Here is a 57125-nt window from a genome sequence, read left to right as displayed (position 1 = left end):
TCAACTCGTTCCTGATGGGCGTCGGCTTGACCAATGAGCCGTTCGAGATGCTCTATACCTCGTTCGCCACCGTGGTCGCCATGACCCACATTCTGTTGCCATTCATGATCTTGCCGCTGTACAGCGTGATGCGCGGCATTGACCCAAGCTATATGCGCGCCGCCTTGTCGCTGGGGGATAAACCCATCCCGGCCTTCGCCAAGATCTACCTGCCAATGACCCTGCCCGGCCTGAGCGCTGGAGCCTTGCTGGTCTTTATCATCTCGGTTGGCTACTACATTACCCCGGCACTGGTCGGCGGCACCGACGGCCAGATGATCAGCAATATCATCGCCTTCCACATGCAGCGCTCGAACAACTGGGAACTGGCTGCCGCGCTGGGCTCGCTATTGCTCGCGCTGATTCTGTTGCTTTACTGGCTGTACGACCGTTTTGTCGGCGCCAGCAATATCAAGTTGGGTTAGATCATGACCAAGGCTCCTGCATATTTCGGTTTCTGGTATCGACTCGGCTCATGGCTGCTGAAAAGCACCTCATGGCTGGTGCTGTTTTTCCTGATCATGCCGATTCTGGTGATCATCCCGCTGTCGTTTAACACCGAACCTTTCTTTAGCTTTACCAAGGGCATGCTGACGTTCCAGCCCGAGGCGTATTCATTGCGCTGGTATAGCGCGATCTTCAGTGACCCGAAATGGATTCTGGCCATCCAGAACAGTTTCTTTATCGGCATCTGCGCAACGATTATCGCCACGGCCCTGGGCACCTGCGCCGCAGTTGGGCTGGCACGCGACGACATGCCTGCGCGACGCTTGATCACCGCGCTACTGCTTTCGCCAATGATTGTGCCGCTGATCATCACCGCCGCCGGTATGTTCTTCTTCTACTCGGACCTTGGCCTGGCAGGCAATTATCTTGGGGTGATCCTGGCCCACGCCGCGCTCGGCACACCCTTTGTCATCATTACGGTGACTGCGACTCTGGCGGGCTTCGACTATTCATTGGTGCGAGCGGGCCTGAACCTGGGCGCACGACCTGTCCGCGTGTTCTGGGACATCATCATGCCGCTGATTCGCCCCGGAGTTATTTCCGGCGCGCTGTTCGCCTTTATCACCTCGTTCGACGAAGTGGTGGTGATCCTGTTCATGGCCGGGCCGCAGCAGCGCACCATTCCCCGGCAGATGTTCTCGGGGCTGCGCGAGCAGATCAACCCAAGCATTCTGGCGATTGCCACGCTGCTGATCATCCTCTCGATCATCATGCTGGTGACCATCGAACTGCTGCGCCGCCGCTCAGCACGCTTGCGCGGCGTCGAGGCCTGACCAGCCAGTTGCCCCGTCGGCACCGGCGAACGACTCGTCCGTAAGTTGCAGCAACACTTTCGCCAAACCGCTTGCAGGGATTAGAATCAGAAGTCTCCTGCCACACCTCGGCGGAGCTGGTCGCTGCAGCGCTAACCCTGCGCCACAAGCGACCTCAGACCAACACCCGGACATTTCCGTTTGCGTTGTGCCTGAACCCGGCTCACCCTACGTATATAAGGGCGTCTGTAAAAACCACTGAGTTACCCGCCGCAGTTGTTTTCACAGGCGCCCGCCAACCGTTATTAGCTGCAGGAACCCGTCATGCCTGATTATCGCTCGAAAACCTCCACCCACGGCCGCAACATGGCTGGCGCCCGTGCCCTATGGCGTGCCACTGGCATGAAGGATGAGGATTTCAAGAAGCCGATTATTGCCATCGCCAACTCCTTCACCCAGTTCGTACCTGGCCACGTCCACCTCAAGGACATGGGCCAACTGGTCGCCCGCGAGATCGAAAAAGCCGGCGGCGTGGCGAAGGAGTTCAATACCATCGCGGTCGATGACGGCATCGCCATGGGTCACGACGGCATGCTCTATTCGCTGCCAAGTCGCGAAATCATCGCCGACTCGGTTGAATACATGGTCAACGCCCACTGCGCCGACGCCATTGTCTGCATCTCCAACTGCGACAAAATCACCCCCGGCATGCTGATGGCTGCCTTGCGCCTGAACATCCCGGTGGTATTCGTCTCCGGCGGGCCGATGGAAGCGGGCAAAACCAAGCTCGCCAATCATGGCCTGGACCTGGTTGACGCCATGGTGATTGCCGCTGACGAAAACGCATCGGATGAGAAAGTTGCCGAATACGAACGCAGCGCCTGCCCAACCTGCGGCAGTTGCTCAGGGATGTTCACCGCCAACTCGATGAACTGCCTGATGGAAGCGCTGGGCCTGGCCTTGCCGGGCAATGGCTCGACCCTGGCCACTCACGCGGACCGTGAACAACTGTTCCTGCGCGCCGGTCGCCTGGCGGTAGAGCTGTGCCAACGCTACTACGGCGAAAACGACGACTCGGTGCTGCCGCGCAACGTGGCCAACTTCAAGGCATTCGAAAACGCCATGAGCCTGGACATCGCCATGGGCGGCTCGACCAACACCATCCTGCACTTGCTGGCCGCCGCGCAAGAAGGCGAGATTGCCTTTGACCTGCGCGACATCGACCGCCTGTCACGCAAGATCCCGCAGCTGTGCAAAGTGGCGCCGAACATCCAGAAATACCACATGGAAGACGTGCACCGTGCCGGCGGGATCTTCTCGATCCTCGGCGAACTGGCGCGTGGCGGCCTGCTACACACCGATGTAGCGACCATCCACAGCCCGAGCATGGCTGAAGCGATCGCCCAATGGGACATCACCCAGACCCAGGACGAAGCGGTGCATACCTTCTTCCGTGCCGGCCCGGCTGGCATTCCAACACAAACCGCGTTCAGCCAGTCGACCCGCTGGGATACCGTGGATGACGACCGCGCCAATGGCTGCATCCGCAGCGTGGCCAACGCCTACTCCCAGGAAGGCGGCCTGGCCGTGCTCTACGGCAACATCGCGCTCGATGGCTGCGTGGTTAAGACCGCCGGCGTCGATGAGTCGATCCATGTGTTTGAAGGCAGCGCCAAAATCTTCGAAAGCCAGGACAGCGCGGTCAAGGGCATCCTCAATGACGAGGTCAAGGAAGGCGATATCGTCATTATCCGCTACGAAGGCCCCAAGGGCGGCCCGGGCATGCAGGAAATGCTCTATCCAACCAGCTACCTGAAATCCAAGGGCCTGGGCAAAGCCTGCGCCTTGCTCACTGACGGTCGTTTCTCCGGCGGCACCTCCGGCTTGTCCATCGGCCACGCTTCGCCAGAAGCCGCTGCCGGTGGCGCAATTGGCCTGGTTCAGGAAGGCGATAAGATCCTTATCGACATCCATCAGCGCAGCATCAACCTGTTGATCAGCGATGAGGAACTGGCCGCACGCCGTGCCGAGCAAGACAAAAAAGGCTGGAAACCAGCAGCGCCACGCACCCGCAAGGTGACCACGGCGCTCAGGGCCTACGCCCTGCTCGCCACCAGCGCCGACAAAGGCGCGGTGCGCGACAAGGCATTGCTCGACAAACTGGTGCCCTGAGCCATACCGGAAGCCGCTTTATAGCGGCTTCCATCATTTTATCCACAGCGTTGAACAACCCACGACTGACCTCAGGTCAGCCAAGCATCGTCCACCCAAGCACAATTCTGTAGAATCGCGGCTTTTTGGCGGACGGCTGTATGACTTCCCTGGCAGATTCTCCCCTACCTGAGCCGACTCAAAGCGAACTGGTGTACGGCCCCGATGCCCGGCCCAAGCCTTTGATTGCCCTGGTCGCGGCACTCCAGCACTTGCTGGCGATCATCGTTCCCATCGTCACCCCCGGCTTGTTGATTTGTCAGGCGCTGGGCGTGTCGGCCCGCGACACCAACCTGATCGTGTCGATGTCGCTGGTGATCTCCGGGATTGCCACCTTTGTCCAATGCAAACGCTTCGGCCCCTTTGGCGCTGGCTTGCTGATTGTGCAAGGCACCAGCTTCAACTTCGTCGGGCCGCTGATTGCAGGCGGCGCATTGATGGTCAAGCAAGGCACCCCGGTGGAAGCAGTGATGGCGGCCATTTTCGGTGTGGTCATCGCCGGCTCATTCGTTGAAATGGGCGTATCACGCATCCTGCCCTTTGTTAAACGCCTGATTACGCCGCTGGTGACCGGCATCGTGGTGCTGATGATTGGCCTGACGCTGATCAAGGTTGGCTTGATCAGCATGGGTGGCGGCTATAGCGCGATGGGCAATGGCACCTTCGCCAATGCCGAGAACCTGATGCTGTCGGGCACAGTGCTGGCGATCATCGTCATACTCAACCGCATCCCGGTGGTATGGATGCGCAGCTGCGCCATTGTGATCGCCCTGGCCGCCGGTTACGCAATGGCAGCCTATATGGGGCGCCTGGACTTTAGCGGTATGCACCAGGCAGCTGCATTTCAACTGCCCGTCCCGCTGCATTTCGGGCTTGGCTTTTCCTGGGCGTTGTTTATCCCAATGCTGGTGATTTACCTGGTGACCTCGCTGGAAGCCATTGGCGATATCACGGCCACCAGCAAGATTTCCGGCAAGCCGGTGGACGGCCCGCAATGGATGCAGCGCATCAAGGGCGGCGTGCTGGTCAATGGCGCCAACTCGTTGCTGGCTGGTGTGTTCAATACTTTCCCCAGCTCGGTGTTTGCGCAGAACAACGGCGTGATCCAGCTTACCGGTGTGGCCAGCCGGCATGTCGGTCTTTGGATTGCCGCGATGTTGATCCTGCTTGGCTTGTTTCCAAGCGTTGCAGGGGTGATTCAAGCCGTGCCGGAACCAGTATTGGGCGGCGCCGCCTTGGTGATGTTTGGCGCAGTGGCGGCTTCGGGGATCAATATTCTTGCCAGTATCCAGCTTGATCGCCGCGCCCTGCTGATTATTTCAGTGTCACTGGCGCTGGGATTGGGCGTGTCGCAGGTGCCGGAATTTCTTGCGCACATGCCTGCGGCGCTGCGCAATGTGCTGGAATCCGGCGTGGCCACCGGCGGTATCAGCGCGCTGCTGCTCAACTGGTTTTTACCAGAACAGCCATCACAGAAGTAGCCCGACGCCAGTGGTGGCCTGGACATCGGTGCGTTGTCCACCCTACAGGCATTACCCCTGTAGGGTGGATGACGCTACCACTGCAACGGCTAACCAACACAGCCTCACAGCGGCTTTTCAAACACCTTGGAGTTGCGCTGGAAGTTATACAGCGAGGCCCTTGCCGCTGGCAGGCGCTCGACACCGCTAGGGCTGAAGCCGCGCTCGCGGAACCAATGAGCGGTTCGCGTGGTGAGCACCATCAGGTTTTTCAGGCCCAGGGCCCGCGCCCGCTCTTCAATACGCTCAAGCAGCTCATCGCCGCGACCACCGTGGCGATAGGCTGGATTGACCGCCAGGCACGCCAGCTCGCCGTAATCGGAATCCGCAATTGGGTAGAGCGCGGCGCAGGCGATGATCAGCCCTTCGCGCTCAACGATACTGAACTGCTCGATTTCACGCTCAAGCACCTCACGCGAACGCCGCACCAGAATGCCCTGATCCTCCAGCGGACTGATAAGCTCGATCAAGCCACCGACATCTTCAATGGTCGCCTCGCGGATCGACTCAAACTGCTCTTGCGCAACCAGGGTGCCGTTGCCCGTGCGGGTGAACAACTCGTTGAGCAGCGCGCCGTCTTCGATATAGCTGACAATATGGGTGCGCCTCACACCATCACGGCAGGCCTGGGCGGCCGCATCAAGCAGCTCAGCCTGATAATTACTGCCAAGGCGCTGCACATAGGCTGGCACCTGTTGCGGCAAGAGTTCACGCACCAGCTTGCCGTCTTCATCGAGCAAACCTTGTTCCGGGCTGTAAAGGATCAGCTTGTCGGCAGACAGGTCAATCGCGGCGCGCGTGGCGACATCTTCACAGGCCAGGTTGAAAATCTCCCCGGTCGGTGAATAGCCCAGCGACGAGAGCAGGACAATGCTGCGCTCATCCAGCAAGCGACCAATACCCTTGCGGTCGATACGCCGCACCTCGCCGGTATGGTGATAATCCACGCCATCGACCACGCCAATCGGCCGCGCCGTGACGAAGTTGCCGCTGGCAATGCGCAAGCGAGCACCCTGCATCGGCGAGGCAGCCATGTCCATCGACAGGCGTGCCTCAATGGCGATACGCAGTTGGCCAACAGCATCTATCACGCATTCCAGCGTCGGGCTGTCGGTGATGCGCAGGTCGCGATGAAAGTGCGGTGTCAGCCCGCGTGCGTTGAGCCGCGCCTCAATTTGCGGGCGCGAACCGTGGACCAGCACCAGGCGCACGCCCAAGCTGTGCAACAGCACCAAGTCATGAACGATATTGCCGAAATTTGCATGGGCAACGCCGTCGCCGGGCAGCATCACAACGAATGTGCAGTCCCGGTGGGCGTTGATATAAGGTGAAGCGTGACGCAACCAGTTGACGTAATCGTGCATTCCCTAAAACCTGTGAGTCGAGTACATGACGCAGAACACGGCGCGCTAGACGTTTGCGGCGCCAGACAGATGAAAAAGCAAAGCCTTGCCGTTTTATCGTCGCAGTTGAGACTTCGTCACGCGTACGCTCCTCCTGATACAGGTTGGTTGCAGCAGCTTGTTGCCCTTTTAGAGGATCTTCAAGGTTTTGGCTGCTCGCTGGATGGGTTCAAACAATAGCTTTTAATCAGCTCACGTAACAGACGTACTGTCGGCTCAAGACGTGACATTTCCAGGAATTCGCCCGGTTGGTGGGCACAATCGATATCTCCGGGGCCCAGTACCAGCGTCTCGCATCCGAGTTGCTGAAGATAAGGTGCTTCGGTGCCAAACGCCACTGCGGCAGCCTGATGGCCGGTCAAGCGTTCCGCCAGGCGCACCAGCTCGGCATCGGCCGCTTGCTCGAATGGGGGCACACTGGGAAATAAGGGTGCGTAATCAATCTTGACCTGATGCTGCTCGGCCAGTGGTTTCAGGCGTTGCTGGATTGCCCCACGCAACACCTCCGGCTGCATGCCGGGCAGCGGGCGCAGGTCGAACTCCAGCGAGCATTGCCCGCATATGCGATTGGGGTTGTCTCCGCCATGGATGCAGCCCAGATTGAGTGTGGGCTGGGGCACGGTGAATTGCGGGTTGTGGTACTCGGCCTGCCACTGTCTACGCAGTTGTTGCAGCTCGCCCATGACCGCCTGCATGGCTTCCAGCGCGCTGTGGCCCAGGCTGGGATCAGAGGAGTGCCCGCTCTGGCCAAGGATATCGATGCGCTCCATCATGATGCCCTTGTGCATGCGGATCGGCTTCAGGCCTGTCGGCTCGCCAATCACCGCCGCTCGGCCCAGTGGTCGCCCGGCATCAGCCAAGGCACGGGCGCCGGACATCGAGCTTTCTTCGTCGCAGGTGGCCAAAATCAGCAAGGGCTGCTTGAACGGCTGGTCGAGCAATGGCTGCACGGCCTCGATAATCAGCGCAAAGAAACCTTTCATGTCGCACGAACCAAGGCCCAGCCAGCGGCCATCGACCTCGGTCAGCCTCAGCGGATCGGTCTGCCACAGGGCGGCATCAAAAGGCACGGTGTCGCTGTGCCCGGCCAGCACCAAGCCGCCTGGGCCGGAACCATAACTGGCGAGCAGGTTAAATTTGCCTGGGGTGACTTCCTGCGTCTCGCAGGCAAAGCCAAGGCTTTCCAGCCAACTCGACAACAGCTCGATCACCGCGCGGTTGGTCTGATCCCAATGGGCCTGGGTGCAGCTCACCGACGGCGCGGCAATCAATGCGGCAAATTGCTCTTTAAAGCTCGGTAGATTCATGGCCAGCCTCCGCTTGCGAGCCCCCATCATAGAGGCAACGCCTGCCAGGATTAAACCACCGAATTGATTTCAGGGTGCAAGGCAAAGCTTACGCAGCCCAGGGAGCGCCGTACTGCTGTTCTCAGAAACCGCCACGGCGTGGCTGAGCCAGTATCGGCCATAGAACTTGCAAAGGTGGACAAGCTTCGCGTTGTAGCACCCGAGGGGCCATGCGGTTTTTTTAGCCATCAACCCAGGTTAGCGGGTTGATGGCCAGGCCTTATCAAGCGCCGCCAAAAATCGCGCGCAGGATAAAGAAGAAGAAAATCGACAGCGCGGCACCAACCGGCAAGGTGATCAGCCAGGACATGAAGATCTTGCCTATCACGCCCAGGTTCAATGCGCCGATACCCCGGGCGATACCAACACCCAGAACCGCACCGACCAAGGTATGAGTGGTCGATACTGGCAGGCCTATGGCCGAAGCGCCCACCACTGTGGTTGCAGTGGCCAGTTCAGCAGCAAAGCCACGGCTTGGCGTCAGTTCGGTGATTTCTTTGCCGATGGTGGCGATAACCTTGTAGCCGTAGGTCGCCAGGCCGATAACGATGCCCACCGCCCCAAGCAGCAACACCCAGCTTGGCAGCGCAGCCTTGGCACCAACCATTTCTCCGCCGGAGTTGATCACCCCGACAATGGCGGCCAGCGGGCCAACGGCGTTGGCCACATCGTTGGAGCCGTGGGCGAATGCCATGGAGCAAGCGGTAAAGATCATCAACACCGCGAACACTTTCTCAACACTGGCAAAGTGGAAGTCTTTATCGGCTTCAACGTCAATCTTGATCCGACTGAGCAAGATGATGCCCAAGATCATTACCACCGCGCCGACAGCGACCGAAAGCATAAAGCCTTCACCCGCGGTGAGGTTCAGGCCGATGTGCTTGAGGCCCTTGGTCATGGTCATGATCGAGACCATAAAGCCAGTGGCGAACATATACAGCGGGACAAAGCGCTTGGCGTTGGCAAAGGGCTCATCCGTGTCGATGATCAGTTTCTGCACGCTCATGAACACACCGAATGCGACCACGCCTGACAACACCGGCGACACGACCCAACTGGCCACGATCGGCATCACGCCAGACCAATGCACGGCATCAAAGGACACACCAACAGCGGCAAAGCCAATAACCGCGCCGACAATCGAATGAGTCGTCGAAACCGGCCAGCCCTTGGTCGAAGCCACCAGCAGCCAGGTGCCCGCCGCCAGCAAGGCGGACATCATTCCAAGCACCATCAACCCGGGGCTGATCATCGATGCATCGACAATCCCGCTCTTGATGGTTTCGGTTACCTGCCCGCCTGCCAGGTAGGCACCGGCGAACTCGAAGATCATGGCGACGAAAATCGCTTGTTTAATGGTCAGGGCACGTGAACCGACCGAGGTCCCCATGGCATTGGCAACATCGTTCGCGCCGACGCCCCAGGCCATGAAAAAACCGAAAAGGCAGGCAAGGACAAGTAGCACGAAGCCGTAGTCCGCAATCAAAGACATAAATAAATTTCCGTCATTCCTAGAAAGAGTACTAACGCTTAGCGCGCCAGCAGTTGTTCCAGTCGGTTACCTACACGTTCAGCGCGGTCGGCTACATCGCCGAGCCACTCGATAACTTTGTAGAGGAACATGACATCGACCGCAGGAAGATCCTTTTCCAGTTTGAACAGCGCACGACGAACAGACACTTGCATCACGTCTGTCTCGCGCTCGATTTCTTCAAGCTCCATGACCATTGACTCAACCAGGGTCGCCTCGCGGCCACCGAAACCGGCCTCGAGCAACGAGTCGAGTTCTTTCATCGCCTTGAGCGCCTGGGCACTGGCATCTACACAGCGCTGCACATAAGTGCGCATCTCGGGCTGCAGCGATGCGGCAATGGTCATGCGCCGGCCAAGCATCAAGCCTGCAATGTCCTTGGCCCGGTTAGCGATTTTGTCCTGTACACTGAGCAGTTCAAGCAGATCCGAACGGGGCACAGGCAGGAATAAGTTTTTCGGCAAGTGCAAGCGCACGCTCTTTTTGAGCTTGTCGGCTTCGTTTTCAAGCCGCGCCATTTCCTGTTGTACCTGTTCTACCTTGTCCCAGTCTTCAGCCATAACGGCTTCGAAAAAAGGTACAAGGTTCGCCGCGCATTCGTGGGCTTTGGCGATATGTTGCTGCATAGGGCCGATGGGTGAACGACCGAACAGGCTTACAAACGGATTGATTGGCATAGGGTGGACCCCTGATTAAAGAAGGCGGCAAGTATACGGATCGCACCTTATGCTCGCCAGCACGGTCATCGGACTGTCACAAATTATACTAGGCGTAAAACGCACCATCATGCTCAAAGAAACAGAAATTAAGTTACGTGTCAGCCGCGAAACCCTTGAAGCCCTGCGGGCTCACCCCTTGCTGAAAAAGCGCAATAAAGCTGGCTGGGAGCAACATGAGCTATTAAATCAATATTTTGATACCCCGGCTCGTGACCTGACTCAAGCAAAGGTCGCTTTACGCTTGCGCCGAGACGGTGAAGCCATCATTCAAACCCTCAAGACCCGTGGCCAAAGTGTAGCCGGTCTGTCGGAACGCAATGAATGGGACTGGCACCTGACCAAAGCCAAGCTTGATCTGAAAAAGCTGGATGACAACTGCTGGCCGTCCGCGCTGGCCGAACTCGACAAAAAACAGCTAAAACCCATTTTCACCACTGACTTTACTCGCCAGAAGGCCGATATCGCCTGGGGCCGTGGCAAAAGCAAAGTGGTCATCGAGGCCGCCCTGGACCTCGGTAAAGTCATTGCCGACGGTAAAGAAGAAGAAATCTGCGAGCTGGAACTCGAACTGCGCCAAGGCGAGCCAGAGGCACTGCTCGAACTGGCAGTTGAACTTGCAGCAGACCTGCCCTTGATGCCCTGCGACATCAGCAAGGCCGAGCGCGGCTATCGTTTATTCGATGCCGCCAGCTACTCGCTGAGCTTGCCCGCCCCTGAACTCAAGGGCGAAATGAGCCTTGATGATGCCTTTAGTGCGATTGCCTGGCACCTGCTCGCCAGCAGCCAGCGCCTGGCCGAGCAATACCGCTTCAATGGTCATTGGCGCCTGCTCAACGACTGGCTTGAACAACTGGTCGACCTGCGCGCCCTGCTCGGCAGCCTGGGCCAAGCGGCGCCACGCGCCAGCAGCAGCGACCTGCGCCAGATACTCGACAGCTTGCTGAACGACTGGCGCCCACGCCTGCACGCCGGTCAGTGGGATGAAGCAGCCCGCACAAGCGCACCAGCCCAGTTTGCCGAAGAGCTCAACAACCAGCGTTGGGGCCAGTTATCGCTGAACCTGTCGCGCTGGCTGTTGGCCCGTAGCTGGACGGTTGAACGCAACAACCGTGGTAATCGCCAAGGCGCCGCGCCACTGGCCAACTGGCTGCCAACCCTGATCGCCGAAGAAGGCGCCAGCCTGCAACTCAAGCGCTATCAACAGCAACCAGAAGACCTGGCGGAGCAACTGCCGCGCATCGAACGCCTGCTGGCATGGCTGCGGATGGCGCGCAGCACCTTGGACGTTGCCGAAGTTGACCGTCTGTACGGCGAACTGAGCAAGCTCAGCGAATTGGCCCAGCGGGACATCGACGAAGAATGCCTCAATGCCCGTAAAGCCCAAGCCATATCCGTTGCCAGCCTAAAATCCTGGCGCCAACTGGTTAAATAAGCGGCGCCCGCTGCAAACACTGACAAGCCGCGCCTGCAACGGGCGCGGTGGCGAATCAACTAGCGCCGCGAAAATCACCGCTGGCGCAAAATGAAAATCATTGGCGCCCAAAGCCGCTGGCGCATAGGGTTTATAGCTTAGGGCGCAGCGTTTTGCGCTTGCTGAGTGAACAGCAAAAATCTTCAGAAACCACTGGCGCTGACGATAACAAGGTCATAATCCTTAAATCCTGGGTCGCTAATGAAAAGAGTCATCGTTCTGTTATTGGCTGTTCTGCTCTTTACAGGGTGTACCAACCAGAAGTTCAAACAGGAGTACCGCTCCCAGATCAATACGGTCAAGGTGCTTCCCGTCTTGTGGAAACCCACCGAGATAAGCTATCTAGGGCGCGAGCAAGCCTTGGGCGCAGCATTGGGTGCAGGCGTCGGTGCAGGTATAGGTATGGCATCTGGGGCATCGAACCTGGCCACATCCGCTCTAAGCGGAGCAGGCTTTGCAGCAGGTATGCAGGCTGGCAAACTTGCATCGATGTCGACCGTCGACGCAATCCTTTACAACATGGAGTCGTCTGATATCGACTTAGGGGAGCTGGTAAAAAACAGCTTCGAGGAACAACTAGCCGCAAAGAATCATTTCAAGGTCGTCGATGACACTGTGCAGGCTGATGCAGAGATTCAGCTAACTGTTACAAGCTGGGGATTTTCCCTGACCCAAGGGTTCAGCAGCGTGGTCTATCCCACGATCATCGTAACCGGTGTAATGACACGCGGGAATGAACTGATCTGGCAACGCAGTGAGCCGATCACGGCGTTCAACGGCGCCAACACTTATGGATACACGCCGTTACGCTACCGCACAGAACCGGAATTAATTCGTACCGCATTGACAGGGATTGCGCAAATTGTCGACCGATACCTGGTCGAAGACTTAATGGAGTAATTACTTAAGCTCGATGCTCGCTTGGAGTAGATGGCCGGCTCAATGCACCCTTGCAAGTCAACCAGGCGCTCCAGAACAGGCTACTGAAAAAGCGGGTCGCATCGCCAAACCCGGCATCATGCAGGAGCTGTTGCACGGCCGCTTCGGAGTGCGGAGGGTCAGCGCCTTGCAGGATTTTCCCGAGCTTGGCCTTCACTTCATCGGCGCTGGCACCATGCTGTCGCCAGCGTTGCCCCCAGGCGGCAAGCAGTAGGGGTTGGCTGGCATAGGCATAGTGATTGCCCGCGACTATCAGCGGCGCACCCGGTTTCAGGTGAGCCCGGATTGACTGCAGGATCTGGCGCTTCGCATTGTCACCCTCAAGATGATGAAGCACGCCGATCAAGGTTGCAGCGTCATACGCCTGGTCTGCGCCCAGATCGTCAACATGCCCAAGATGCAGGCTCGTTCTTTCAAGCAGATTATTGGCCTTCAACTGCTGCGCTGCGGCCTCCAGCATAGGCGCGGACGGATCAACAGCGGTGAAACGCCAATCCGGCTCCAGCGACGCCATCGCAATAATCTCCTGCGCCGTGCCGCCAGCCCCCACGACCAATATATTCGCGGGCTGGGCGTTACCCAGGCTTGCCGCCAGCATGCAAGCCGCCAAGTCCTGGCAGGCGTCGTAACCCGCGAGCGCAATGCGGCTCTGGCGGGCATATTCGTTGGCGCGTGAGCTATCGAATTTTTCAGCTGAGTTCAACGGCGATGATTTCAAGGCAGTTCTCCATGTCCTTGACTCAAGCTACGCCACATCATGAAATAATAAAAATTCATTAATTTTATAATATGCATTCCCAAAAGGAATGCCATGTCGATCTTCAAAACAGCCCGCACGAACCTGGGCAGCCGACACTGGAGACTGATCACTCGGGTTAGAGCGAACGATCAAGGGCTTCACAACCACGGACTATCTCATCTTCATTGCTGGTAGCGCGGAGCTGTTCGGTCTGGGAGACTGGCTGTGCCTGGGAGTAAGTGCATGCGAACCTTGCACATGGATCTCCGGACAACAATAAGACTGTTCAAGTAGGTGCTAGCGCTCAAAGCCTTGTTCAAGCGAAAGCAATCGATCACCGCATAGCGCCGAACGAAAACTGCCAAAGGGAAGCCTGTATGAGTTTTAAACGCAATTCGCTGTTGTTGAGTCTGATAGGCGGTTTACTGATAAACCAGACTATCTCTGCTGCCACCGAAACTACGCCGCTGGATGCAAAAGCCAGCACCCCACAACAGCTGGGCTTGATGCAAGGCATACCGCCAGCAGCAGAAAAAGTGGTGAATTTCTCCAATTTCCTGCAATTTCCTTTCACTCGCTGGTCGTTCTCCCATATCCGTGAAGTAGTGCCTACGGTGCAGGTGTCCCGCGGCAGTGGCGCAATCAGCGCTTTACCCCGCGCGGAACGAGACGATATCGACAGCCTGACGTTCACCCCCATAGGCAGCGACAAACCCATGACGTGGGAACAATCGCTCGCGGCCAACTACACCGATGGCATCGTGGTGTTGCATCGTGGAAAACGGGTGTACGAACGCTACTTTGGCGCGCTAAAACCTGAAGGCCAGCACATTGCCTTTTCCGTGACCAAATCCTTTATCGGCACCCTGGCGGCGATGCTGGTTGCCGACGGAACCCTGGACGAAAACGCGCAGGTGTCACGCTATGTACCGGAACTCAAGGACAGCGCTTTTGGCAATGCCACCGTGCGCCAAGTGATGGACATGACCACCAGCATCGATTACTCCGAAGACTATGCCGACCCCAAGGCCGGGGTTTGGGAATACGGCCGAGCTGGGCATCTGATCCCGCGTCCTGCCGGCTACACTGGCGCCACTTCGCTGTACGCCTTCTTGCAAAAACTCAAGGTCGAAGGCGAGCACGGCCAGGCGTTTGCCTACAAGACCGTCAACTCCGACGCCCTGGCCTGGGTGGTTCAGCGGGCAACGGGCAAACCCTTTGCCGAACTGCTGCAAGAGCGGATCTGGAGCAAACTGGGTGCAGAACAGGACGCCTATCTCATGGTTGATGAAGTGGGCACTGGCTTTGCCGGCGGTGGTTTCAATGCCAGCCTGCGGGATATGGCCCGCTTCGGCGAAGCCATGCGCCTCAATGGCCACTTCAACGGCCAGCAGATCATCCCCGAAAGCGTGGTTGCCGATATCCGCAAGGGCGGGGACCAGAGCCAATTTGCCAAGGCAGGCTACAAAACCTTGCCCGGCTGGAGCTACCGCAATATGTGGTGGGTCGCCAGCAACGACCACCAGGTATTTACCGCGCGTGGTATCTACGGCCAAACCATCTATGTGGACCCCAAGGCCGAAATGGTGATTGCCCGCTTTGCTTCCTATCCGGTGGCGACTAACTCACGGATCGATCCGACTTCACTGCCAGCCTACACGGCCCTAGCCAACTTGCTGATGGCCAGCGACAAGTAAGGTGTTCCCCTTGATTGGCCAGCGGCCCTGCAGCCGCTGGCCAGGCATCTGGCACAGGCCGAGCAAGCGGGAGGGGACGCAAACAGGTCTAGACGCTTTCAGCCCCCTTCTGCCGCAAGACTTGCATCAGCCGCTCGACAACCTGAAACTCCACAGCCCCTTCACTGGCGCCCGCCTCAAACACGGCACAGCAGGCCGAAGCGTCCCCGTGGCTGATACGGTAGGCGGCAATGACGCTGCCTGGCCCGCAACCTGTGTGCCCACATAGGGAATGGCCGCCATCAATTGAGCCCTGCATTACACCAAGGCCATAGCCCGGCGTGATCCATGGCCGCCCGGGAATCGGACCGCCCAATACTCGTGCGCCCTGCATTTGCTGAAGCAACTCCATGGACAGAAGATCTCCAGCGAAGAGCCGGTCCAGAAATAACGCAGCTTGCGAAACCGGGCCAAGCAGCACGCCATGGTAGACCCACGCGGGATCATAATCGGCACGTCCCAAATGGGTGCTTTGTAAATCTGCTCGCGTTTTGGCAAAGCGAACATTCATCAGGCCCAAAGGGATGAGCGCCCGTTGAGTCACTGCATCATCAAGCGTCAGGTCAGTCAGCCGTTCAATAAGCCGACCGACAAGCAAGTAGCCAAGGTTCGAGTAACGCCAGCCGGTTCCGGGGCTGTATCGAAGCCGAGCCCCATCAAGGCGCTGCATCATTTCATCCGCCGACCATGCTGGCTCATTATTGGCAACGGCTGCGTGATACTCCGCAAGCTCGCCATAATCGGCGAGCCCGGCCTCATGCCGCAGTAGCTGGCGCAAGGTAAAAGGTTGGCCAGCGACTCTGTCGTCCAGGCCCACCAGCCCATCACGCACCAGCGTCAAGGCTGTGGCTGCCAGGACTGTTTTAGTAAAACTCCACCAGGGCACCACCGGCTCTGGCCGATCATTGGTGAGGAGCTGACCATTAACTACCAGTGAACTCAGCATTGGCTTCCTTGGAGGGTTGAGCGGCCCGACAAGATATCTCATTAGGCCACGCGTGCTCGAATCCAAGAGCGATTGAAATCAACATCGACTCACATGGGACGCTTTTCTACCCAGTTTCGATATTGACGAGTGCGAAAGATCGCTGCGAGCTGTTGCAGGACAAGCGCGCGCAGCGGTGACACATTCGGGTGGGTTTTCTTGTCGCGACTGAGTTTGAGCAATTGAAACTTGACGACCGCCATGTTCGCCAAAGACGCAACGGTTTTGTTTTTCCAGGTGATCGGCGGCAATTGCGGAGCGTTATCCTTACCCTGGAACCAATCACGGGGCAGGTACGGATCAATGGCCAATGCAGTCCCGATACCCACCATCTCGACGCCGCTTTGGACGACCATTTCGGCAACCGGGCGCCGCCGTATGCCTCCGGTGACCATTATGGGCATTCTGGCCACGGTCTGGATGTCACGCGCGAACTCTACAAAGTAGGCCTCGCGAGCCAGAGTATTGCCATCACGCGCCTCGCCCTGCATTGCAGGGACTTCATAACTGCCGCCAGATAATTCCACAAGGTCCACAGCCAGGTCGTTAAGTAATCCAACCACCTTCTTGGCGTCATCGGCGGTGAATCCACCCCGCTGGAAATCGGCCGAATTGAGCTTGACCGCCACCGCGAAATCCATAGAAACCACGGCCCTGACCGCCTTGACAATCTCGACCAGCAAACGCGCCCGGTTTTCCAGGGAGCCGCCCCAGTCGTCGGTTCTTTGATTGGTCAGAGGCGAAAGGAACTGGCTCAATAAATAACCATGGGCAGCGTGGATTTCCACACCAGTGAAACCGGCTTGCTCGCCAAGACGGGCAGTATTGGCAAAACGCTGAATCACCTCTTCAATCACGCTTTGGCTCATCGCATGAGGTGTGGCGAATCGTTTAGAAAGCTTGCCCAGACTCAGGGGTATCGCCGACGGCGCCCAGGTCTTTTGCCCGAGATTTGCCTGCATCTGCCGGCCTGGATGATTAATCTGCAACCAGAACTGAGCTCCACCTGATCGACCGATTCGCGCCCAGCGTCTGAACTTCTCCAGTTGTTGCTCATCCTGCAGTACCACACCGCCCGGCCCAGTCATGGCGCGGCCGTCGACCATCACATTGCCGGTGATGATCAGCCCCGCCCCACCGTCGGCCCAGGCTTGATAAAGGCGCATCAGTGCTTCGGATGGCGCTTGCTCCAGGTCCGCCATGTTCTCTTCCATGGCAGCTTTGGCGATGCGGTTCTTGATAGTCGAACCATTGGGAAGTTGCAGGGTGTCGAACACATTCATGGGGCGATCCTCAATTGACATGGAATCACTTTAAGATTGAAGTGAACTTTAAGGTCAATGTCTTTTTGATGTTATTTGACCCTCACCGAGAAGCGTCGACGAATTAGCCAGGCGCAGCAGCAACAAAGGGGTTGACCTTAAAGCGAGGTTTAAGCTGAGCATGAAGGACCCGCACAACGAACCGAGCCTGAATGATGCTCAAGACCCTTGTTTCCTGTACCTGGATATTGATAGGCGGTGCTTTCATGACTTTTGCAAAGGCTGAACCCAATGTTTCAACCGCAATTGTGGAGGATCGCCAGATACTGGTGATCATGACCAATCACGCCAGCTATCCGTCGCGAGCCGACACCACGGGGCTGTGGCTGACCGAATTGACGCACTTCACCGATGTGGTGGAGGCGGCCGGCTACACAACGGTGTTTGCCAGCCCAAAGGGTGGCGCGGTTCCACTGGATGAGCGCAGCCTTGGCTGGCTCTACATGGATAAGGCTGCCCGCAAGCACTTGCAGTCCCCGGCCTTTCGCGCCCGCTTGCAAAACACACTACCTATTGCCGATATCGACCCGGCGCGGTTTAGCGCCATCTATTTCACCGGAGGCCATGGCGTGATGTGGGATTTCCCGAAAAATCCAGATCTGCGGCGCGCCGCTGAAACCATCTACAACCGGGGTGGCATTGTATCGGCTGTCTGTCATGGCGTAGCAGGCCTGCTTGAGCTAAGGGATGAGCAAGGCCAGTTGATCGTCAAGGGCAAGAGTCTCACCGGATTCTCCAATCTGGAGGAGCGCCTTTCAGGCATGAACAACCAAGTGCCCTTTTTCCTCGAGAGCACACTGGTGAGCCAGGGTGCGCTCTATCGCAAGAACTGGCTGCCCTTCACTTCATTTGTCATCACCGACGGCAGGCTCGTAACGGGACAAAACCCTCAATCGCCAAAAGCAGTAGCCGAAGCGGTGGTAAGCCAGCTTGCCGCAGACAGGGCAATACGCTGACGGCTCTTCATACCTGCTGAAAACCCACGCGCGAGCTGCCTCTGTTTTTACGCTTGACCTTAAACTTAAGTTTAACGTTAAGGTTATTTCAAGCCGCTTTTCTGAATGTGGCCCTGGCCGACGCCATCAAGCAGATGCACTCGACTTGGAGAGACACAGATTGAAATTCACAAGCATCGTTTTAACAGGATTGCTGTTCAGCACCATTACCAGCCATGCGTTGGCGCAGACGCCGGGAATGCCCAGCCAAAGCGACACGACCCTGATCGATATCGCAGGTCACCAGGTGCCCGTCGTCAAGGGCGGGCTGTACGACCGCTTCCGCTCCAACCCACCGCTGTCGGTGATTGCAACTGAAGTACCGGGCGTCGACCTGAGCTGGTTCAAAGGGCTGGAGAAGAACAAGGTTGATATCGGCTTTGAATCCTACTCACCCAACTTTTACTACCAGAACAGTCGCGTCACGGCTGTCTATACGGCAGATCTGGACAGGCTTAGAGCACTGATGCCAGCTGAAGTACTGGACAGCGTGCAACCCCTGCAGATCTGGCCAGGTCGTGGCTTGATCGCCTTTACCGCGTACCACTACGAACATTGCGATAACGACACCTATAACGAAATCGCGTTGTCCATCATCACCAACAAGCCCGGCCACTCCAACCTGGGTCCGCTGACACTGGTCGGTCAGTCGATGTCTGGCGACTTCTGGGGTTATGTACTCAAATTGCCGGTCAACACAGAGCTTGCGCGGGTGCGCGGCGTTGTCGGTTACAACCTGCCGAAATGGTTGACCGAGATTGAGCGCAAGGAGGATGCCCAGTCTGTGGTCTATGCCATCACCGACAGCCAGACCGGAAAAGTGGATCTGTCCTTCACAGCGAAGAAGCTCGACGATCTATCGCGTGATATCGATATCGTCACAAGCAGCTTCACCAACCTGGATCACCAAGGCCAGTTGGCCTACGGATATGCCGTTTCCCGCCAGCTTAGCCATGGCTCGAGCAGCAGTGCGGATTCGGCCACCCTTACATTGGGCGACGGCAGCCTGTCGAACTACATCCGCACCCTGAAACTAGGCAAGCTGATGAAGTACGAATACGTACCTGAGTTCCAGAGCGCGCTCTACGCGCCGCAACCACTGGCAACCCTGGTTGGCGAGCCCTAGGATCTGTTGTGCCCGTCAGGCCTTGGAAACCTGGCGGGCGGATTTACCCTTGGCAGCGACAGCATCACCCCGGCCTGAAGCCCCAGCTTCATCACGCAGGCGATGCAACAACATCTGCGCATTGTCCGCACAGGCCATGCCCTCGGGCTTAGCCTCGATACCCTTGATGACCAGCAGAAGCTGGGCTTTGTTCTGGGCAAGCCGTTGCTGCAGGATTTCGATTTCCCCAACCTTTTGCTTAAGCCCATCAAGCAACTCATCGTGCTGCCAGCCATTGGCATTCATCGGCATTAACTGCCGGATCTCTTCCAATGAAAAACCTGCGGCCTGAGCGCCGGTAATGATTTGCAAAACCCACTCGGTATCAGGCGCGTAATCCCTATAGCCATTGGCTTTGCGCTCGACGGACTTGATCAGGCCGCTGGCCTCGTAGAAGCGAATGCGTGAAGGCGCCAAGCCGCTGATTTTCGCCAGTTCACCTATTCTCATATCTCACCCAGAAAGCTATTAACCTTAATCCTGACTTTAAACCTAAAGCCAGTAGCCAGCCAAAGGTTTGCGAAGCAGAATGCTTAAAACCTGATCAGGCTAGGTCCGCGACAAGCCGGTAACCAAGGCCTGGACCGATCTATGCGCGTCGCTAATGGGCAATAACTACGGCGAACAGAAAAATTACCAAACCCGGAGATAACCGCCCCTCATACGAGACGGACAAACGCTTGGCATGACAAAGCCCGGCAATGCCGGGCTTTGGCTTTATGTCGCTGCAGATGAGCCACTTCCAGCGGCGGGAAACACCACCGCTGAGAGGTCATTGGCCCGTCAGTTCAGGTGGGCCTTCAGTTCACCGGCAGCTTGGCGCATTGCTGCCTTGACCTCAGGAATATCGCTCAGAGGGTTAAGCAGCCCGTAATCGTGGATCATTCCGTTATAGCGCACCGCAGTGACATCGACACCAGCCGCATCCAGCTTTTGTGCATAGGCTTCGCCTTCGTCACGCAGTACATCTAGACCGGCAGTCTGGATCAAGGCTGGCGGCAGCCCTTTGAGTTGCTCTGATGTCGCGCGCAGCGGTGAGGCATGGATGTCGGCACGTTGCTTTGGATCAGTGGTGTAGTTATCCCAGAACCACTTCATCATCCCAGTTGTGAGGAAATGCCCCTCGCTGTACTGGCGATACGAAGCGGTTTCAAAATTGGCATCCGTAACCGGCCAGAGCAGAAGCTGAAAACGCAACTCGGGGGCCTTGCGCTCCTTGGCCATCAAGCTGACAACCGCTGCCATGTTGCCACCAACGCTATTGCCTGCGACCGCCAGGCGGCTACCATCGACACCGATTTCCTTGCCGTTCTCCGCCACCCAGCGCGTTGCAGAGTAGGCCTGGTTGATGGCGGTTGGATATTTCGCCTCAGGCGACGGCGTATAGTCGACATATACAGCTACGGCACCAGAGCCGACCACCAGATCACGAATCAGGCGAGCATGGGTCGGGTAGTCGCCCAGCACCCATCCACCGCCATGGAAGAACATGAAAGCAGGCAGCTCGCCGGCCTGTTTTTCGGGGCGCACGATGGTCAGCCTGATCGTCTTGCCATCTGCCGTGATGGTGCGTTCGCTAACCTCGGTGCCGGAAAGATCAACCTTTACTGACGTCTGTGCGCCAGTCAGAACGGCTCGGGCCTGCTTCGGGCTCAACTGTTCGATTGGCGTTCCGCCACCGGCGGCCAGAGCATCGAGAAATGCCTGGGTATGATGTTCTGCAACAGGTTCAGCAGCGTAGGCGCTGCCAAGGGAAACAGCGAGTGTCAAAGCGGTCAGGCTATTTTTCAAGGCGTTCATAATTATATCCATTCAAGTAAGGGTTCGACTGAAAAAGGCATCGCGACCAGTCTGAAGAGTTGCGATGCCATCAAATGAAAAGATCAGGAAACGGTGCGCTGAGGTGCCTTGTGCACCATGGTGTAGGCGTAATCGACACCCATGCCATATGCACCGCTGTGTTCAAGCACCAGGCCCATCACGGCCTCATAGGTATCTTTGTGAGCCCAGTCGCGCTGGTATTCGAGCAGCACTTGCTGCCAGGTCACAGGGATCGCGCCTGCCTGCACCATGCGCATGACAGACATATCGTGGGCCTCTTTGGTCGTGCCACCCGAGGCATCGGTCACGATGTACACCTCGTAGCCTTCCGCCAGAGCTTCAAGCGCCGGGAAAGTCAAGCACACTTCAGTCCAGAGCGCCGCGATGATCAGCTTCTTGCGCCCGGTTGCCTTGACGGCTTCCACCAGTTTCTTGTCCTCCCAGGAGTTCATTGAAGTGCGCTCGATCGGCTGTTGCTCCGGGAATACCGAGAGCAGCTCCGGCCAGATGTAGCCACTGAAGCTTTGCGTTTCCACCGAGGTAAAAATGGTAGGTACGTTGAAGATTTTGGCGGCCTTGGCCAGGCCGACCGTGTTGTTTTTCAAGGTCTGGCGGTCAATGGACTGCACGCCAAATGCCATTTGTGGCTGGTGGTCGATCAGGATCAGGGCAGAATTGGTCGGGTTGAGCAGTTCGCGGTTAGACATGGGCGTTTCCTTCCAAGGCATGTGGTTCTGATTAGTAGTGCCGTCGTTTGGCGCTGGCCTGTACCGGCGCTGTGGATGCCACTTTAGGGCTCGCCTTAATAAGGGACAATCCCATAAAATCGAGAATCATTGATTCCAAATTGGGGACAATATTGGACCGCATAGATTGCATGCGCACTTTCGTAGCTACAGTCAACGCCAACGGTTTTGCGGCAGCAGCCCGAATGCTTGGGGTACCTCGCTCAAAAGTCAGCAAGCAGATCCAAGCGCTGGAGTCCTCACTCGGCGTGCAACTGCTACTGCGTACCACTCGCAGCTTGCATCTGACGGAGGCCGGCAGTGATTACTACGATGCCTGCCGCGAGCTGCTCGCCTCACTGGAGGAAGCAGAACAACGGGCCCGCAGCGGGCTGGCTGAAACCCAGGGCGTGCTGAGGATCAATGCGCCCATGTCGTTCGGCCTGTGTCGGCTAGGGCCGTTGATTCCCAAGTTTTATCAACTGCATCCCAAGGTCGAGTTGCAACTGGTGTTCAGCGACCAGCAAGTCGATCCGGTAAAGGGCGGTTTTGATGTGACTATCCGCATCGCCAGCCTGGCAGACTCGTCTTTCGTGGCTCGGCACCTGGCACCCGCGCCGCGCGTACTGGTAGCGTCCCCCTGCTACCTGCAGGCTAATGGAATACCCAAGGTGCCGCGCGACCTGGCCACGCACCAATGCCTGAACTACGGCTACCTGCAAGGTGGTGTCAGCCTGCAACTCAGCAATGGTCGAGAAACCCAGAACGTATTGGTGACTGGCCCCTTGCATGCCAATAACGGGGATCTTCTAGCACAGGCGGCCGAGGCGGGAATGGGCATTGCTCTATTGCCGACCTTCATTGTGGAAAAAGCGCTTGAAGAAGGTCGCCTGGTAGCCGTGATGTGTGACTGGCAAGCCCCTCCTATTTCCATCAATGCGGTCTATCCCGGCGCGCAACGTGTGCCACTTAAAACCCGGGTGTTTCTGGATTTTCTTGTTCAGGAGTTACGTGGTTAGATCCAGTGCAGTCCAGAGTCTGGCATGTCATCGCATGCCGACTTGCTGTTTTCAGACACGACCAAGCCCCTGTTTTGTCGATATGCCAACAGCGGGTAGCTGTTGGCTTCATAAAACCGACCTGTCTCCAATTGCTCCTTGACCAACAATATTCCGAGCCCTGTTCCAGGCTCAGCTGTAGAAGCTCGAAGGCGGAACGCCGAACTGTCGGCGGAACGCTGCTGCAAAGGCACTCTGGCTGTCATAGCCATGCTGCAGGGCCACTTGCAGCACCGGCAGGCCCTCGGCCAGGGCCTCCAGCGAGAGCAATAGGCGCGCCTGTTGGCGCCAGCGACCGAAGGTGATGCCGGTGCTGCGAAGAAAATGCCGGTGGAAGGTTTTCGGGCTCATCGCGAGTTGTTCCGCCCAATACTCGGCACCACCCTCCTGCGCCGGATTCTGCTCCAGGGCGCGGCAGACCTGGGCTATGCGTTCGTCGTTCGGCCAAGGCAAGTGGAAAGGCAATACCGGAAGGCTGCGAAGTTCGTCCAGTAGAAAACGCATCAAGCGACCGTCCCGGCTTTCTGCCCGGTACTGCGCTGGCACTTGAGTAGCAGCCTGGATAAGTTCTCGCAGCAGTGGCGACACATCGATCACGCAATTGCCCACCGGCAGCCCTTCGATGGCCTCGGGGTTGACAAACAGGCTGCGCATGCAGGCTGTGCCGCGCATGCGCAGGGAGTGCTCGACACCAGCCTGCAACCAGACGCCTCGGGTCGGAGGTATGACCCATCGCCCCACTGGGGTCTCCACCACCAGCACCCCGGAGATGGCATAGATCAACTGCGCGCGGGGATGGCTGTGGGCAGGCACTTGATGGCCGCTGGGGTAGTCTACCGCAACACCGGTGACTGGCATGGCCAGGGAATCGTAGAACAGAGAACTGTGGTCGACCATGGGCAAGTCCAAGGCATGCGGCAGGCTAGCTTAGCCGCAGAAATGACCATTTGGCGATAACGATGGACCATTTGCCGTAAATATCCGGGCCTGCAGCTTCTTATACTGGGCGCATGTCTCTGCGGAACCATGCCATGAACGCTGCGCCACCCTCACTAACGCTACTAACCCTGAGCTACGGCCGGGGTCTGTTGCCGCCTGAGCGGCGGCGACTTGCGATCTCCCCCAGATCCCGACCTTAAGCAGACCGCCATGGCGGACAGGGGAGATCGATACCACCCGTTTTCCCGTTCGAGGCCCAGCCCATGCTCCGCAATCCACAAACCAGGTACCGCCCCTCCCCCGTCATAGACCTGCCTGACCGCCGCTGGCCTTCGCGCCGCCTAACTCAGGCGCCGGTGTGGTTGTCCACCGACCTGCGCGACGGCAACCAGGCGCTGTTCGAGCCGATGAGCCGGGAGCGCAAGCTGCGCTTGTTCAACGAGCTGGTGCGCCAGGGGTTCAAGGAGATCGAGATGGGCTTTCCGGCTGCCTCAAGCACCGACTTCAAGATCATCCGTCAGTTGATCGACGAGAATGGTATTCCCGATGACGTCACACCCATGGTCATGACCCAGCTGCGAGACGACCTGATCGACGAGACCGTGCGCGCCGTAGCTGGCGCGCGGCGAGTGATAGTGCACCTGTACAACGCCATCGCCCCGGTGTGGCGGCGCGTGGTCTTCGGCCTCTCGGTGGACGAAATCGAGCAGTTGGTGATGCGTCACGTGCAGTTGCTCAAGGAGAAGGTAGCCGCGCACCCCGAGACCGAGTGGGTGCTGCAATACTCCCCGGAAACTTTCTGCATGGCCGAGTTGGAGGTATCGCTGCGCATGTGCAACGCCGCCATCCGCACCTGGGATGCCGGCCCCGACCGGCCGATCATCATCAACCTGCCAACCACTGTGGAAGTGGCGACGCCAAACGTCTTTGCCGACCAGATCGAGTGGATGCACCGGCGCCTGGAACGTCGCGAGCATGTGGTGCTATCGGTTCACCCACACAATGATCGCGGCACTGGCGTAGCCTGCGCCGAGCAGGCGCTGCTGGCAGGCGCCCAGCGCGTGGAAGGCTGCCTGTTCGGCAATGGCGAGCGCAGCGGCAACCTCGACTTGGTAACCCTGGCGTTGAACCTCTACACCCAAGGCATAGACCCGCACCTGGACTTCTCCGATATCGCCGGAGTGGCACGAATTGCCGAGGCCTGCACCGGACTACCAATCCACCCGCGCCATCCCTATGTCGGGGACCTGGTGTTCACCGCCTTCTCCGGCTCACATCAAGACGCCATCGCCAAGGGGTTTGCCGTACAGGACCCCAAGGGTTTCTGGGAAGTGCCCTACCTGCCGATCGACCCCAAGGAGCTCGGACGCACCTATGACAGTATCGTGCGGGTCAACAGCCAGTCAGGCAAAGGTGGCATTGCCTACCTTCTGCAGCGAGACCACAACGTGCTGATGCCACGGCGGATGCAGGTGGAGTTCAGCGCTATCGTGCAGAAAGTAGCGGACAGCAGCGAGACAGAACTAGCCAGCAGCGAGCTCTGGGAACTCTTCCAGCGCACCTACCTGGCACCAGCGCGCTCGGGTGGAAATCTTGTCTATGTCGGCCATCAACTGTTCGAGGACGACGCTGGCCAGGCCCTGATACTGGAAATCGAGCTATCCAACGGCCACCAACAAAGTCTGCGTGGCGTGGGCAAGGGTCCGATCGACGCGGCAGTGGCCGCCCTCGGCCTGCCCATCCGCGTCGACGGCTACGAAGAACGCAGCTTGGGTGCTGGCGCGCAAGCCCAGGCCCTTGCGTTGGTCGAAGTGGCCTGGCCCGGCATGGCTGGCTCTCGATTCGGCGCCGGTGGCCACACGAACATCGTGACAGCGTCAATCCAGGCACTGCTCGTTGCGGTGTCACGCTTCGAAGGAGGCCCAGCGCAGTTAGCCGTCCGCTAATCACTTCGTAAGAAGTTATCCCGCTAGCACTGACACTTTCGGCCAGCAGACATTGTCCGTCGCTGACCGAAAGTAGCATGTCGCCAGCACTAAAAGCAGTGCCCGCACCACCGAATCAAATCCATGGGTGGTTCGTAGCAGTTCGTTCACCACCCTGGGGGCCTGTGTGCAAAATGTCCCGTGGCTCGATCATCAGCTTCTCTTCTTCACCTTGTGCAGCTGTTTACTGCTCTACGCCCCGTGGTACGACATGTAAACCAGTTCTGGCCCCTTGCAGTTGTATCTACGCCTTGCAGCGCACGGACCTCAAAAGACGAGAGCGAATTGAGTACAGATCGTCCCCTCACAAGCGGCTTACAGCTGTAAGGTCTGCTTCTATGTCTGCCTCCTAAATGCAGCGACTCTCGGATTGCATGTCAGACGGACGGCTGATTACCGCATTGACATATCGGTAAATCTCGATATTATCCAGCCCATGGAATTGATCGAAATATTCAAAGCCCTCTCCAACCGCACGCGTCTTGAAATCCTCAAGGGGTTGAAAGATCCGGAGAAAAACTTCCCCCCACAAGATGAAGGGGACGTTCATGCGGTCGGGGTTTGTGTAAGCAGCATTCAAGAAGGCGTCGGCCTGTCGCAATCGACGGTGTCCGATTACCTGGCGACACTGCAACGAGTGGGCCTAGTTGAAGTCCGTCGCATCGGGCAATGGACCTACTACAAGCGCAATGAAGCAAACATAAGTGCTCTTGCCGAGATCATAGGCAAGGAGCTGTAATTTTTTATCATCAAATATCGATAAATCCCGATATTCCGTTTTGTCGAAGAGGACATTAGAAATGAACTGAGCCAAGAGGAACGTCCGTAAATTTTTCCGTTTTTTAATATCGAAAAATCTCGATATCTCTTTTTATCGAAACAAGGATATACAATGAAAGCGCAAATACTTAAATCATTTGGTGGACCGGAATCATTCGAGCTAAGTGACGTACCCAAGCCAGTGCCAAGTGCAGGAGAAGTTCTGGTGCGGGTACACGCAACCTCTATCAATCCGTTGGATTTCCAGGTTCGACGTGGCGACTATTCCGACTATGTGCCACTGCCAGCCATTACGGGGCATGACGTGTCCGGTGTTGTTGAAGCCGTCGGGCCAGGTGTGACGAATTTCGTGCCTGGCGATGAAGTCTGGTACACCCCGCAAATTTTTGACGGCCCTGGAAGTTATGCCGAGTACCACGTTGCAGCCGAAAGCATTATCGGCAAGAAGCCATCGACGCTGAGCCATCTCGAAGCAGCCAGCCTGACCCTGGTTGGCGGAACAGCATGGGAAGCATTGGTCGTGCGAGCGGCACTCAGAGTTGGGGAGAGCATCTTGATCCACGGCGGCGCGGGAGGCGTCGGCCATGTTGCGATCCAAGTGGCAAAAGCCATGGGCGCCAAGGTGTTCACCACCGTACGCGAAGCAAACTTTGAGTTCGCCCGAAGCCTGGGGGCCGATGTAGTCATTGATTACGAGAAAGAGGATTACGTCGACGCCATCCTGCGTGAAACCGATGGCCACGGGGTCGATGTGGTGTTCGACACCATCGGCGGCAACACATTGTCGCGCAGCCCCGACGCGCTCGCGCAACTTGGCCGCGTGGTCTCGATTGTAGACATTGCCCAGCCACAAAACCTGGTGCAGGCCTGGGGTAAGAATGCCAGTTACCACTTCGTTTTCACCAGACAAAACCGCGGCAAGCTCGATGAGTTGAGTGCATTGGTCGAACGTGGTCAGTTGCGACCCCATGTAGGCGCGGTCTACTCCCTTGCAGACATTGGTCTCGCCCATGCTCTGCTGGAGAGCCGCAATAACGGTCTCCGGGGAAAAATCGCGATTGCAGTCGAGCCACAGGCTCATCTCGTCAGCGCGAATGTTTAACCGTTGAACTCAAATTGAGAGGATGTCCCATGATTTATGAAATCGCTTTGCTGCCAGTTCACAAAGAACATATCGAAAACTTCAAGCATGCCTTTGCAGAGGTCACGCCTTTGCTCAGGCGGGCAAAGGGTTACGGCGGGCACATGCTCGCCCAAGGAATAGAGACGCCCGAACGATTCAACCTGATTGTGCGCTGGCAATCCCTTGAGGATCACAAGGGCTTCGAAGCGAGTGAAGACCATCAGGTGTTCATGGCACGTTTAGAGCAATATTTCCCAGAAGAACCGACGGTCTACCACATCGAGGGCGCCGCTTTTACGACGGGAGAAGATGGTGATCGGCACAGCTTCTTTGATAGGACGTTGCCAGCGTCTTAGACGGTTTAATGGCTTTAAACAATTGGTCGCGCTAAGGAATGTACAAGCTTGATGTGGCTAATTTGCAGTGATCGCGATTTGATCTGACAATTGTAGGCTTGAACACAGGGTTGTCAGATCAAATTCAGCTGTTGTGTGCGATGATTTTATTGCGGTCTAGCCAAGTAGGCAGTGATCAGGACTAGATCGATTGGTCACTTCTGGCCGCTTTGAGTCTTTAGCATCAAGCAGGAGTCGGCCAAAAAGTGGACACTGACTTACGGCCTGATGTAGCAGCAATTGAAATTCACGGAGTTCCTTTATGCTGAGCACCTTTTCCTTTTATGGAACAAGCGCTCTAGCTCAATGCTGGGACGCTCGGCGATGACCGTGGCCCAAACCGGGCTTGATGCACGCTCGAGCTGGCAGCAGTCCGTAAGCTGAATTACTCAACCACTGCACGGATAGTGATTTCGATCAGCTGCTGTGGGAACGCAAGGCCAGATACGCCTATGAGATTGCTGGCAACCTGTGGAATTTCGGCGCCATAAAACTCCTTGCGAACCTTACCGGCTGCAGCGAACGCCGCTGGAACGTCGATCACGAAAAGAGTTTCCTCTACCACGTGCTCCAGCCCCGCACCAAACTCCGCCAACAAATCGACGATGTTCTTGTAGGTCTGCCGCATCTGCGCTTCCATCGCGGAAAAATCAGCAGGTTTTCCCTCCGGAGTCAGGTCAGCGGGGGCGATGAGATCGCCTTTGGAATCATGGCTCAACTGCCCTGAAAGATAGATTGTGTCCTTGACCTGAACGGCTTGTACATAGCCGTACAGCCCCTCCCAGGCGACACCGAAGCTAGCAGTTTTCTTTGCTGGAAGGTTACCTTGGTTTGCCATCACAGATTCTCCATGTAAGGAAGTTGCTTCGTGGTCGCAGGATGATGGCCAAGAGCACGAAGAAAAAACTGCATATCTGTGCTCAATGGCACAGAGAAACGCGGACGCCGAGAGCACCTGCGCTAGCGCCTGCTGCAATGCCAAGAGGCAAACCGAAGCCTAATTTGAACTCCGGCTCTGCCTCTCAGAAAGATCACTTACCCGCAGTCAAAGCGGTGTAGCTGGTGATCAGGTTGCGATAGTCCGGGATATGGTCGGAGCAGATCTTGGCCAGACCTTCCACATCGTTGCGCCAGTCGCGGTGCAGCTCACAGGCTACGGCAAACCAGTTCATCAGTTGCGCGCCGGCCTGGGTCATGCGCTGCCATGCCGAGTCGCGGCTGATCTGGTTGAAGGTGCCGGAAGCGTCGGTCACCACGAACACGTCGAAGCCTTCTTCGATGGCCGACAGGGCCGGGAACGCCACACAGACTTCGGTGACCACACCGGCGATTATCAGCTGCTTCTTGCCGGTGGCCTTGATCGCCTTGACGAAGTCTTCGTTGTCCCAGGCGTTGATCTGGCCAGGGCGGGCGATGTACGGCGCATCCGGGAACATTTGCTTCAGCTCCGGTACCAGTGGGCCGTTGGGGCCGGTTTCGAAGCTGGTGGTGAGGATGGTCGGCAGGTTGAAAAACTTGGCGATATCAGCCAGCGCCAGCACGTTGTTCTTGAACTTGTCCGGATCGATGTCACGAACCAGGGAGAGCAGGCCTGCCTGATGGTCGACCAGAAGAACGACAGCATTGTCTTTGTCCAGGCGGTTGTAAGTGGCGTTGGTCATGGTGAAGTCCTCGATTTACTTTCAGTGGGTTCCGGCTATGCCGGTGATTTTGGTTTGCCTTGCAGTGCGTCACTGCATGGAAGAAATATTAAATTCGAGACGACTAATGCACTAGACTATGAAAATTGCCTCTAGCGTTCTATTTGGGGAACGATCTATGGAAGACCTCAACAGCCTCTACTACTTCACCCAGGTGGTGGAACAAGGCGGCTTCGCCGCAGCCGGACGCGCGCTGGAGATGCCCAAATCCAAGCTCAGCCGGCGCATCGCCCAGCTCGAGGATCGCCTAGGTGTGCGCCTGCTGCATCGCACCAGCCGGCACCTGTCGCTTACCGAGATCGGCCAGGAGTATTACCAGCGCTGTCTGGCCATGCGCGTGGAGGCCGAAGGCGCGGCGGAGGTAATCGAACGCAACCGCGCCGAGCCGCGCGGCATGGTGCGCTTGGCCTGCCCGACAACGCTGCTCAATTCCTGGGTCGGGCCAATGCTGACCCGCTACATGCTCAAGTACCCGCTGGTGGAGCTGTACATCGAGAGCACCAACCGCCGGGTAGAACTGCTGCATGAAGGTTTCGACGTGGCCTTGCGGGTGCGCTTCCCGCCGCTGGAAAACACCGACATGGTAATGAAAGTGCTGGGCGCCAGTACCCAGTGTCTGGTCGGCCACCCGGACCTGCTGGCCTCGCTGCCAGAGAACTTCAAGCCCGAGGACCTGGGCCGTTTGCCGAGCCTGTACTGGGGAGGGTCACGGCGGGACTATCAGTGGGAGCTACTCGGCCCGGACGATGGACGGCAGGTGATCGCGCACCAGCCACGGATGATAACCGACGACCTGCAAGCCCTGCGCAACGGCGTACTGGCCGGTCTGGGTATCGTTCATCTGCCCTGGGTGGCAGTGCGCGAAGACGTGGCCGCTGGCAAGCTGGTGGAGATGCTGCCGGGATGGGCGCCCAAGTGCGGCATCGTTCACGCCATATTCCCGTCGCGCCGTGGCCTGTTGCCCTCGGTACGCACACTGATCGACTTCCTGGCCGAAGAGTTTAGCCAGAGCGATATGGCGTAATGTAGTAGAGCGGTGGGCAGCCATAAATACCTGCATTTGGCCGAGAGCTGCCAGTTACAACGAGAGCATCTAACACAGTGTTAGCTGCTAGCGCCTCAGTTGTCCTTGAACGCACTTAGGCATAGATCCACAAAACTGCGCACTTTGGGGTCCATGTAGCGGCTGGATGCGAACACCGCGTGGACGGGCGCAGGCACCTCTGCCCATCCGGGAAGCACACAGCTCAGCGTGCCTTGGACCACATGCGGTTCAGCCATAAAACGGGGCAACTGTGTGATCCCGAGCCCGGTAAGCACGAGGTTTCTCGCAGAGATCGTACTGTTGACCGCACAGCGCGGGGACGCCGTAACCTTCTCGGTTTTCGCGCCGTTGACCAGCGCCCAGTTGGCGCGCCCGCGCGTCGTCTTCATGATCAGGTCGTGATGCTTCAGGTCAGCGACCGATGTAATTGCGGGGGCGCGTTTCAAGTAATCGGTAGCCGCATACAGCCCGTAATCCACTTCGCCGAGCTTGCGCGCGGAAAGGCTTGAGTCGTCCAGCGCGCCAACGCGAATGGCGACATCAAACCCTTCGTGAATGATGTCCACCAGGCGGTTTGTATATTCCGCCTCAACCGTCACCTTCGGCGCCAACCGCAGGAAGTCCGCCACCCAATTGTCCACCACCATCGTGCCGAACTCAGAGCCGGCAGTGAGCTTGAGCAGCCCCTTTGGTTCTCTGGACTGTTGTGCCACCGCCGCCTCGGCGGCCTCGGCAGCGGTAAGGATGCTCATGGCACGTTCGAAGTAGTCGCGCCCGACTTCAGTCACGCTCAGACGGCGCGTCGAGCGGGTCAGCAACTGAGCACCAAGCTTGTCTTCCATGCGACTGACAATGCGGCTGACGCGCGCCTTGTCTGTGCCTAGCCGGTCAGCCGCCAGGGTGAACGAGCCATCGGTGACGACGGCTGCGAAGACGCGCATTTCGGGTAAATCGATTGATGTATTCATGGACAACAGTATTTGATCGTGGGGCGTATTTATCAAGCCATGGGGCAAATCTAAAGTGCGGCCCATGCAACAAGCCGTATGCCATCGACACAGCGGTGATACCCGCTGGATGCGGTTTTAAGCGGCCCGTAAACCAGACGCTCCCACCTGTTGTTGTGCGTTCGGCTTGCTTGCATGGCTTCTCACGGCGGATGTGTGTCTTACGCACGTGCCGCGCCGTTCTCCCCCTAGAAGGAAAGACTCAAGATGACACTTACCATCGGCATCATCGGCTCCGGGCTTGTCGGCAAAGCGGTTGCTCACCTAGCCACTGCAGCAGGCTACAACGTGGTTATCAGCAACTCCCGCGGCCCCGATTCGCTGGCTGGGCTGATAACAGAACTGGGCTCACGGGCTCGCGCTGGCACCGTTGATGAAGCGATTGCCGCTGCCGATATCGTTTCGCTGGCAATCCCTCTGGCAAATTTCGAAACCCTTCCCGCTGACAAACTCGTCGGCAAGGTGGTCATTGACCAAACCAACTACTACCCAGGCATCGGCGATTTTCGCCGCGCGGATCTCGACAATGGCGAGCTGACATCCAGTGAGCTGGTGCAGAAGCACCTGTGGGGTTCGAAGGTGGTAAAGGGCATCCACAACATCGGTTGGATCCATATGCAGCACAACGCCCGCCCGGTGGGCGATGCCGAGCGCACTACGTTGCCGATTGCCGGTGACGACCGTGATGCCAAGGACGCCGTGGCCCGCTTCATCGAGGCCGTTGGTTACAACGTGGTCGACGCGGGCTCACTGGAAGACAGTTGGCGGATCGAACCCAATACGCCGATCTATTTCTGGCCTTATGCGCCCGCAATCGCACCGAGTTTGTCCGATGCCGAGGCCAAAAAGGTCTATCAGCAGCCCGGCACCCCAATAGCTCCTGAAAAGGCCCGACAGTTGATCCGCAAGGCCGAACGCCCTTCTCCGATTGGCGGAACGCTGGAGGGCATGCCACCCATCCATATTGCGCTGTTCCTGGAGTTGGCCAGCGCCAATACGCTAAAAAAATAGACTCCACACCGAGCGCCCTTCGAGGGCGTTCGGTGCCTTGTTTTGCCAACGCTAAGCCATGGGTTCTGTCCGCAACATCCCGCCAATTCCTGAAACTATATTGTTGTCTGTAAAAGCAACGGTGTGTCGCTAATCGCTATATTTTTCTACTTCTCACGTTTGAATACAGTGGCCTTCCACGGTAGCAACGGGATGTAGAAAACACATGAAGATTGGCATTCTGAACACCGGCAACGTTGGCAGCCGACTCGCACGAGCCTGGGCCGGCGCAGGCCACCAACTGGTACTGGCCAAAGATGGCGAGGATCGCAAGATCGCACCTCTGCTGGCCGAACTGGGCAACCGCGCCACCCTCGGTACCCTCAAACAGGCAGCAGACTTTGGCGACGCCGTGTTGTTCTCGGTTTACTGGCCTCGGACGGATGCGCTTGTTGATGAGATAGGCGACGCGCTCGACGGCAAAATCGTGATCGAAACCATGAACCCCCTCGGCGTCACCAAAGACTTCGTGCACTTTCATGATGTCGAGTTTATGCGCGACAACTCGACCGCCGAGTACCTGCAAAAACGCCTACCCAACGCTCGGGTAGTTAAGGCGTTTAGCCAACTGGCCGCGCCAGTGCTCGAAGCCGCTGCCTGGGCCTCGTCGCCCACCAAGGCAAACGTTTTCTATGCCACAGACGATCAACAAGCCGGGCAAATCGTTCGGCAACTGATCGAAGACGCTGGCTTTACCCCCATCAACGCCGGCCCTCTGAAAGTTGCCCGACAGCTAGAGCAACTGGGCGTGCTTCTGCATCAGATCGCCGAGCATGAATACAGCGGCGACGCCGACCTGATTCGACTGGGCGCTGCCATTGTCGAAGCAAACCCAGGCCCGATCCTGCGCCAACGTACCGTTTGAACGGACGCTTACCGATCAGTTGATCATCCCTCCAGATTCACAAGGACACTCACATGTCACAGTCACTTATTGGAAAAACTGCGTTGGTCACCGGAGGCTCGCGCGGCATCGGTCGCACGATTGCTGAACGTCTCGCGCAAGAGGGCGCTACGGTGGCTCTGACGTACAACGCAAGCAAAGCCGCTGCTGACGAAGTAGTCGCTGCCATCAGACAAGCCGGTGGCAACGCCTTCGCACTTCACGCCGACCTGGTCGATGCACACGCTATCGCCGCACTTTTCGAAGAGCTCGACAGCGAACTCGTCGACCGCAACGGCAGCAATGGACTCGATATTCTCGTCAACAACGCTGGCAACTCTGGGTGGGGCGGCCTCGCCGATGCCAGCCCGGAAAGCTGGGACACGATCTTCGCCGTCCACGCTCGCGCGCCATTCTTCGTAATTCAATCGGCGTTAAGCCGCTTCGTGAATGGCGGGCGGATTATCAACCTGTCCTCCAGCCTTGGTGCCCGCCCTTTGCCAGTCGTGCCGATCTACTCCATGGCCAAGGCAGCGATCAATAACCTGACTCATGCACTGGCAATGGAACTGGGCCCGCGCCGTATCACCGTGAATGCGGTGGCACCGGGTTGGGTGCGAACCGACATGAATGCCGCCGTGCGCGAGAACGCTGAGATGGTCGCCGCTATTGAGGCCGATACCGCATTGGGGCGCTTCGGTGAAACCGCCGATATCGCCGCAGTGGTCGCGTTTCTGGCTTCTGACCAAGGGCGTTGGATTACCGCACAAGTGATTGAGGCGAGCGGCGGATACAAACTCTGATTCACGGTTATACAGCGGTCTGATAGGTGCAGATTACGGCGATCGTTGTATTTCCTCACGGGCCGCATCTAGCCGGATAGCAATATCTGGCTAGATCGCCGCATAAGCAGCTAGTACTCCTTTTGCTCCGACGTTTGCAACGCTTCGTCGACTTCAGGTACTGACAGTACCTTCAAGCTTTGTACGAGGCATCGTTTCTGGGATAAAGCGCGAGAAGAGAGCCTTCGGAGTTGCATCCGCTAATGACGACAGCGGATGCGCATTTGGCTCGATCATCAAACCCCTGACGAGCCCTGTTCAACCAGAGCCTGCCAAGTCTTAACGCTGGGACGTTCTTGCATCCTGGAATGCCAGGCGCGCAACGCGACGCACGCTTCGGGCACCGCCAGCTTTACGAGGCCGGCGAAGATCATCCCGCCCAGAAGGGCGATGTCGGCCATCGAAAATGTGTCGCCGGCAACGAAAGGCTGATCCATAAGCAGACTGTCAAAATAATGCATGCCCCTGATCGCTTTCTCGCCCATTTTTTCGCCCCATTCAGCGTTCTGGTACAACTCGACCTTCGGGCCTAGGCCTGGGGTAGCGTGATGGAAATACATGCTCACGGCATCGAGAAACTCAATTTCGGCGCGCTTGGTCATCATATGAATAAGCCCTTTCTCCAGAGCCGTTTTGCCGGAAAGGGTCGGCTCACCGTCGAGGCTGTCCAGGTACTGGGTAATTGCAGTGCATTCGGCGATCAGCGTGCCGTCCCCGAGTTCAAGCACTGGCAGGGTGCCGGAGTAGTTTATGGCGAGAAACTCAGGTGCCTTGTGCTCGCCGGTCCAGAGGTTTACCGATACGAACTCGACCTTTGATAGAAGGCCCTTCTCGGCCAGTGCGATACGTACTCGCGCTGGGTAAGGGCCATTGAACCAGTCGTAAATCTTCATTGAGGGAGCAGCGCAAGCCACTCGCTGATGCGGTGCAGTAGTCATTTGGAAGCCTACCTGTCAATTGGTAGGTAAAGCATGAGCCAAAGATTATGTCGCCGTCAACGCCAACCTACCAATTGGCAGGTAACAGCCAAATGAGTAAAGTACGCAGCACGAAAATGGGGCAAGGTGAGGCAGGAGACGTGAGTGAAAACGCTCGAGAGGCAATATTGGCGGCTGCGAAGTCAGCTGCACAGTTGCACGGATACAGCGGTATCAATTTCCGCAGCATCGCCGAAGAGGTTGGCATAAAAAACGCGAGCATCTACTACCACTTTCCCAGCAAGGCAGACTTGGCTGCCGCCGTTGCCGAACGCTACTGGCAGGACACGCTGGCTGCGCTGGAAGTCATACGGCTCGCTACCCCTGATCCGCGCCAGTGTGTGCAGCGGTACTCGTCCATCTTCCGTCAATCATTGGTGAACGGTAACAAACTCTGCCTGTCCAGCTTCATGGCCGCTGAGTACGAGGACCTACCCGATCAAGTGAGCAAAGAGGTCGAGGCCTTCGCGAACGTCAACGTGAGGTGGCTTGCTGAATGCTTGACGGACGCTGGATTGAGCGATGTGTTGAACAGTGAGCGTCGTGCTCGTGCCATCTACACCGCTATCGCAGGCGCACAGTTAATCGCGCGTACGAGGTCGGACATCGCTTTGTTTGACGATTTGATGTTGAGCTACCAGGAAGCGGGGTTGATACCAGCCTGAGCTCACGGCATTCATCGCAGTATTTCCGCAACGTGCATGTAAACGATTCGGGCGTCGGCCTTTCCGGCCGTTGGACGGTGTCAATGTCTGCTTGTGGCCGATTCTGTTGAAAAAGTAGCGGCCTCCCCATGCCGTTGGCAAAATTGCTTTGTCAGCGAGCGTGGGGGCGAACAGCATGATGGGACAGTTACCGGGAGGACAGCAGCGCCTGTTCTACTCGTTCAATCTCGAAGGTCACGTCCCGCCCCATCATCTTCTGCGCAGCATCGACCAGTGCCTGGATCTCAGTGATCTGCGCGCCTACTTGGCGGATTTCTATAGCCCCATCGGGCGTCCCTCGATTGACCCGGAATTGATGGTGCGCATGCTCGTCGTCGGTTACTGCTATGGCATTCGTTCCGAGCGGCGATTGTGCGAAGAGGTGCACCTGAACCTGGCCTATCGCTGGTTCTGCCGGCTGGGTCTGGAAGACGAAGTCCCCAATCACTCGACCTTCTCAAAAAATCGCCATGGGCGTTTTCGTGACAGCGATCTGTTCCGCTGGTTGTTCAATGAAGTGCTGCGGCGCTGCATGGCAGCCGGTCTGGTCAAGGGTGAAGGTTTCGCCGTCGACGCCAGCATCATCAAGGCGGATGCTAGCCGGCAACGTGGGGTAGCAGGAGATGAAGTCGATTGGCGCGATCCAGCACTCAGGAGCCGCGCCGTGCGCGAGTACCTCGAAGCCCTTGATGACGAGGCGCTGGCTGAAGCTCTTCCCAAGAAAATTTCGCTCACTGATCCTCAGTCCCGTTGGACAGCGGCGCCAGGCGGCCCGGCCTTTTTTGCCTACGCCACGAATTACCTGATCGATACTGAGCACGGTGTGATCATGGACGTGGAGGCTACCCCGGCGCACCGTACCGCTGAAGTCGATTCGACCAAGACGATGGTCGAGCGTGTCGAAGCGCAGTTCGACCTCACACCGGAACGCCTTATCGGCGATACCGCCTATGGAACTGCCCCGATGCTGGCCTGGATGGTCGAAGAAAAGGATATCGAGCCGCATGTGCCACTGTGGGACAAGACCGAGCGCAAGGACGACAGCCTCTCCAGTAACGACTTCCACTGGAATCAGGAGACCAATGAATATCGCTGCCCAGCCGGCAAACCGCTACGCAGTGAATGGCGCACCTTCACCCAGAAAAGATCGCGGGTGACTAAGGCCAACACCATCATCTACCGCTCCAGCCAAACCGACTGCGCTACCTGCTCGTTGAAAGCGAAATGCTGCCCCACGGAAGATCGTCCGCAGCATCCATGAGGCTGCCCGCGACGTGGCTCGACGCATCGCCAAGACACCGGAGTACCTCGTCTCTCGCTGCGAACGAAAGAAGGTGGAGATGCTTTTCGCCCACCTCAAACGGATCATGAAACTCGACCGTTTACGACTGCGTGGCCTAACGGGTGCCACTGACGAATTCACTTTGGCGGCCACGGTGCAGAACCTGCGCCGCATGGCCAAGCTTTTGCCTCAAGGGCCACCGCTGACGGGATAGGTACGCCTGCTACGAGCAGAAACCCTCAAATTAACCCTTAAACCTGAGCAAGGACGCTCAGTGAAACGCCGAAAGGCAACTTGAAGTGGCTTGCAGCCACTTCGACAGCAGGCACACCTGATCGGCAGGCTGCCGCTAAAGCTACTTTTTCAACAGAATCGGCCGGTAGCCGCCCCTAGAAGATATCCGCCTCTGGCCGAAAACAAAGTTCAGCCTCTATCTCCTTCCCCACGTTTAAGTGCGAATACCTCAGGCGCTGCGGGCATTTTTCTTTTGCAGGATGGTCGATGCTTCGTCGTAGGCCGCTTGGAAGGCCTCGCCGCCGATCCACTGGATTGCCGTGTCTTCGTCTTCGTCGTGGAAGATTGCGCGATAGGTGATCAGCAGGCCCATCATAAAGTCGGTGGCGGAGTCTTGTGCTTCCTCGGCGATCACCAGTTCCAGAACCGGGTACTGCAAGAAAACCAGGCACATTGCGAGCAGGCTGATGCCTTCGCCGTATTTCATCGCTTCAAACAGGTCGTCGAAGTGCGCCGGGTCGAAACCGTTCTCTTCAATGTCCTTGAAGTCGAAGGTGCTCAGGTCGATGGCAACATCATCGAAAGGCTCGTTGATCAACGGATTGGCCAGCACCGGGTGCACCACATTCGGCCTGGACTTGCCCGAACGGTTTTGCTTGGCCTTGGCTTTGGCCCGCTGGGCGCGTTTTTGCTGTTTATCTGGAGAGGCCATGGCGCCGGGTTCCTTGTCTGGTTCAGCCATGTTGATGGCCAGGAGTAATCACGGTCATATTGTAAACAGTCCTGGCCGGGCGAGGCGGCAGATTTATTGCCCTGTATCGGGTTCACCTGCTCTGCACTGTTCGGCAAACCTTGGGCAGCCAGCAACACCCGTTGCCCAGGCCATGTTGTTGAGCCCTGCGCTTTCGAGCATTCTAGGCGGCAAGCCTATGCCGCGCTTGAACTGATGCCCACCTGCCGCAGCACAGCGACGTGCAGCCGACTAATCTACAGAATCAGTAGCTGCTAGCTGACAAGACACGCGCTTGGCTTCAAGCTAGGTGCATTACGTAATGACTGCAGGAAAACCAATGTCCGTACTGACTTCGTCCACACCCGACCGCGTACTTGATCTTGGCGACCTGTTGCGCGAGCTGGTTACCCAAGGCCGGGTGGATCAAGACAACGCCGAGCAGTGCCTGGCGATCCGGCGAAGTGCGGTCAAGAACCAACAACACCCGCTGGAGTTTCTGGCTGCGCAACAGCTCGATGATCTAGCGCGTCCCGGCAAGAAACTCGACCTTGAAAGCCTCACGGTCTGGCTGGCGGAATATGCCAACCAGCCGTATTTGCGCATCGACCCGCTGAAAATCGATGTCGCCGCGATTACCCCGCTGATGTCCTACGCCTTCGCCCAGCGGCACAAGATTCTCGCGGTGGCGGTGAGCCAGGAAGCGGTGACAATCGCCAGTGCCCAGCCGCTGATGCGCAGTTGGGAAGATGACCTGCGCCATGTACTCAAGCGCCCTATCAAGCGTGTGGTGGCCAATCCGGTTGATATCCAGCGTTTCACCGTCGAGTTCTACCGGCTGGCCAAATCGGTTACCGGCGCCACTGCGGTGGACATGAAGGTCAGCGGCACCGGCAACTTCGAGCAGTTGCTCAACCTTGGCGCGCAGGACCAGGAGCCCGACGCCAACGACGCGCATATCGTCAATATCGTCGACTGGCTGTTTCAATACGCTTATCAACAGCGCGCCAGTGATATCCACATCGAGCCACGCCGCGAGCAAGGCAGCGTGCGCTTTCGTATCGATGGCGTGCTGCACACCGTTTACCAGTTCCCGCCGCAGGTGACGATGGCGGTTGTCAGCCGCTTGAAAAGCCTGGGCCGAATGAACGTTGCCGAAAAACGCAAACCCCAGGACGGCCGGATCAAGACCAAGACCCCGGATGGCGGCGAAGTCGAACTGCGTCTGTCGACCATGCCAACGGCCTTCGGTGAAAAGCTGGTGATGCGGATTTTCGACCCGGAAGTGCTGCTAAAGAGCTTCGACCAGCTGGGTTTTTCGGCAGATGACCTCAAGCGCTGGACCGGCATGACCGGCCAGCCCAACGGCATCATTCTGGTCACAGGCCCGACCGGCTCAGGCAAAACCACCACGCTGTACACCACCCTGAAACAGCTGGCCACCGATGAAGTCAACGTCTGCACCATTGAAGATCCGATCGAAATGATCGAGCCGGCCTTCAATCAAATGCAGGTGCAGAGCAATATCGACCTGACCTTCGCCAGCGGCGTGCGCTCACTGATGCGCCAAGACCCCGATATCATCATGGTCGGCGAGATTCGTGACCTTGAAACCGCTGAAATGGCGATCCAGGCCGCGCTGACCGGACACCTGGTGTTGTCCACACTGCACACCAACGATGCCCCAAGCGCCATTACCCGCCTGCTGGAACTGGGCGTGCCGCATTACCTGCTCAAGGCAACGCTGCTGGGCGTCATGGCGCAGCGTTTGGTGCGTACACTTTGCCCACACTGCAAAACCCCGCACGAGCTGGACGAAAGTGACTGGCAAAGCCTGACCAAGCCCTGGAACGCGCCCCTGCCGACCGGGGCGCACAAGGCCGTGGGCTGCCTGGAGTGTCGCGACACCGGTTATCGCGGCCGGGCCGGGGTTTACGAAATCATGTTGCTCAATGATGGGATCAAGTCCCTGCTCAGCGCCGAGACCGACTTGATTGCGTTGCGTCGCCAGTCGTTCAAGGAAGGCATGCGCAGCCTACGTTTGTCTGGCGCGCAAAAGGTTGCCGCCGGGCTGACCACAATCGAGGAAGTGCTGCGCGTGACCCCACAAAGCGAGCAACGCTAACCCGGCTGCCTGCGACAAGGTCGGGTATGGTGATTAAAGCGTTTTGTGATTCCGCGATGCCTCTGCTGAGAGCCACTTGGCGACATTGAAAACTCAGTTGTGCTTAGATGTCCTGCTAACAACGCCTGACCACATTAAGGATTAATTGCATGGAAATCGGCAGCGTCATATTTCTCTTCGTCGGCCTCGCGATCGCCGTCGTCTTCATGGGCTTCAAAGTTGTGCCCCAAGGTTCACAATGGACGGTTGAACGCTTTGGGCGCTACACCAACACGCTCAAGCCGGGCTTGAACATCATTGTGCCGCTGGTCGACCGCATTGGTCGCAAGCTCAGCGTGATGGAAACCGTGCTCGATATTCCACCCCAGGAAGTGATCAGCGCCGACAATGCCATCGTACAGATCGATGCGGTGTGTTTCTCCCAGGTGATCAATGCTGCACAGGCCGCGTATGAGGTCAACAACCTCGACCACGCCATCCGCAACCTGGTGATGACCAACATCCGTACCGTGCTGGGCTCGCTGGAACTCGATGCCATGCTCAGCCAGCGCGACGCCATCAACGAGCGTCTGCTGCGCACCGTTGATGAAGCTACCGCGCCTTGGGGTATCAAGATCACCCGCATTGAGATCAAGGACATCACGCCGCCCGCCGACCTGGTCAACGCCATGGCCAGCCAAATGAAGGCCGAGCGTCTGAAGCGTGCGCAAATCCTTGAGGCCGAGGGTTCGCGTTCCGCTGCGATTCTGACCGCTGAAGGCAAGAAGCAAGCGCAGATCCTTGAGGCTGAGGGCGAGCGCCAGGCCGCCTTCCTTGAAGCAGAGGCCCGGGAGCGAGCCGCTGCGGCAGAAGCCGAGGCAACGCGCATGGTTTCCGAGGCAATCGCCAATGGTAACGTGCAGGCGGTCAACTATTTCGTTGCGCAAAAATACGTCGATGCCCTGGGCAAGCTGGCCAGCTCCGACAACAGCAAAGTGGTGCTAATGCCGCTTGAAGCCAGCCAGATCATTGGTTCGGTCGGCGGCATTGGCGAAATCATCAAAGCCACCTTCGGCGACAAGCAGGCCAAGTAATGCTCAATTTTCTACAACACCTGACGTTCTGGGATTGGTTGGCGCTAGGCACCCTGCTGTTGATACTCGAAGTATTTGGTGCCGGCGGTTACCTGTTGTGGATTGGCGTTGCCGCTGCTGGTGTAGGCATCATCACCTATGTGATTCCGGCATTGCCCTGGGCCCTGCAATTCGTCTTGTTTGCCGTGCTCTCGGTGTTGAGCGCGGTTTTATGGTGGAGGCGCCAGCGCAACGCTGGGAAAATCTCCGATCAACCCGGCTTGAATGATCGCGGCAGCGAATTACTGGGTCGCCAGTTCGCCCTGCACGAAGCCATCAGCAGCGGGCGCGGCAAAATCAAGGCGGGCGATACATTGTGGCTGGTCAGCGGCCCGGACTTGCCTGTTGGCAGCGCAGTACGGGTCACTGGCCAGAATGGTGTATTGCTCCTGGTTGAGCCCATCAAATAACCGGCGCACCTGCCTTATTCGCGATAGGCGTCCAGCGGCACACAGGCGCAGAACAGGTTGCGGTCGCCATAGACATTGTCCACCCGATTGACCGTCGGCCAGTATTTGTACAGGCGAGTGTGCTCACTTGGGGTCACTGCCTGGGCAATGCTGTAGGGTCGCTCCCAAATGCCGACCATGTCCGCCAGCGTGTGGGGCGCCCGCACCAGCGGGTTGTCATCTTCGGGCCAGTCACCGTTTTGTACCTTGGCGATTTCCGCGCGGATGCTCAACATGGCCTCGATAAAACGATCCAGCTCATGCTTGGACTCACTCTCGGTCGGTTCGATCATCAGCGTGCCCGGCACCGGGAATGACATGGTTGGCGCGTGGAACCCATAGTCGATCAAGCGCTTGGCGACATCTTCCTCGCTGACGCCGGTCTGTGCCTTGAGCGGGCGTAAATCAATGATGCATTCATGGGCAACGCGACCGTTGCGACCGCTGAACAGTATCGGGAATGCATCCTTGAGGTTGTTTGCCAGGTAATTGGCACTGAGGATTGCCACCTCGGTGGCATCAGCCAATTGCGGGCCCATCATTGCGATGTACATCCAACTGATAGGCAAGATACTCGCACTGCCCCATGGCGCCGCGCTGACTGCGGTGTTTTCCGGGTTAGGGCCTTTCAGCTCGATCACCGGGTGGTTGGCGACAAAGGGCGCCAAATGCGCACGCACGCCGATTGGTCCCATGCCGGGGCCACCGCCGCCGTGGGGAATGCAGAAGGTTTTGTGCAGGTTCATGTGCGACACGTCTGCGCCGATATCCGCCGGACGCGCCAGGCCGACCTGGGCATTGAGATTGGCGCCGTCCATATAGACCTGGCCGCCGTGGGCATGGATTACCTCGCAGATCTCGACAATACCCTCTTCATACACACCGTGGGTCGACGGGTACGTCGCCATCAGGCATGCCAGGCGATCACCCGCCTCGGCCGCTTTTAGCTTGAGATCGGCAAGGTCGACATTGCCCTCGGCATCGCACTCGACAATCACCACGCGCATACTGGCCATCTGCGCCGAAGCTGGATTGGTGCCGTGCGCCGAGGCCGGAATCAGACAGATATTGCGCTGTGTGTCACCGCGACTCTGGTGATATTTGCTGATGGCCAGCAGGCCTGCGTATTCGCCCTGCGCCCCGGAGTTGGGCTGCATGCAGATCGCATCAAATCCGGTTATGGCGCGCAGCCATTCATCCAGCTCGTTGATCATCAAGGCATAGCCATGGGCCTGCTCCAACGGAGCAAAGGGGTGCAGATTGGCAAACTCGGGCCAGGTAATAGGGATCATCTCGCTGGTGGCGTTGAGCTTCATGGTGCACGAGCCCAGCGGGATCATCGCCTGGTTGAGCGCCAGGTCTTTATTCTCGAGCTGCTTGATGTAGCGCAGCATCTCGGTTTCGCTGTGATGGGTATTGAATACCGGGTGCGCCAGGTAGCCTGAGCGGCGCTGCAGGTCCGCTGGAATACCGTCCTCGATCTCGCTGGCGTCGAGCTCAGCGACACCCAAACCATGATCAGCCCCCAGAAATACTGCAAACAAACGCTCGACCGTGTGCTCATCGCAACTTTCATCAAGACTGACGCCCAGCTTGCCGCGCCCCAGAATTCGCAGATTGATTTGCGCTGCCTGCGCCGACTCGATAATCGCCGTCTGGCTACCGCCCACCTCCAGGGTCAGGGTGTCGAAAAAATACTGGTTGTCGCGCTCTATACCTTTGGCTTTGAGGCCGGCCGCAAGAATTGCCGTGAGCCGGTGAATCCGCTGGGCAATGGCTTTGAGCCCTTGCGGACCGTGGTACACCGCATAGAAGCTGGCTATGTTGGCCAGCAATACCTGCGCGGTGCAGATGTTTGAATTGGCTTTCTCACGACGAATATGTTGCTCGCGTGTTTGCAGTGCCATACGCAGCGCCATATTGCCGCGCGAGTCTTTAGACACGCCGATAATGCGCCCCGGCAGCGCCCGCTTGAAGGCATCGCGCGTGGCAAAGAAGGCTGCGTGGGGCCCGCCGTACCCCATGGGCACGCCAAAGCGCTGGGCCGAGCCCAGCACCACATCGGCGCCCAGTTCTCCGGGCGGGGTCAACAGCAGCAAGCTCATCAGGTCTGCCGCGACACACGCCAGCGCTTGCTGAGCATGTAACTGACCGATCAAGGGTTCCAGGTCACGGATCTCGCCATGACTGTCCGGATATTGCAGCAGCGCGCCAAAGACCTGATGTTCTGCGAGGCTCGCAACATCGGCAATCACCAGTTCGAAGCCAAAGCCCTCGGCCCGGGTCTGCACCACTGAAATGGTCTGCGGGTGGCAATTGTGATCGACAAAGAACAGGTTGCTCTTCGACTTGGCGACCCGCTTGGCCAAGGCCATGGCTTCAGCCGCTGCCGTGGCTTCATCCAGGAGTGAGGCACTGGCCAGCTCCATCCCGGTCAGGTCGATGGTCAACTGCTGGAAATTGAGCAGCGCTTCAAGCCGACCTTGAGCGATTTCCGGTTGATAGGGCGTGTAGGCGGTGTACCAACCAGGATTTTCCAGCACATTGCGCACTATTACCGTCGGCGTGATGGTGTTGTGATAGCCCATGCCGATGAGGCTGGTCCACACCTGATTCTGCTCGGCATAACCACGCAGCTTGGCCAGCGCTGCTTGCTCATCCAGCGCATCAGGCAGTGCCAATGGTCGATTCAAGCGGATAGACGGCGGCACTGTCTGTTCGATCAATGCTGCCCGGCTAGGCAGGTCCAATGTACCGAGCATAGCGTGCTGCTCGGCGGCATCAGGGCCGAGGTGGCGTCGTAGAAATGCATCCGGCTGCTTGAGTTGCGACAATGACGGCGTTGCAGACATGGTTGAGAGCCTCTAGAAATGACAAGGCCTCGCCATTGCGCACGCTTGAAACACCCAACCGGGCATTCATGCGCTGCAATACGAGGCCTTATTAGCTTAGAAAACTCTCAACTATCTGCACGAAGGTTTTCAAACCCGCGTTGATCAGGTCATGTCAAAGCTACCCGGCAGCAGTCCCGGCTCGCAGCGAGCCTGGACTTTGCAGCGTTTTAAGCGTCAGCAGAGGCTTTGTACGCATCCGCATCGAGCAGTTTGTCGAGTTCGTCTGCGGCACTCGGCTTGAGCTTGAAAAACCAGCTGCCGTAAGGATCGGTGTTGACGTTCTCCGGGCTGTCAGCCAGCGAGTCATTGACCGCGATCACTTCGCCGCCGATAGGGGCGTAGATATCCGATGCTGCTTTTACCGACTCAACCACACCCGCTTCCTGGCCCGCGGCCAAGGTCTTGCCGACTTCAGGCAGCTCAATGAAAACCACATCGCCCAGCGCTTCTTGAGCGTGGTCGGAAATGCCCACTGTTACGTTTCCATCAGCGTCCAAGCGAGCCCATTCGTGGCTGGAGGCGTAACGCAGATCGGCGGGGATATTGCTCATGTCGGATTCCTCATATGGCATGACGGCGACCGCGCCGTCATGAAAATTTAGCAGGGCTTGGCAACTTCGACAGTTTTCAACCAAACCGTTGGTCATACAAAACAGTTCTGTAATTGTTTTTCAGAACCGCCAATAAGCCGGATTAAATCAGCGCCTTGCCATGACGAACGAAGGCTGGCTTAACCACTCGAACGGGATACCATTTACCGCGAATTTCGACTTCAGCCCGCTCGCAGGTTGCAACAGGCAAGCGTGCCAGGGCAATCGACTTGTTGAGGGTCGGTGAAAAACTTCCGCTGGTGATTTCACCCTCGCCTACACCGTCAACACGCACCACTTGGTGGGCACGCAACACGCCGCGCTCCTCCAACACCAGGCCAACCAGCTTTGTCGAAATACCGCGCTGCAACTGCTGCTGCAAGGCTTTGCGCCCGACAAAATCCCGATTGGCTGGCTCCCAGGCAACACTCCAGGCCAGGTTCGAGGCCAGGGGCGTTACGCTTTCGTCCATGTCCTGGCCGTACAGGTTCATCCCCGCTTCCAAGCGCAAGGTGTCACGTGCGCCCAGGCCAATGGGTGAAATCCCGGCGCCGACCAGGTCATTGAAAAAGGCCACGGCCTGATCGCTCGGCAGCATGATTTCCAAGCCATCTTCGCCGGTGTAACCCGAACGCGCGATAAACCAGTCACCTTCGGGCAATCCCTGGAAAGGTAGCAGTTGATTGATCAGCGCGGCACAGGCCTGGCTGACCTGCTCACAGGTTTTTTCCCGCGCATGGGGCCCCTGGATAGCAAACATCGCCAGGTCGCTACGCTCATGCAACTGCACAGCAAAACCCTCGGCCTGCTGGTTCATCCAGGCCAGGTCCTTGTCCCGCGTCGCGGCATTGACCACCACCCGGTAGCCAAAATCGGTCAGATAGACCATCAGGTCATCAACCACGCCGCCTTCGGTGTTGAGCATGCTGCTGTACAGCGCCTTGCCCAGTTCTTGCAGGCGTTCAACATCGTTGGCAAGCAGATGCTGCAGATACTGTTTTGCCTGATCACCGTGGATATCGACCACGGTCATGTGGGAGACATCAAACACGCCACAGTCGCGGCGGACTTCGTGATGCTCTTCGACTTGCGAACCATAATGCAGCGGCATGTCCCAACCGCCGAAATCGACCATCTTGGCACCCAAGGCAAGGTGCAGGTCATAAAGAGGTGTGCGCTGCCCCATGGGGTTCTCCTTCCGGGCTTTGGCAAAACTGCAACACTGTTTGCGCCTGTACAACGGCCTGGTCGAGCAGGCCTTGCGCCAGCCAGCAAACACCCATTCTAATGAGGTTGGCTACAGCGAATGGCGTGCATTGTATCTACAAGGTGCGGGCGGGTCATCTTGGATGTACACCAAGGCGAGCAAACGGCTGCAAGCGCCTTGGTCTCAGCCGCGAGTCTGTGCCGAACGACGAATCAGGCCGATCACCGGCAGCAAACCCACCGCCACCAACGTCAGCGCCGGTAATGCCGCGCGGGCCCATTCACCCTCACTGGTCATTTCAAAAATCCGTACCGCCAGGGTGTCCCAGCCGAACGGACGCATTAACAGGGTAGCGGGCATTTCCTTGAGTACATCAACAAATACCAACAATGCTGCAGATAACGCCCCGGGCAATAATAAAGGTAGGTAAACACGGAAAAACAACCTGACACCACCCACGCCCAGGCTGCGCGACGCTTCAGGCAATGAAGGCCGGATCCGCGCCAGGCTGTTTTCCAACGGGCCGTAGGCAACGGCCATAAAGCGGATCAGGTAAGCCAACAGCAGCGCTGCCAGGCTGCCAAGCAGCAGCGGTTTGCCTGCGCCTCCAAGCAACGTTGAAAGCGGGATCACCAACTGGTTATCGAGATAGCTGAACGCCAGCATGATCGCTACTGCCAACATTGAGCCGGGCAAGGCATAGCCCGTGTTGGCCAGGCTGACGGTGGAGCGCATCAGCCGGGTCGGTGTCATACGCCGGGCAAAGGCCAGCAGCAAGGCGATGCTGACCGTCAGCACCGCAGCCAAACAACCCAGGTACAAGGTATGCAGGATCAACGCAGTGTAGCGTTCATCCAGGTCGAAACGGCCGCGCTGCCAGAACCAGACCAGCAGTTGCAGCATCGGAATCACAAAGGCGCAAGCGAAGACCAACAGGCACCAACCACTGGCAGCCAGCGCTTTGAAACCCCTGAGCTGGTAAAGCGCTTTGCCGCGTGGACGCTCGTTGGCTGGGCGCACCGCACCGCGCGCACGCCGTTCGCCATAAAGCACCAGCATCACCACCAGCAACAGCAGGCTGGCCAACTGGGTGGCGCTGCTCAGGCTATAGAAACCGTACCAGGTCTTGTAGATGGCAGTGGTGAAGGTGTCGAAATTAAACACCGAGACGGCGCCAAAATCGGCCAGCGTCTCCATGATGGCCAGGGCCAGACCAGCACCGATTGCCGGGCGCGCCATCGGCAATGCCACGCGCCAGAATGCCTGCCACGGGTTATGCCCGAGCACCCGCGCCGCTTCCATCAGGCCTTTACCCTGGGCAAGAAAGGCATTGCGCGCGAGCAGGTAGACGTAGGGATAGAACACCAGCACCAGAACGCTGATCACACCAGCGGTCGAGCGTACGCTCGGGAAACGCACACCCGCACCAAACCACTCACGCAACAGCGTCTGAACCGGCCCGGAAAAATCCAGCAACCCGACAAATACAAAGGCCAGCACATAAGCTGGAATCGCAAACGGCAGCATCAGCGCCCAATCCAGCCAGCGCCTGCCCGGAAACTCACAGAGGCTGGTCAGCCATGCCAGGCTCACGCCGAGCAGGGTCACGCCTACACTCACGCCTGCAACCAGAATCACTGTATTGCCAATCAGCCGGGGCATTTGCGTTTGCCACAGGTGCGACCAGATTTCGCGGTCAACCTCATGCCAACTGAAGAGCATCACCGTCAAGGGCAACAGCACCAACAAGGCGACCACAAAGACGATGGGGTACCAGCGACGCTGGGCAAGATGGGCCACGCACTATCCTCAAAGCAAAAACAGCAACGCCCCGGACGATGCCGGGGCGTGTTCTATCGGCGAGCTAACGCAGTGCTTAGTTCCAGCCCGCGCGATCCATCAACATGATGGCCTGAGCCTGGCGCTTACCGGCGACCTCAACCGGGATAGCATCGGCCTTGAAGGTGCCCCATGCCTGGACCTCTTCAGATGCCGGGACTTTCGGATTAGCCGGGAACTCCTGGTTCAGGCCCGCGAACAACGCCTGGGCTTCTTCAGTGGTCATCCACTCCAGCAGCTTCTTGGCAGCCTCTGCATGGGGTGCATTCTTGGTGATACCAGCGCCCGCCAGGTTGACGTGCACGCCACGGTCTTGCTGGTTAGGCCAGAACGGCTTGACCTTTAGATCCGGGTTGGCCTTGTGCAGGCGACCGTAATAGTAGGTGTTGGTGATGCCGACATCGCACTGGCCGGCATCGATTGCTTGCAACAGCGCAGTGTCGTCAGCAAATACATCGGTGGCCAGGTTATTCACCCAACCCTTGATGATTTCTTCGGTCTTCGCCTCGCCATGGGTTTCGATCAGCGTGGCCGTCAGAGACTGGTTGTACACCTTCTTGCTGGTACGCAGGCACAGGCGCCCTTCCCAGTTTTTGTCGGCCAGCGCTTCGTAGGTCGACAACTCACTCGGTTTTACCCGCTCGGTTGAATAGAAGATGGTCCGCGCACGCAGCGACAAACCGGTCCAACTGTCGGTGCTGGAACGGTATTGAGACGGAATGTTGGCATCGATGGTTGCCGACTTGAAGGGTTGCAGCACACCCGCCTGTTCGGCCTGCCAAAGGTTGCCAGCATCCACGGTGATCAGCATATCCGCCGGGGTGTTGGCGCCCTCGGCCTTGAGCCGCGCAATCAGGGGTGCTTCCTTGTCAGTGATGAACTTGATTGGCACGCCGGTTTTGGCGGTGTATGCATCAAATACAGGCTTGATCAGCTCGTCGATCCGCGAAGAGTAAACCACCACTTCATCAGCGGCTTGGGCGCCACCGGCAAGGGCTGTCAGGGTAAACGCGGCGAGTAATCGCTTGCTTGGCTGCATGGGCGTTGCCTCTTGTTATAGTCGATAAGTTAAGGCGCAAATGATATTGAATAGCATTTGGCATCTCAACAAACGACTGTCCGCAGATGTTACGGCGGATTACACAGCCCCAGGCGCCGAGCTTCAGGCCACGGGCATCAAGGCTTGGCAAGCGGTGGCAGCTCGCCACTCAAGCCCAACGCCTGGCGCACGAACAGCGCTTTGGCTTCGGGCATGTCATCCACCCAGTTGAGCCCGGCGTTACGCAGCCAGCGTACCGGCAGGGGATCGGCCTGGAACAAGCGCTCGAAGCCCTCCATCGCTGCCATCATCGCCAGGTTGTGCGGCATGCGCCGACGCTCATAGCGGCTCAGCACACGTTCATCGGCCGGCGACTCGCCCCGCTCAAGGGCATGCAGCAAGACCTCCGCCAACACAGCGGCATCAAGGAAGCCAAGGTTGACGCCCTGTCCGGCCAGTGGATGAATGCTGTGCGCCGCATCACCGATCAAGGCCAGCCCCTGTTCAATGTAGCGCTTGGCATGGCGCTGGCGCAGCGGAATGGCGACCCGGCGATCACTGTGCAGCACCTTGCCCAGGCGCTGCTCGAAGGCCTTGCCAAGCTCCACGCAGAATTGCGAGTCATCAAGGGCCATCAAGCGTTCAACTTCGCTCGGCACTGTCGACCAGACAATCGACGACCAATGCTCGTCAGGCTTATCACTGGCCAGGGGCAGGAATGCCAGCGGGCCGTCATCGGTAAAACGCTGCCAGGCGGTAGCCTTGTTGGGTTTCTCAGTATGCACACTGGTGACGATGGCGTGGTGTAGATAATCCCACTCACGGGTTGCGGTCCCCACCAAACGACGTACCGCCGAGTTGGCACCATCGGCCGCGATCAGCAGCGGCGCACGCAGTTCGCGACCATCTTCAAGGGTCAGCAACCACTCACGACCAGAGCGACGCAGTTGTTCCAGCCGGGCGTTGGCCAACAGGCCGATAGTGCTTTCATGCAGCTGTTCAAGCAGCGCGTCTTGCACAACGCGGTTCTCGACAATATGTCCCAGTGTTTCGGCGTGCATGCTGGCAGCGCTGAAATGAATATTGCCTGTACCGGCACCGTCCCAGACATGCATGTCGCGGTATGGGCTGCTGCGGCGGGCAGCAATTCCCGACCACGCATTGAGTCGTTCAAGCACCCGCTGGCTGGCCATGGACAAGGCACTGACCCGCGCCTCGAATGGCGCGCCAGCATCGAATGGTTCCAGGCGCATCGGGCCGCCGTCGATAACCAGAATCTCCAGCCCGCTCGATTGCATGGCCAGCGCCAGCGTACTGCCAACCATTCCCGCGCCGACAATGATCATATCCGCGTGCATATTCATTCCTTAAGCGGCCTGCCTGGCGCGCGGCTTTAACCGCACGTACAGGGTTTTGTGCACCTTGGCGACCAGGGTACCCGCGCCATCGCGCACTTCAACCTGCAACTCGGGCAAGTATTTCTCACCCTTGGCAGTGCGTGCACGAATGGTATCGAGCAGGGCGTCATCAATGCTGAACTCGGCAAACACCGGGCCTTTGCCTGGCGCAATAAAATCTATGTTCGCAGCTTTGTCCCAGACGATGTAGTCACGGCTGAGGTTCTCCATCAACATCAGCATGAAAAATGGATCCGTCATCGAATACAGGCTGCCGCCGAATTGGGTGCCGACGTAGTTACGGTTATACCAGCCCAGGCCCATTTTTACCTGGACACGCTGAAAGTCCGCGCTGATATGTCGCACACGAATACCCGCGCCCAAATACGGCGGGTACAGATTCATTGCCCAACGCAGCAAACGCGCCTTGCGCGCCGTTTTTTTCGGGTTGTGGCTCATGGTTGCGATCGCGTACCCAAGCCCATGGCCTGACGTGCAAACCAGCGTTTGGCAGGTGGCAACAGGTCAAGCCCAAGCAACCCGAGGTTACGCCCGGCAACGCGCAATGGCTCGCCAGAGCTGAACAGGCGCGTGACCTGGTCGGAAAAGCCCACGGTCAGCTGTTGATCAAGTTGCTGGCTGCGCAGATAACCCTGCAATGTGGCGAAGTCACCGAGCGGCGCAGCACTGTCCAGCAGGCAGTCTGCCAGGGCAATGGTGTCACGCAATGAAAGATTGTAGCCCTGCCCGGCAATGGGGTGCAGGCTGTGCGCGGCGTTGCCCAGCACCACAAGGTGCGGGCGAATTTGCTCCTGCGCCTCGACCAGTGCCAGTGGATACAGGTGTCGCTCGCCGATTTGGCTGATGGCCCCGAGACGATAACCGAATGCCAGTTGCAACTGTTCGATAAACGCGGCATCAGGCACGCCCAGCAAACGCTCTGCATCTGCGGTCGAACGCGTCCAGACCAGGGCGCTGCGGTTGCCCGCCAGCGGTAACATGGCCATAGGCCCATCGTCGGTGAAACGTTCGAAAGCCTGGCCAGCATGGGCCTCACGGGTGCTGACGTTAGCGATCAAGGCGCTCTGGTCATAAGGTGTTTGCTTGACGTTGATGCCCAACTGCTCGCGCAAGCCAGAACGACCACCCTCGGCAAGAATGGCCAGGTCGCAGTCGAGCTCAGTACCATCATGCAGGGTAAGCCGATAACCATCGCCCAGCGCGTCAAGACGAGTGACTTGTGCAGGGCTGCGCCAGCTCACGACCGACTGGTCCAGCGCCTGCCACAGGCACTCGCCAATCCAGGCGTTCTCGACCACATACCCCAGAGCGGGCACGCCCTCATCGGCTGCACTCAGGCGGGCAGCGGCAAAGCGCCCGCGGTCAGAGACATGGATCTGCTTGATGGGCTCGGCATGCTTGGCGATCTGCGGCCAGATGCCCAGGCGCTGATAGATTTGCTGCGAGCCAAACGACAAGGCAGTCGAGCGCGCGTCATAGCTTGGCTGATAGCCCGAGCCCGGCGTGAAGGCTTCGATCAGGCAAATCCGCCAACCGCGCTTTTTCGCCTCGCCCTGCAGCGCCAGCGCCAGGCTGGCACCGACCAGGCCGCCGCCAATGATTGCCAGCTCGACGCGTTGCGCTGACTCAGGCAACTTGGGCCGCTCCAGCCATCAGTGCCTCGATCTCGGCAACCGTCTTGGGAACGCCGGTGGTAAGGATTTCGCAACCCTTCTTGGTGACGACCACGTCATCCTCGATACGCACACCAATGCCACGCCATTTTTTCGCGACATTCTGATTGTCCGGGGCAATATAGATACCGGGCTCGACCGTCATCGCCATGCCGACCTCAAGCACGCGCCATTCGCCACCGACCTTGTAGTCGCCAACATCGTGTACATCCATGCCCAGCCAATGACCGGCGCGATGCATGTAGAACGCCTTGTAGGCTTCGCTGGCGATCAGTTGCTCGACATCGCCCTCCAGCAAACCCAGCTCCACCAAACCTGCGGTAATCACCTGCACCGTGGCTTCGTGCGCCTGATTCCAGTGTTTACCAGGGGCGATCTCGAGGAATGCAGCTTCTTGCGAGGCCAGCACCAACTCATAGATGGCTTTTTGCTCAGGCGAGAACTTGCCGTTGGCCGGGAATGTGCGGGTGATGTCGCTGGCATAGCAGTCGATCTCGCAGCCAGCATCGATCAGTACCAGATCGCCGTCCTTCAGCACCGCGTCATTTTCATGGTAATGCAGGATGCAGGCGTTCTTGCCTGCTGCGACTATCGAACCATATGCAGGCATTTTCGCCCCGCCCTTGCGGAACTCGTAATCCAGCTCGGCCTCGAGGTGAAACTCAAACAAACCGGGGCGGCTCACGCGCATGGCTTGCACATGGGCACGCGACGAAATCTCGGCGGCTTCACGCATCACCTTGACCTCGTTGGCGCTCTTGTACAGGCGCATGTCGTGCAGCAGGTGGTTGAGCGCGACAAACTCATTCGGCGGCTGCGCACCCTGGCGCGCCTTGGAACGGATCACATTGATCCAGTCCATCAGGTGACGGTCGAATTCCTGATTGGTGCCCATCGAATAATAAACCCGCTCACGGCCTTCAATCAGGCCGGGCAGGATGTCGTCGATATCGCCGATAGGGAATGCGTCATCTGCGCCAAAACGGCTCATGGCGCCCTCCTGGCCTGCGCGCAAACCGTCCCACAACTCGCGCTCGGGATCACGCTCACGGCAAAACAATACGTACTCGCCATGCTCACGCCCCGGGATCAGCGCAATCACCGCCTCGGGCTCAGGAAAGCCGGAGAGGTATTGGAAGTCGCTGTCCTGACGGAAGATGTGCTCGACATCGCGATTACGGATGTACACCGGAGCAGCAGGCAGAATTGCGATGCTATTGGGTTCCATCTGCGCCATCAGCGCCTTGCGCCGACGGGCATATTCCGACTTTGGGATGCTGATCATGGCTAAGGGGGTCCCTTGAAATCAATGCAGCGACGGCTTCTCGGCCGGCGCTTCAGGTTTGGCAAACTCGCTGAACAACAGCAATGGCGCCACGCGCAGGTATTCCATGACTTCCATATAGTCACTTTCACCCTCCTCGGATTCCTCCAAGGCGTTTTGCACCTGGGCGATTGCCGACAGGTCTTGCAAGACTTCCATTGCTTCAGTGCTGAGCGCGGTGTCGCCGGCAACCAGGCCGAAACCACCAAGGAAGCCCTGGCACCACTGGCCAAGGGCAGCGGCACGCTCGCTCAGGGGCGCATCATCGGATGGCAACAACAAGACCACGGTAACCTCGCTACCGGTCAGCTCGGCCTTGACCATTTCCTGCAGGCCAATCAGCGCCTGGCGCACGTTATCAACAGGCGCAGCACCGAGCAGCTCGGCGGCATCGACCATCCAGCTGTCGACCTCGAAACCGGCGCCGGCACAGCTGCGGCCCAGCAGCAAGCCGTGGAGTTCAGCAGGAGAAATAGAAAAACCGTTGCTGGTCAGCAAGGCGGCGAATGCAGAATAGGGAGAACTAGAAGTTGGCATAGATTACTAGGCGCCAGACAGCGCAATCACTAGAATAGAGGCTTGGTATCCTAGCATTGGCAGGCACGCCAAGACCATCGACGCTACGCCAGTAGGCAACCAAATTGCTGATCGGCAGTCTCAAGCTGGCAGCCTGAAGGATATTGCAACTGCCGACCAAGGTCTGCAGGATGACCACCGCGTCGTATATTGGCACATGCAGTTTGACCCCGAAGCGCATCACGCCTATATCCTAAGTGACGAAATGCTCTAGTCATATATCAATCCCTGCCCTAGCGAGACCCCATGGAAGACGCCGATTTGCAAGCCCTGACGAGTAAACTGGAGCTACTTGTCCAGCGTGTCGAGCAGCTCAAGGCCCAGAACAAAATACTGATTGCACACGAGCAAGCATGGCGCGGGGAGCGCGCTCATCTGATTGAAAAGAACGAATTGGCCCGGCACAAGGTCGAATCAATGATTTCGCGCCTTAAAGCCCTGGAGCAGGACTCATGACACAGTCGAATACCGTAAACGTTCAGATCCTCGATAAAGAATATTGCATCAACTGCCCGCAGAACGAACGCGCCAACTTAGAGGGCGCCGCGCGCTATCTGGACGCCAAAATGCGTGAGATCCGCAGTAGCGGCAAAGTCATCGGCGCCGACCGCGTGGCGGTGATGGCGGCACTGAATATCACCCACGAGTTGCTGCACAAGCAGAACGACCTGGATCAGCAGACTTCATCAACCCGCGAACAGGTACGAGACCTGCTGCAAAGGGTCGATAATGCACTGGCCGATGATGTCGGTGGTCAGCCGGGCTGATCAAAGCGCTGCTTTCAGGTATACTGGCCCCCGCTCCCTGAAGTGTGCGCCAGTTGGTCATGTCCCTGAGCCGATACGCACAACCCCGGGGGTTGCAAGCTGGGGCCGGTGTGCATGTCCGCTCGACGGAAAGCCTTAACGCCTCCTTCAACCTCCACCTTGAACTTTCGGGTTCAAGGGCTACACCGACAGCGGCATGTCGGGGAGTCACTCAATTCATGCGTGTTGCCTGCCTTGGCAGCACGCGATCTTGCAGATGTTCGCGATGCTCGATCCAGCCCTCCTCAGTCGCGCCCAGTTACGCCGGACATTACGTCAGGCGCGGCGCCAGCTCTCGCCTTGCGAGCAACGCCGCGCGGCACGCAACCTGTATAGGCAACTGGCGCAGCATCCGGTCTTCCGTCGCGCCAGGCACATCGCCCTGTATCTGCCAAATGACGGCGAGATAGATCCGCAACTGTTGCTGCGCGCCGCCCAGAGACGCGGCAAAGCCACTTACCTGCCGGTGCTCAATGCCTGGCCGCGCACCAAAATGGTGTTTCAGCGCATTCACCCGACAGATAAATTGCGAGCCAATCGTTTCGGAATACCCGAGCCAAGCGCCAATCCAGCACTGCAACGCAAAGTCTGGGCACTCGATTTGATCCTGCTGCCGCTGGTCGGCTTTGATAGCGAAGGCGGACGCCTCGGCATGGGTGGCGGCTTCTATGATCGCAGCCTGGCTTACCGGGCAAGGCGCAAGAATTGTCACAAACCGACACTTCTCGGTCTCGCCCATGAATGCCAACAGGTCAAAAGACTGGCCGTGGCCAGCTGGGATGTGCCGCTTAACGCGACTGTAACGGATCGGAAGTGGTACTGAACAGCGACACTAAAATCTTCCATTGAGTTGCGCTGCGTCCTGCAGCGCCTTTCAACTATGACTGCTGCGACTCACTCACTGCAGTATCAGCCTGACGATCCCACAGGCTCTGTGTATAACCGGTTGTAACCACGCCCAAACTGAACAGAATCACCAACACCCACAATAAATCTGGTTTACGTCTCATTGAATGCCTCCCCCTTTGAGGCAATCTGCGCACGGTGTTACCGGCGGCATTTTTTTTATAGATCCAGCAACTACCAAACCCACAAAAGCGCTGGCATTGTGGGCTTGTGCTTAGCGCTCGGCAATTGCAAGTGCCCAACGGTCAACTGTTGGGCGTCTTACAACCCGAGCCCCTGCAATTTACCGCTGTGCAGGTATCCTTAAAGAGTTAAGGACTAAATTGATGGAGCAAAGTTCATGCCCAATTGGCTGATGAAATCAGAACCGGACGAATTCTCAATTCATGACCTGCAGCGCTTAACGGTTGCGCGCTGGGATGGGGTGCGTAATTATCAAGCACGCAACTTTATGCGCAGCATGAAAACCGGGGATCTATTCTTTTTCTACCACTCAAGTTGCCCACA

53 protein-coding genes, 1 other RNA gene and 1 pseudogene (2 of these 55 only partly in view) are annotated in these 57125 nt (G+C 57.9%); 28 read left to right on the top strand and 27 right to left on the bottom strand.

Translation table 11 applies throughout. The features are described 5' to 3' along the window. The 4 genes from CHB79_RS13605 to CHB79_RS13590 all read left to right on the top strand — a co-directional run. Positions 1-464: the end of an ABC transporter permease gene (locus CHB79_RS13605; protein WP_010489445.1), read on the top strand. The gene continues 769 nt to the left of window position 1, outside the view; the window shows 464 of its 1233 coding nt (coding positions 770-1233); its start codon lies beyond the left edge, outside the window; the stop codon is at positions 462-464. 3 nt (positions 465-467) lie between these two features. Next, positions 468-1319, top strand: coding sequence for an ABC transporter permease (locus tag CHB79_RS13600; RefSeq protein ID WP_089360298.1), 852 nt, complete (start codon positions 468-470; stop codon positions 1317-1319). Positions 1320-1622: 303 nt separating this feature from the next. Beyond that, entirely contained in the window at positions 1623-3470 is a 1848-nt protein-coding gene (gene ilvD / locus CHB79_RS13595; RefSeq protein WP_089360297.1) for a dihydroxy-acid dehydratase, read from the top strand. A gap of 140 nt (positions 3471-3610) precedes the next feature. After that, the gene (locus CHB79_RS13590; protein ID WP_089360296.1) at positions 3611-4990 is read left to right on the top strand and encodes a nucleobase:cation symporter-2 family protein; all 1380 of its coding nucleotides are present in this window, start codon (positions 3611-3613) and stop codon (positions 4988-4990) included. Between the two features lie 104 nt (positions 4991-5094). Here CHB79_RS13590 and argA read toward each other — a convergent pair whose 3' ends face one another. The 4 genes from argA to CHB79_RS13570 all read right to left on the bottom strand — a co-directional run bounded on the left by argA (position 5095) and on the right by CHB79_RS13570 (position 9986). Then, complete coding sequence (gene argA, locus CHB79_RS13585; RefSeq protein ID WP_010489436.1) at positions 5095-6393, bottom strand: amino-acid N-acetyltransferase; 1299 nt, start codon at positions 6391-6393, stop codon at positions 5095-5097. A 179-nt stretch (positions 6394-6572) separates the two neighbouring features. Next, a complete protein-coding gene (gene argE / locus CHB79_RS13580) occupies positions 6573-7739 on the bottom strand; it encodes an acetylornithine deacetylase (RefSeq protein WP_141133426.1) in 1167 nt (388 codons plus the stop codon). 262 nt (positions 7740-8001) lie between these two features. Next, on the bottom strand, positions 8002-9270 hold the full coding sequence (locus CHB79_RS13575) for an inorganic phosphate transporter (RefSeq protein ID WP_089360294.1): 1269 nt from the start codon (positions 9268-9270) through the stop codon (positions 8002-8004). 38 nt (positions 9271-9308) lie between these two features. After that, complete coding sequence (locus CHB79_RS13570; protein ID WP_010489430.1) at positions 9309-9986, bottom strand: TIGR00153 family protein; 678 nt, start codon at positions 9984-9986, stop codon at positions 9309-9311. Between the two features lie 109 nt (positions 9987-10095). Between CHB79_RS13570 and CHB79_RS13565 the strand changes: the two genes are divergently transcribed. Both CHB79_RS13565 and CHB79_RS13560 read left to right on the top strand, forming a co-directional pair. Continuing rightward, positions 10096-11460 (top strand): CYTH domain-containing protein, encoded by a 1365-nt coding sequence (locus CHB79_RS13565; protein ID WP_089360376.1) that lies wholly within the window; start codon positions 10096-10098, stop codon positions 11458-11460. Between the two features lie 240 nt (positions 11461-11700). Further along, positions 11701-12399 carry a hypothetical protein gene (locus tag CHB79_RS13560; RefSeq protein WP_010489427.1) on the top strand — a complete coding sequence of 233 codons (699 nt, stop codon included), beginning with the start codon at positions 11701-11703 and terminating at the stop codon, positions 12397-12399. Positions 12400-12403: 4 nt separating this feature from the next. On the opposite strand, the gene CHB79_RS13555 is transcribed toward CHB79_RS13560, so the two are convergent. Continuing rightward, positions 12404-13156, bottom strand: coding sequence for a class I SAM-dependent methyltransferase (locus CHB79_RS13555; RefSeq protein ID WP_089360293.1), 753 nt, complete (start codon positions 13154-13156; stop codon positions 12404-12406). Between the two features lie 398 nt (positions 13157-13554). Here CHB79_RS13555 and CHB79_RS13550 point away from each other — a divergent pair, with 398 nt between their 5' ends. After that, positions 13555-14874 (top strand): serine hydrolase domain-containing protein, encoded by a 1320-nt coding sequence (locus CHB79_RS13550; protein ID WP_089360292.1) that lies wholly within the window; start codon positions 13555-13557, stop codon positions 14872-14874. A gap of 88 nt (positions 14875-14962) precedes the next feature. Here the strand turns inward: CHB79_RS13550 and CHB79_RS13545 are convergent, their stop codons facing one another. Together CHB79_RS13545 and CHB79_RS13540 are read right to left on the bottom strand one after the other, a co-directional pair. Next, entirely contained in the window at positions 14963-15859 is an 897-nt protein-coding gene (locus CHB79_RS13545; protein ID WP_089360291.1) for a serine hydrolase domain-containing protein, read from the bottom strand. A gap of 89 nt (positions 15860-15948) precedes the next feature. After that, positions 15949-17181 carry an NADH:flavin oxidoreductase/NADH oxidase family protein gene (locus tag CHB79_RS13540; protein ID WP_089360290.1) on the bottom strand — a complete coding sequence of 411 codons (1233 nt, stop codon included), beginning with the start codon at positions 17179-17181 and terminating at the stop codon, positions 15949-15951. Between the two features lie 245 nt (positions 17182-17426). Here CHB79_RS13540 and CHB79_RS13535 point away from each other — a divergent pair, with 245 nt between their 5' ends. Together CHB79_RS13535 and CHB79_RS13530 are read left to right on the top strand one after the other, a co-directional pair. Continuing rightward, complete coding sequence (locus CHB79_RS13535; protein WP_245851472.1) at positions 17427-18176, top strand: type 1 glutamine amidotransferase domain-containing protein; 750 nt, start codon at positions 17427-17429, stop codon at positions 18174-18176. A 160-nt stretch (positions 18177-18336) separates the two neighbouring features. Beyond that, positions 18337-19341, top strand: coding sequence for an acetoacetate decarboxylase (ADC) (locus tag CHB79_RS13530; protein WP_089360288.1), 1005 nt, complete (start codon positions 18337-18339; stop codon positions 19339-19341). A 15-nt stretch (positions 19342-19356) separates the two neighbouring features. Here the strand turns inward: CHB79_RS13530 and CHB79_RS13525 are convergent, their stop codons facing one another. The 3 genes from CHB79_RS13525 to CHB79_RS13515 all read right to left on the bottom strand — a co-directional run bounded on the left by CHB79_RS13525 (position 19357) and on the right by CHB79_RS13515 (position 21908). Continuing rightward, positions 19357-19830, bottom strand: a complete 474-nt coding sequence (locus CHB79_RS13525) for a MerR family transcriptional regulator (RefSeq protein WP_089360287.1) — start codon at positions 19828-19830, stop codon at positions 19357-19359. A 333-nt stretch (positions 19831-20163) separates the two neighbouring features. After that, the gene (locus CHB79_RS13520) at positions 20164-21180 is read right to left on the bottom strand and encodes an alpha/beta hydrolase (RefSeq protein ID WP_089360286.1); all 1017 of its coding nucleotides are present in this window, start codon (positions 21178-21180) and stop codon (positions 20164-20166) included. Positions 21181-21263: 83 nt separating this feature from the next. Then, positions 21264-21908, bottom strand: coding sequence for a hydrolase (locus CHB79_RS13515; RefSeq protein WP_089360285.1), 645 nt, complete (start codon positions 21906-21908; stop codon positions 21264-21266). 152 nt (positions 21909-22060) lie between these two features. On the opposite strand from CHB79_RS13515, the gene CHB79_RS13510 reads away from it, so the two are divergent. After that, complete coding sequence (locus tag CHB79_RS13510) at positions 22061-22945, top strand: LysR family transcriptional regulator (RefSeq protein ID WP_089360284.1); 885 nt, start codon at positions 22061-22063, stop codon at positions 22943-22945. Between the two features lie 171 nt (positions 22946-23116). On the opposite strand, the gene CHB79_RS13505 is transcribed toward CHB79_RS13510, so the two are convergent. After that, complete coding sequence (locus CHB79_RS13505; protein ID WP_089360283.1) at positions 23117-23881, bottom strand: AraC family transcriptional regulator; 765 nt, start codon at positions 23879-23881, stop codon at positions 23117-23119. 305 nt (positions 23882-24186) lie between these two features. On the opposite strand from CHB79_RS13505, the gene CHB79_RS13500 reads away from it, so the two are divergent. From CHB79_RS13500 to CHB79_RS13485, 4 genes are all read left to right on the top strand, one after another. After that, positions 24187-25869, top strand: coding sequence for a 2-isopropylmalate synthase (locus CHB79_RS13500; protein WP_089360282.1), 1683 nt, complete (start codon positions 24187-24189; stop codon positions 25867-25869). Positions 25870-26344: 475 nt separating this feature from the next. Further along, entirely contained in the window at positions 26345-26647 is a 303-nt protein-coding gene (locus CHB79_RS13495) for an ArsR/SmtB family transcription factor (RefSeq protein WP_010489408.1), read from the top strand. A gap of 153 nt (positions 26648-26800) precedes the next feature. Beyond that, on the top strand, positions 26801-27790 hold the full coding sequence (locus CHB79_RS13490) for a zinc-dependent alcohol dehydrogenase family protein (protein ID WP_089360281.1): 990 nt from the start codon (positions 26801-26803) through the stop codon (positions 27788-27790). Positions 27791-27819: 29 nt separating this feature from the next. Next, positions 27820-28167 (top strand): antibiotic biosynthesis monooxygenase family protein, encoded by a 348-nt coding sequence (locus tag CHB79_RS13485; protein ID WP_010489404.1) that lies wholly within the window; start codon positions 27820-27822, stop codon positions 28165-28167. 424 nt (positions 28168-28591) lie between these two features. Here the strand turns inward: CHB79_RS13485 and CHB79_RS13480 are convergent, their stop codons facing one another. Continuing rightward, positions 28592-29044, bottom strand: coding sequence for a RidA family protein (locus tag CHB79_RS13480; RefSeq protein ID WP_089360280.1), 453 nt, complete (start codon positions 29042-29044; stop codon positions 28592-28594). A 193-nt stretch (positions 29045-29237) separates the two neighbouring features. After that, complete coding sequence (gene ycaC, locus CHB79_RS13475) at positions 29238-29867, bottom strand: isochorismate family cysteine hydrolase YcaC (protein ID WP_089360279.1); 630 nt, start codon at positions 29865-29867, stop codon at positions 29238-29240. A gap of 157 nt (positions 29868-30024) precedes the next feature. Here ycaC and CHB79_RS13470 point away from each other — a divergent pair, with 157 nt between their 5' ends. Further along, positions 30025-30930 (top strand): LysR substrate-binding domain-containing protein, encoded by a 906-nt coding sequence (locus CHB79_RS13470; protein ID WP_089360278.1) that lies wholly within the window; start codon positions 30025-30027, stop codon positions 30928-30930. Positions 30931-31025: 95 nt separating this feature from the next. Here the strand turns inward: CHB79_RS13470 and CHB79_RS13465 are convergent, their stop codons facing one another. After that, positions 31026-31919, bottom strand: a complete 894-nt coding sequence (locus tag CHB79_RS13465) for a LysR family transcriptional regulator (RefSeq protein WP_245851469.1) — start codon at positions 31917-31919, stop codon at positions 31026-31028. A 246-nt stretch (positions 31920-32165) separates the two neighbouring features. On the opposite strand from CHB79_RS13465, the gene CHB79_RS13460 reads away from it, so the two are divergent. The 3 genes from CHB79_RS13460 (at position 32166) to CHB79_RS13450 (ending at position 34694) form a co-directional block, all read left to right on the top strand. Continuing rightward, positions 32166-32969, top strand: a complete 804-nt coding sequence (locus CHB79_RS13460; RefSeq protein WP_089360276.1) for an NADPH-dependent F420 reductase — start codon at positions 32166-32168, stop codon at positions 32967-32969. 205 nt (positions 32970-33174) lie between these two features. After that, a complete protein-coding gene (locus tag CHB79_RS13455; protein ID WP_089360275.1) occupies positions 33175-33873 on the top strand; it encodes an NADPH-dependent F420 reductase in 699 nt (232 codons plus the stop codon). Between the two features lie 53 nt (positions 33874-33926). Next, complete coding sequence (locus tag CHB79_RS13450) at positions 33927-34694, top strand: SDR family NAD(P)-dependent oxidoreductase (RefSeq protein ID WP_089360274.1); 768 nt, start codon at positions 33927-33929, stop codon at positions 34692-34694. 275 nt (positions 34695-34969) lie between these two features. Here CHB79_RS13450 and CHB79_RS13445 read toward each other — a convergent pair whose 3' ends face one another. Continuing rightward, positions 34970-35626 carry a glutathione S-transferase gene (locus tag CHB79_RS13445; protein ID WP_089360273.1) on the bottom strand — a complete coding sequence of 219 codons (657 nt, stop codon included), beginning with the start codon at positions 35624-35626 and terminating at the stop codon, positions 34970-34972. Positions 35627-35811: 185 nt separating this feature from the next. On the opposite strand from CHB79_RS13445, the gene CHB79_RS13440 reads away from it, so the two are divergent. Both CHB79_RS13440 and CHB79_RS13430 read left to right on the top strand, forming a co-directional pair. Further along, positions 35812-36375 carry a TetR/AcrR family transcriptional regulator gene (locus CHB79_RS13440; RefSeq protein WP_010489396.1) on the top strand — a complete coding sequence of 188 codons (564 nt, stop codon included), beginning with the start codon at positions 35812-35814 and terminating at the stop codon, positions 36373-36375. Positions 36376-36550: 175 nt separating this feature from the next. Further along, a pseudogene (locus CHB79_RS13430) lies at positions 36551-37910 on the top strand (transposase). Between the two features lie 249 nt (positions 37911-38159). Here CHB79_RS13430 and CHB79_RS13425 read toward each other — a convergent pair. Then, entirely contained in the window at positions 38160-38642 is a 483-nt protein-coding gene (locus CHB79_RS13425; protein ID WP_010489383.1) for a hypothetical protein, read from the bottom strand. A 358-nt stretch (positions 38643-39000) separates the two neighbouring features. On the opposite strand from CHB79_RS13425, the gene tfpB reads away from it, so the two are divergent. From tfpB to CHB79_RS13410, 3 genes are all read left to right on the top strand, one after another. After that, on the top strand, positions 39001-40785 hold the full coding sequence (gene tfpB, locus CHB79_RS13420; RefSeq protein WP_089360271.1) for a type IV pilus assembly ATPase TfpB: 1785 nt from the start codon (positions 39001-39003) through the stop codon (positions 40783-40785). A 149-nt stretch (positions 40786-40934) separates the two neighbouring features. Then, the gene (locus CHB79_RS13415) at positions 40935-41858 is read left to right on the top strand and encodes an SPFH domain-containing protein (RefSeq protein WP_010489381.1); all 924 of its coding nucleotides are present in this window, start codon (positions 40935-40937) and stop codon (positions 41856-41858) included. Continuing rightward, positions 41858-42307: an NfeD family protein gene (locus CHB79_RS13410; RefSeq protein WP_010489379.1), complete on the top strand. Its 450-nt coding sequence runs from the start codon at positions 41858-41860 to the stop codon at positions 42305-42307. The genes CHB79_RS13415 and CHB79_RS13410 overlap by 1 nt, the downstream gene beginning before the upstream one ends. A gap of 14 nt (positions 42308-42321) precedes the next feature. On the opposite strand, the gene gcvP is transcribed toward CHB79_RS13410, so the two are convergent. The 10 genes from gcvP to CHB79_RS13360 form a co-directional block, all read right to left on the bottom strand. Beyond that, entirely contained in the window at positions 42322-45198 is a 2877-nt protein-coding gene (gene gcvP / locus CHB79_RS13405; RefSeq protein WP_089360270.1) for an aminomethyl-transferring glycine dehydrogenase, read from the bottom strand. Positions 45199-45407: 209 nt separating this feature from the next. Next, positions 45408-45791 carry a glycine cleavage system protein GcvH gene (gene gcvH, locus CHB79_RS13400; protein WP_089360375.1) on the bottom strand — a complete coding sequence of 128 codons (384 nt, stop codon included), beginning with the start codon at positions 45789-45791 and terminating at the stop codon, positions 45408-45410. Between the two features lie 142 nt (positions 45792-45933). Beyond that, positions 45934-47016, bottom strand: a complete 1083-nt coding sequence (gcvT, locus tag CHB79_RS13395) for a glycine cleavage system aminomethyltransferase GcvT (protein WP_089360269.1) — start codon at positions 47014-47016, stop codon at positions 45934-45936. Between the two features lie 204 nt (positions 47017-47220). Beyond that, complete coding sequence (locus CHB79_RS13390) at positions 47221-48837, bottom strand: ABC transporter permease (protein ID WP_089360268.1); 1617 nt, start codon at positions 48835-48837, stop codon at positions 47221-47223. A gap of 76 nt (positions 48838-48913) precedes the next feature. Then, on the bottom strand, positions 48914-49915 hold the full coding sequence (locus CHB79_RS13385) for an extracellular solute-binding protein (protein WP_089360267.1): 1002 nt from the start codon (positions 49913-49915) through the stop codon (positions 48914-48916). Positions 49916-50052: 137 nt separating this feature from the next. Further along, positions 50053-51273, bottom strand: a complete 1221-nt coding sequence (locus CHB79_RS13380) for a 2-octaprenyl-3-methyl-6-methoxy-1,4-benzoquinol hydroxylase (RefSeq protein ID WP_176443186.1) — start codon at positions 51271-51273, stop codon at positions 50053-50055. A gap of 9 nt (positions 51274-51282) precedes the next feature. After that, positions 51283-51771 (bottom strand): DUF4442 domain-containing protein, encoded by a 489-nt coding sequence (locus CHB79_RS13375; RefSeq protein WP_089360265.1) that lies wholly within the window; start codon positions 51769-51771, stop codon positions 51283-51285. Next, positions 51768-52967: a 2-octaprenyl-6-methoxyphenyl hydroxylase gene (ubiH, locus tag CHB79_RS13370; RefSeq protein WP_089360264.1), complete on the bottom strand. Its 1200-nt coding sequence runs from the start codon at positions 52965-52967 to the stop codon at positions 51768-51770. The genes CHB79_RS13375 and ubiH overlap by 4 nt, the downstream gene beginning before the upstream one ends. Further along, on the bottom strand, positions 52960-54291 hold the full coding sequence (pepP, locus tag CHB79_RS13365; RefSeq protein WP_089360263.1) for a Xaa-Pro aminopeptidase: 1332 nt from the start codon (positions 54289-54291) through the stop codon (positions 52960-52962). Before pepP ends, ubiH begins: the two co-directional genes overlap by 8 nt. Positions 54292-54312: 21 nt before the next feature. After that, positions 54313-54867 carry a YecA/YgfB family protein gene (locus tag CHB79_RS13360; protein ID WP_089360262.1) on the bottom strand — a complete coding sequence of 185 codons (555 nt, stop codon included), beginning with the start codon at positions 54865-54867 and terminating at the stop codon, positions 54313-54315. A gap of 285 nt (positions 54868-55152) precedes the next feature. Here CHB79_RS13360 and CHB79_RS13350 point away from each other — a divergent pair, with 285 nt between their 5' ends. The 4 genes from CHB79_RS13350 (at position 55153) to CHB79_RS13335 (ending at position 56535) form a co-directional block, all read left to right on the top strand. Beyond that, a complete protein-coding gene (locus CHB79_RS13350; protein WP_010489360.1) occupies positions 55153-55362 on the top strand; it encodes a TIGR02449 family protein in 210 nt (69 codons plus the stop codon). Next, positions 55359-55673, top strand: a complete 315-nt coding sequence (locus CHB79_RS13345; protein WP_089360261.1) for a cell division protein ZapA — start codon at positions 55359-55361, stop codon at positions 55671-55673. The genes CHB79_RS13350 and CHB79_RS13345 overlap by 4 nt, the downstream gene beginning before the upstream one ends. A 31-nt stretch (positions 55674-55704) precedes the next feature. Continuing rightward, a non-coding RNA gene (gene ssrS / locus CHB79_RS13340) (6S RNA) lies at positions 55705-55883 on the top strand. 55 nt (positions 55884-55938) lie between these two features. Continuing rightward, complete coding sequence (locus CHB79_RS13335; protein ID WP_089360374.1) at positions 55939-56535, top strand: 5-formyltetrahydrofolate cyclo-ligase; 597 nt, start codon at positions 55939-55941, stop codon at positions 56533-56535. Between the two features lie 55 nt (positions 56536-56590). Here the strand turns inward: CHB79_RS13335 and CHB79_RS22310 are convergent, their stop codons facing one another. Beyond that, a complete protein-coding gene (locus tag CHB79_RS22310; protein ID WP_274377991.1) occupies positions 56591-56722 on the bottom strand; it encodes a hypothetical protein in 132 nt (43 codons plus the stop codon). A 236-nt stretch (positions 56723-56958) separates the two neighbouring features. On the opposite strand from CHB79_RS22310, the gene CHB79_RS13330 reads away from it, so the two are divergent. Then, positions 56959-57125: the 5' end (the start) of an EVE domain-containing protein gene (locus CHB79_RS13330; RefSeq protein WP_089360260.1), read on the top strand. The gene runs 298 nt beyond the window's last position; only the first 167 of its 465 coding nucleotides appear in the window; it begins with the start codon at positions 56959-56961; the stop codon falls past the right edge of the window.

The sequence above is a fragment of the Pseudomonas segetis genome, assembly GCF_900188155.1.
Taxonomy (GTDB): Bacteria; Pseudomonadota; Gammaproteobacteria; order Pseudomonadales; family Pseudomonadaceae; genus Aquipseudomonas; species Aquipseudomonas segetis.
Note: the sequence above shows the minus strand (reverse complement) of the source record. Positions and strands in the feature narration are given on the sequence as shown.

What these genes read in the sequence shown, in the direction of transcription:
- CHB79_RS13375 (WP_089360265.1), bottom strand. Translation starts at nt 51,771, where the DNA reads ATGAGCCACAACCCGAAAAAAACGGCGCGCAAGGCGCGTTTGCTGCGT.
- CHB79_RS13385 (WP_089360267.1), bottom strand. Translation starts at nt 49,915, where the DNA reads ATGCAGCCAAGCAAGCGATTACTCGCCGCGTTTACCCTGACAGCCCTT.
- gcvH (WP_089360375.1), bottom strand. Translation starts at nt 45,791, where the DNA reads ATGAGCAATATCCCCGCCGATCTGCGTTACGCCTCCAGCCACGAATGG.
- CHB79_RS13455 (WP_089360275.1), top strand. Translation starts at nt 33,175, where the DNA reads ATGAAGATTGGCATTCTGAACACCGGCAACGTTGGCAGCCGACTCGCA.
- CHB79_RS13485 (WP_010489404.1), top strand. Translation starts at nt 27,820, where the DNA reads ATGATTTATGAAATCGCTTTGCTGCCAGTTCACAAAGAACATATCGAA.
- CHB79_RS13550 (WP_089360292.1), top strand. Translation starts at nt 13,555, where the DNA reads ATGAGTTTTAAACGCAATTCGCTGTTGTTGAGTCTGATAGGCGGTTTA.
- CHB79_RS13495 (WP_010489408.1), top strand. Translation starts at nt 26,345, where the DNA reads ATGGAATTGATCGAAATATTCAAAGCCCTCTCCAACCGCACGCGTCTT.
- CHB79_RS13490 (WP_089360281.1), top strand. Translation starts at nt 26,801, where the DNA reads ATGAAAGCGCAAATACTTAAATCATTTGGTGGACCGGAATCATTCGAG.
- CHB79_RS13350 (WP_010489360.1), top strand. Translation starts at nt 55,153, where the DNA reads ATGGAAGACGCCGATTTGCAAGCCCTGACGAGTAAACTGGAGCTACTT.
- CHB79_RS13525 (WP_089360287.1), bottom strand. Translation starts at nt 19,830, where the DNA reads ATGAGAATAGGTGAACTGGCGAAAATCAGCGGCTTGGCGCCTTCACGC.
- gcvT (WP_089360269.1), bottom strand. Translation starts at nt 47,016, where the DNA reads ATGGGGCAGCGCACACCTCTTTATGACCTGCACCTTGCCTTGGGTGCC.
- CHB79_RS13600 (WP_089360298.1), top strand. Translation starts at nt 468, where the DNA reads ATGACCAAGGCTCCTGCATATTTCGGTTTCTGGTATCGACTCGGCTCA.
- gcvP (WP_089360270.1), bottom strand. Translation starts at nt 45,198, where the DNA reads ATGTCTGCAACGCCGTCATTGTCGCAACTCAAGCAGCCGGATGCATTT.
- CHB79_RS13520 (WP_089360286.1), bottom strand. Translation starts at nt 21,180, where the DNA reads ATGAACGCCTTGAAAAATAGCCTGACCGCTTTGACACTCGCTGTTTCC.
- CHB79_RS13575 (WP_089360294.1), bottom strand. Translation starts at nt 9,270, where the DNA reads ATGTCTTTGATTGCGGACTACGGCTTCGTGCTACTTGTCCTTGCCTGC.
- CHB79_RS13505 (WP_089360283.1), bottom strand. Translation starts at nt 23,881, where the DNA reads ATGGTCGACCACAGTTCTCTGTTCTACGATTCCCTGGCCATGCCAGTC.
- CHB79_RS13540 (WP_089360290.1), bottom strand. Translation starts at nt 17,181, where the DNA reads ATGAATGTGTTCGACACCCTGCAACTTCCCAATGGTTCGACTATCAAG.
- CHB79_RS13415 (WP_010489381.1), top strand. Translation starts at nt 40,935, where the DNA reads ATGGAAATCGGCAGCGTCATATTTCTCTTCGTCGGCCTCGCGATCGCC.
- CHB79_RS13515 (WP_089360285.1), bottom strand. Translation starts at nt 21,908, where the DNA reads ATGTCTAACCGCGAACTGCTCAACCCGACCAATTCTGCCCTGATCCTG.
- argE (WP_141133426.1), bottom strand. Translation starts at nt 7,739, where the DNA reads ATGAATCTACCGAGCTTTAAAGAGCAATTTGCCGCATTGATTGCCGCG.
- CHB79_RS13565 (WP_089360376.1), top strand. Translation starts at nt 10,096, where the DNA reads ATGCTCAAAGAAACAGAAATTAAGTTACGTGTCAGCCGCGAAACCCTT.
- CHB79_RS13500 (WP_089360282.1), top strand. Translation starts at nt 24,187, where the DNA reads ATGCTCCGCAATCCACAAACCAGGTACCGCCCCTCCCCCGTCATAGAC.
- argA (WP_010489436.1), bottom strand. Translation starts at nt 6,393, where the DNA reads ATGCACGATTACGTCAACTGGTTGCGTCACGCTTCACCTTATATCAAC.
- CHB79_RS13450 (WP_089360274.1), top strand. Translation starts at nt 33,927, where the DNA reads ATGTCACAGTCACTTATTGGAAAAACTGCGTTGGTCACCGGAGGCTCG.
- CHB79_RS13360 (WP_089360262.1), bottom strand. Translation starts at nt 54,867, where the DNA reads ATGCCAACTTCTAGTTCTCCCTATTCTGCATTCGCCGCCTTGCTGACC.
- CHB79_RS13335 (WP_089360374.1), top strand. Translation starts at nt 55,939, where the DNA reads ATGCTCGATCCAGCCCTCCTCAGTCGCGCCCAGTTACGCCGGACATTA.
- ycaC (WP_089360279.1), bottom strand. Translation starts at nt 29,867, where the DNA reads ATGACCAACGCCACTTACAACCGCCTGGACAAAGACAATGCTGTCGTT.
- CHB79_RS13570 (WP_010489430.1), bottom strand. Translation starts at nt 9,986, where the DNA reads ATGCCAATCAATCCGTTTGTAAGCCTGTTCGGTCGTTCACCCATCGGC.
- pepP (WP_089360263.1), bottom strand. Translation starts at nt 54,291, where the DNA reads ATGATCAGCATCCCAAAGTCGGAATATGCCCGTCGGCGCAAGGCGCTG.
- CHB79_RS13465 (WP_245851469.1), bottom strand. Translation starts at nt 31,919, where the DNA reads ATGAATACATCAATCGATTTACCCGAAATGCGCGTCTTCGCAGCCGTC.
- CHB79_RS13545 (WP_089360291.1), bottom strand. Translation starts at nt 15,859, where the DNA reads ATGCTGAGTTCACTGGTAGTTAATGGTCAGCTCCTCACCAATGATCGG.
- CHB79_RS13345 (WP_089360261.1), top strand. Translation starts at nt 55,359, where the DNA reads ATGACACAGTCGAATACCGTAAACGTTCAGATCCTCGATAAAGAATAT.
- CHB79_RS13425 (WP_010489383.1), bottom strand. Translation starts at nt 38,642, where the DNA reads ATGGCCTCTCCAGATAAACAGCAAAAACGCGCCCAGCGGGCCAAAGCC.
- CHB79_RS13535 (WP_245851472.1), top strand. Translation starts at nt 17,427, where the DNA reads ATGACTTTTGCAAAGGCTGAACCCAATGTTTCAACCGCAATTGTGGAG.
- tfpB (WP_089360271.1), top strand. Translation starts at nt 39,001, where the DNA reads ATGTCCGTACTGACTTCGTCCACACCCGACCGCGTACTTGATCTTGGC.
- CHB79_RS13560 (WP_010489427.1), top strand. Translation starts at nt 11,701, where the DNA reads ATGAAAAGAGTCATCGTTCTGTTATTGGCTGTTCTGCTCTTTACAGGG.
- CHB79_RS13460 (WP_089360276.1), top strand. Translation starts at nt 32,166, where the DNA reads ATGACACTTACCATCGGCATCATCGGCTCCGGGCTTGTCGGCAAAGCG.
- CHB79_RS13470 (WP_089360278.1), top strand. Translation starts at nt 30,025, where the DNA reads ATGGAAGACCTCAACAGCCTCTACTACTTCACCCAGGTGGTGGAACAA.
- CHB79_RS13480 (WP_089360280.1), bottom strand. Translation starts at nt 29,044, where the DNA reads ATGGCAAACCAAGGTAACCTTCCAGCAAAGAAAACTGCTAGCTTCGGT.
- CHB79_RS13380 (WP_176443186.1), bottom strand. Translation starts at nt 51,273, where the DNA reads ATGCACGCGGATATGATCATTGTCGGCGCGGGAATGGTTGGCAGTACG.
- CHB79_RS13410 (WP_010489379.1), top strand. Translation starts at nt 41,858, where the DNA reads ATGCTCAATTTTCTACAACACCTGACGTTCTGGGATTGGTTGGCGCTA.
- CHB79_RS13445 (WP_089360273.1), bottom strand. Translation starts at nt 35,626, where the DNA reads ATGAAGATTTACGACTGGTTCAATGGCCCTTACCCAGCGCGAGTACGT.
- ilvD (WP_089360297.1), top strand. Translation starts at nt 1,623, where the DNA reads ATGCCTGATTATCGCTCGAAAACCTCCACCCACGGCCGCAACATGGCT.
- CHB79_RS13590 (WP_089360296.1), top strand. Translation starts at nt 3,611, where the DNA reads ATGACTTCCCTGGCAGATTCTCCCCTACCTGAGCCGACTCAAAGCGAA.
- CHB79_RS22310 (WP_274377991.1), bottom strand. Translation starts at nt 56,722, where the DNA reads ATGAGACGTAAACCAGATTTATTGTGGGTGTTGGTGATTCTGTTCAGT.